This window comes from Pseudoalteromonas maris (genome assembly GCF_049257235.1).
Classification (GTDB): Bacteria; Pseudomonadota; Gammaproteobacteria; order Enterobacterales; family Alteromonadaceae; genus Pseudoalteromonas.
The window spans coordinates 173,015-230,515 of the sequence record NZ_JBMMUF010000005.1; the positions used below are offsets into that span (position 1 = coordinate 173,015).

A 57,501-nucleotide genomic window follows, 5' to 3' on the forward strand; every position below is an offset into this window, starting at 1 on the left:
GAATGTTAGCCAATCATGTAAGAAGGCATTTACTTGATACTTTTCATCTTTTTGATGCATTTTCGGGTTGGGGTAGCCATATGCTGGTTTAATACGCTTGTGGTAATCAGGATGCACCACCTCCGCCACCCGCGCATCATGGTAAATGCGTACATTCATCGGTGGTGTAAACATACCATCAATAGCACCTTGTACTTGGGTGATACAAATATCAGTGGTGTATTTGGCCAAGTGTTCTATTTTAATCTGATAGCGCTCATGGGTTATATCCAACAGTTTAATCGCCCCCACCTTTTGCTCAGCCGGCAAAATACGAATTACATTGGTGTAATTGCGTTCACACAATGTGAGATATTTAGGTAGCGACTGAATATATCCCGCTTTTCTGACCACTGATGTCACTCTTTATTCCACTGCTTCTGCATACGCTGCTCATTAAGTGCTAACCATTGTAGACTAATCACAGTGGCAGCGTTATCTATCTCACCACAATGCAAGCGCGCCAGCGCTTCCTCCACATCCATGACATGCACTTTGATATCTTCTCCCTCTTCAGGCAAACCATATATACCACCGGCATGGGTTAAGTCTGTATTTGCTAAGTATAAAAACAGGCGCTCTGTTGTGCCCCCTGGGCTAGACAAATAAGACAACATAAACTCCAGCTCACCTAACTCTAGGCCGGCTTCCTCTTTTGCCTCTTTACGCACTACCTCAGGGTAGTCTTCACTGCCATCAGCCATGCCCGCGATGCACTCAAGGAGCCAAGGGGATTCTTTGGTCGCCATTGCGCCGATACGTATTTGCTCTATGAGTAAAACTTGTCGCGTTTTTGGATCATAAGGCAATACAGCAACGGCGTGACCACGCTCTAAAATCTCGCGGCGAATGGTCTGACTTTGCCCACCAGCAAACAAGCCATGGGTAAAGTGATACATGTCAATTTTGAAAAAGCCGTTATAGACCTGCTCTTTACTCTCAATACTGACATCATGACGGGAGAAACAGCTGATTTTATCCATATAAAACAGACCAATTAGTTAGATTAAAAAAAACATAGGTAAACGAGTTCGTTTACTCTTCCTCAAAATATAAATTCTGTTACACTTATGCACACCTATTTACGCTTTTTACTTTCCAAAAGCGTCTTCTGTCACGGTAACATACAGATAATTCGCTACATATTCTAAAGGACTGTACTGATAATGAAAAAGACACTGTTGACTACCTTGCTTGCGCTAAGCTTTAGCTCTTACAGTCATGCCGAAGACCTACTTCAGGTTTACCAAATTGCCCTTGAAAATGATCCTGTTGTCCTTAAAGCCAAGGCGAATGCCCAAGCCCAACAGCATAACACAGACCGTGCATTGAGTGCGTTGCTACCACAAATTGGCTTTTCTATGGGCTACAGCATGACCGACAGTGATGGCTATGATGTTGACTCAGACACTGGCCAATTGATGTCAGTAAACACTGAGCGTGACACATTCACACGCCAAATCAGTCTAAACCAAGCGATTTTCGATTTAAATGCATGGCGCTCATTGGATATCGCCGATAAACAAGCATTGGCGCAAAAAACCGCCTATGACTTAGCACAGCAATCTCTGATTGTACGTGTGGCGCAAGGCTACTTTAATGTATTGAGTGCTATCGATACGTTAGAATTTGTGCAAGCAGAGAAGCGCGCCATTGAACGCCAGCTTGAACAAACGAAGCAACGTTTTGCAGTAGGCCTAACAGCCATCACAGACGTTCATGAAGCACAAGCGCAATTCGACAACTCGGTCGCACGTGAAATCGTGGCCAAAAATGATGTTGAGACAGCGCGCGAACAACTTCGTGAAATCACCGGCAAATATCACGCTAAGCTAGACATGCTTGATACCGAGACTTTCTCGACCGTATCACCAGCGAAAGCGAACACTGACTTTGTCGAACTGGCAAAACAGAACAACCTTGAGCTTCAAGTGCAAAAAGCGACGGTTGATATTGCCAAGCAACAGATTGATCTTGCTCAAGCAGGTCACTACCCGAAATTAGCACTTAATGCGTCATACGGTGACTCATTGACCGACACTGAAATCGGTATTGCTGGCGCCACTATCAACCGTGACTACATTCCACGTGAAGACCAAACGACCATTGGTTTGAACCTAAGCGTACCTATCTACTCAGGTGGCGCAACGGTAGCCTCAACAGACCAAGCACGAGCTTTGTATGTTGCTGCAAGTGAAGATTTAGAAGCAACGCTGCGCAGTGTCACTCGCCGTACAATCACGTCATACAACCAAGTGGTTTCTGATATCGCCACCTATAAGGCGCTTGAGCAAGCAGTTATCTCAGCAGAGAGTGCGCTGCAAGCAACTGAAGCAGGCTTTGAGGTAGGTACACGTACCATTGTTGATGTACTTATCAGCACACAAAACCTGTACAACGCCAAGCGTAACCTAGCCAATGTACGTTACCGTTATGTGGTATCAACACTGACGCTTAAACAAGCCGCAGGCACGCTTACAGCGAAGGACCTAGAGGCAATTAACCAAGGTCTTAAAAGCCTGAATTAACCGCTCGAAGCACCATCAACGCGCCATCAATACCAAGGTATAGTGAGCGAGTATAAGGTGAAACCAAAGCCAGCCAAGTGCTGGCTTTGTTATGTCAATAACGTATACTGAGCGCCATTAGTAATTGTAAATTTTGCACTCGTGGTTAACAAAACATCCTTTCAATTCGCCTTTTTAGCTCCCAAATACTGGCCTAGTTGGCTTTCTATTGCGCTTTTGTACACCCTCAGTTGGTTGCCTCAGTCTTGGCAATTGGCACTTGGTCGTGCCTTAGGTCGCTTGGTGCATCGTTTTGTAAAGAAACGCCGTAAAATCGCCGAAGTAAATATCGCTTTGTGTTATCCACACATGAGTAAAGAAGACCAAGCCAAATTGGTGCTTAAAAACATGGAAAACACCGGTATGGCTATTTTTGAAAGTGCGATGGCTTGGTGGTGGCCACAGTGGCGAATTAAGCGTATTGTCGGTTCTATCAATGGCTTAGAGCATATTGATAAAGCGAATGAGGAAGGCTGCGGGGTATTACTCATGGCGCCGCACTATTTGCACCTTGAAATGTCGTCGCGCATCATGGGCACCAAGCGCAAGGCCGTTGGTTTCTATCGTCCTCACAATAATGCACTGATGGATTACTTCACCACCAAAGGGCGTTTGCGCTCCAATAAGTATTTGGTTGGCAAACGTGATGTCAAAGGCTTACTAAAAGCGCTTAAAGATAAAAACTTTTGCTATTACCTGCCAGATCAAGACTATGGCCGTAAGCGCAGTGTGTTTGCCCCGTTCTTTGCAATTGACGATGCGGCAAGTACCACAGGCACGCTTATCTTTGCGTCCGCTAAATACTGTAAAGCACTGAGTATTCTTAGCCGCCGAGACGAAAAAGGCCAATACCATTTAAGCATTCAGCCTGCGCTTGAAAACTTCCCAAGCGGCGATGATGTTGCCGATGTAACGGCGGTTAATAAACGCATGGAAGAGTTAATTAATCAAGTTCCAGAGCAATATATGTGGCTGCACAGACGCTTTAAAACGCGTCCTGACGAAAATGCGCCATCCTATTATCGCTAAACTGACATCCGTTATTTCTGCATCTATGCTTAATTAGAATAATAAAGAAGGTCTCTATAATGTGGTTTTGGATCAAACATTTGTCACTGGCTTTTATTTTAATTTTGGCCGCTGCCTACTTTTTACTCGGGGAAGGCCCGATGTATAAAAGTACTGGAGATAATGCCGCAGCTGCTGGCTTATCACAGTTTTATGCCAATATTAAAAACTCAGTGCGTAATGCCACAGATCGTGAAAAGTACGTCATTGAATTAGGGGAGCCAACAGGCGATTTAGAAGTGATGTTGGAGCAGCGCTTAGGTGCTGTACAAGAGGTCGATTTACGCTGGAAAGGGGCCGTTAAAGCACGCCGTTTTAGAGCCGGTGCCACGTTGAAAAAAGTCATGTCTGATTACGCTAAAGAAGAAGGCATTGCGTTTTATTGGTATCTTGGCAAAGACTATGTCGTAAAACACCCGTTTAGAGTGGATGATTCATTTGTCTCAACCTTATACCAAGTGGGTAAAGCCATCGATAGTGACTTTGAATTCGAAGTGCAAACCTTCTTCTGTTATCGCGAGCGTGCAGCGATTATCACTGAACGCCCCGCCCCATACATTCGCGAAAACTGTTTGAAAGTATCGAGCAGTTAAATACTAAGGAGCAGGCGCTAGCAGCGCCTCCCAAACCTGTTTTACAGAATTAATTTCTTTATCAAGCTGCGCTTTGACCATCAGCTTATCTTGGTTGCGTAAGCTCAAAACATGATACAAACCACGGTAATGGCAATAGGCGTAAATAAGTTCCTGCGCCTGTTGCTCGCTAATGCAACCACACTGAGCAGCAGCTTCGAGTATGCGAATGTTGTCTGAATAAGTAACGAGCTGTGGATAGTGGTGTGCGTATGCGAGCACCAAATACTGAGTAATAAACTCAATATCTGTCATCCCCCCCGCTCCTTGTTTCAAATCGAACATCATTGGCGAGTCTTTACTTAAGTGCTGGCGCATTTTTTCACGCATTTGCACCACATCCTCACGTAACTTCTCGGTGTCTCTTGGCTGTGTGAGAATAAGCTGACGTATCTCATTGAAGCGCTGTGTTAACTCTTCACGACCATAGATAATTCGTGCGCGCGTGAGAGCTTGGTGCTCCCATGTCCATGCTTGGGTCTGCTGGTAATGTAAAAAGCTTTCAATGTTAATGGCTAAGAGCCCAGATGCCCCTTCTGGACGTAGGCGCGTATCCAGCTCATATAAAATCCCCGATGCGGTCCGGGTGTTAAATAAATGCATTAACCGCTGGGCCAATTTGAGATAAAACTGCCGGGATGAAATCGCCTTGTCGCCATCGGTTGCCGATTCACCATCATGGTTATGTACAAAGACTAAATCGAGGTCAGAATCGTAACCGAGTTCTAAACCACCGGCTTTACCATAAGCGATAACAGCAAACCCTTTATTTTCACTGTCAGTACCCTGTGGGCAGCCAAAACGCTCAACCATTTGCTGCCATGCGAGGTTAACTGCCTGCTCAACAATAGCCTGCGCCAAGGCAGTTAAGTGATCACTCACTTTCATTAACTCAAGCGCACCAGTTGCATCAGCAGCGGCAATACGCAGTTGCTGAGTTTGTTTAAACTGGCGCAGCGCTTCCATCTGCAGCTCTAAATCTTGCTCATCAATGCGCAAGAAATATTGCCGTATTTCACTGGCATAGGCATCAAGCGGTAATGGCTTATAAAGCTGCGCTGGGTCAATTAAGTCATCCAATAAAATGGGGTGCTGCGCGATCTGCTCTCCTATCCACCGGCTATGCGCACACAAGCGCACTAATTGCTGCAACGCCCCGAGGTTTTCATGCAGCAACTCAAGATAGGCCGTACGCGACATAATCCTGTCGAGCACATTGGCAACGAGTGCAAACACTTCACCACTGGCATGTACTTTATGCAACTGAGCTAACACCTGCGGCATTAACTTATCTAAGATGTCTCGGCCACGTTTTCCAATGGGCTTTTTACTGACTCGCTCTTTAAAATGACTCAACGGGCTTTGCCAACTTTGTCTTTGCGGTGCCTCGCTCATGACATCACTTAATAGCTCGGTATCACCGTGCTCCCATGCCATCACGTAACTCCCTTGAACCGGCTCACTGTGTTCCTGCTCAAAGCCGATAACGTGCGCAAACTCCTGATGAATTCGGGTCATGGCGTCGTTGATCACGGCACGACTGCCCTGCTGCGTTTCTTGTGAAAGTAGGTAGTTTAATCGCTCCCAGCCAAGTTCACTCTCAGGTAACTGCTGCGTTTGTTCATCATTGAACGCTTGCAAATATTGCTCAACACGACGCAACAACGCGTAGTCTTGCCAAAGCTGTTGATGTTGCTGCTCGCTAAACACACCTAACTCTTTCAAAGCAACCAAGGCTCTGTGTAGCCCTTGGGTTTGTAGCTTGGGCTCTCGCCCACCACGAATAAGCTGCAATGCTTGCACCACAAACTCAACTTCGCGGATCCCCCCTGCTCCAAGCTTGATGTTATCTACTAGCCCTTTACGGCGAACTTCTTGGGCAATCAACGACTTCATTTTGCGCAGTGATTCAATAACCGAGAAGTCAATGTAACGACGATATACAAACGGGCGCAACATGGCGTAAAAGTCATCATGGTAACGATTTGCTTGGCCAATCAAGCGTCCTTTTAGCATGGCGTAGCGCTCCCACTCACGACCTTGCTCTTGATAATAGTCTTCCAGCGCCGCAAAACTCATAACCAAAGGACCACTGTCGCCAAACGGTCGCAACCGCATATCGACGCGAAATACGCGTCCATCAACGGTGTGTTGGTCCAAAGCAGCAATCACTTTTTGTGCCACCTTGGTGTAAAAAACTTGCGACTCAATACTTCGCCTACCACCTTGCGTGGATACCATTTTGGGGTAGCTAAAAATCAAATCGATATCAGAAGAGTAATTAAGTTCAAAGCCGCCAAGTTTCCCCATACCTAATATCATCATCGGCATGGGGAAACCTTGCTCATCGATAGGCTGTCCATTGAGCATAGCAACATGGGCATACGCCCAGCGGTTAGCCGCATCAATAAGCTCATCGCTAAGGAGTGAAACATACTCCATCGACTGGGCAATATCGTTTTTGCGCACCAAATCGAGATACGCAACGTGGAGCCAAAACTTTTTCCTGTATAAACGCAATTGAGTAAACGCGCTTTTTTCGTCGATATCAGTCAAGGGTTCACTAAAGACAGGTTGCGGCACCTGTACATTTTGCTGCTGCTCTTCTAATAACCATGGGCCCCATTGGGGATGTGCGCACAGCACCTTGTAAGCAAAGTCACTCAATGCAAGTAGCAACACTAGACTTGCATCATGTTCTTTATTTGGGTAAATTTCAGCAAATCGGCTTTCACCAAGGCTTTGTAAAAACTCAGAAATATGCACAGGTGTAGGCATGGAACGCTCTCTTTTAAGTTACGGCCAACCGTACTAGAATGAAACCAAGATAACTTCGATGTCGCCAGTATGACGTATTTTACTTTGCCAAACGAGTCCTTAATTACCTTCGCTATCTGTTTTAGCGTTATCGCATTTGTGCTGTTCGTACTGCGCTTGTATACCCAGATGAAAGCGAGGCAAACACTCAGCGAAGAACTCGCTAAACGCGACAATTTTGCCTTGGGGATCAGCTATGCCAGTTATCTTCTATCCTTAGTGCTGGTCATTGGCTATCTCATCGATAACTTCTCTTTAATGGTCATGCAGCAAACACCTTGGAAGACGCCAGTCTTGCTCATATTAATGCTGCTGTTTATAAAGACGGGGCAAGCAATTCATCGCAAATGGATTCTCAATCGGTTTAATGAAGAAAAAGCCATACTTAAACAAAATGTCTGTGCCGCCATGGTCGATTCAGGCATGTTATTAGGAAATAGTATTGTTGTTATAGGTTTAGTTAACTGGTCTCAAACCAATAGCCTATACTCATTATTAGTAGTTTTTGTTAACTTCATCGTGCTTCAGGGAATGTTTGCATTGGATAGCAAAATTCGCGAAGCCAGATTCGCCAAATTTAACCAAGGTGCATCGCTGCAAAACAACTTCAACCTTGAGAATACCTCAATAGGTATTCGTTATGCTGGCAAGTCTTTGGGTATGGCACTGGCTTTATATGCAGGGCTAGCTAGTGCCGAATACTACAGTGGCAAGATGGTGGAAAATGTCTTTATACTGATAGTCCACTGTGGCTTTATGTGGTTAGCGGTGAATATGATGGCACGATTAATAAAATTTATCGTGCTATACAAAGTAAATACAGGCGCTGAAGTCGATCAACAGGATAACATCGGCATCGCCGCCGTCGAATTTTCAGTGTATTGCGCTATGGGCTATATACTGATTCAAATTTTCACCTAATAACGAGGCTGTGCATGGATTTAAGCAACTTTCTTCTCATAGATAGCGACCCGCTACTCAGCCGCGCATTTTGCGCCAATGTAGATAGCGCTGAGCTCATTGTTGCTGGAGCCAACACCCGCCACATGGTGAAACTGATGTTTGACCAACATGCCAAAGATTACTGTTATTGTGACTTTGAGAACGAAATCAGCGTTGCCGAGTTGTCTAGTTACTTATCGCGTCATCACAATGTCCAAGGCATACTAATCTTTCAAGAAGCCTATGAAAAAGCGGGCAACAATCTCAAATGGGTGTTCGATTCACTCCATGAACAACGCTACATCATCGAAAAAACCGTCACTGGATATACGTTTAAGCCGTTAGAGACACCATTTCGCAAAAACCACTTAACGTGTAATCAAGACCCTGAGACCCTTGCGCATTTAGGCGACTAAGTTAGACTGTCGGCAAAGTTCCGATAGAGCAAAAATATGAGAATTCCGCACATTTATGAACCTGCCCCGTTAACGCTGGGTGCTGAGGTAGAGCTCAGTGCAGATGCAGCGGGCCATATTGGCCGTGTGTTGCGCATGCAAACAGGCGACCAAGTCTGCTTATTCAACGGTGATGGAGGCCAATACCTCTGTGAAATTACACTCGCCAACAAAAAGCAAATTGTCGTAAAGCCTATTGAATTTGATGACTTTAGTTGCGAATCCCCATTATCTATTCATTTAGGACAAGTCATTTCGCGCGGTGACAAAATGGATTTTACGATTCAAAAATCAGTGGAATTGGGTGTCAATGAAATCACCCCGCTTTTTAGCGAACGTTGTGGTGTGAAACTGGCCGCCGATAGACTCGCGAAGAAACATCAGCAATGGCAAAAAATAGCCATTGGCGCAGCCGAACAAAGTGGCCGAAATCACATCACCACCATCCATCCTCCAATGTCATTGGAACAATGGTTAGCGCAAGACACAGATGCAACTAAGCTCACCTTGCATCCGCGCGCGCAGCATAGCATTAAAACGTTGACGCCACCGAGCAACGGCGTACGTTTCTTGGTAGGGCCTGAAGGCGGGTTTACCGATGAAGAAATCAACGCCAGTCAAAAAAGTGGATTTATTGATATTCGCCTTGGCCCACGAGTACTTAGAACTGAAACAGCAGCTTTAACGGTCTTAAGTGCATTGCAACTTGAATTTGGCGACTTAGCCAATTGATTTTTGCCAACATTGACCCCATTACTTTTTCTAGAACGAATTAAAGCGAGTAACGCAATGGCAATAAAATTGGGTATTATCAGCGACCCTATATCAGGGTTTAATATCAAAAAAGATACAGGCTTCGCGATGATGCTTGAAGCCCAAAAACGTAACTATGAGTTGTACTACATAGAAATGGATGACCTGTTTTTACGTCAAGGCCACGCGTATGCCCATGCAGCCAAAGCGCAGGTATTTGACGATGAAAACAAATGGTACGAACTCGCTGATCAGCAAGATATTGCCTTGGGTGATTTAGACATCATCTTGATGCGTAAAGACCCTCCGTTTGACACTGAATACATTTACGCCACCTACATTCTTGAACGTGCAGAAATGGCTGGCGCATTAGTTGTCAATAAGCCTCAGAGTCTACGTGATGCCAATGAGAAACTTTACACAGCTTGGTTTAGTGAATTTACCCCTGATACGCTGGTGACTCGTTCAGCGAAGCAAATTCGTAGCTTCTTAGCTGAACACGGCGACATCATTTTAAAACCGCTTGACGGCATGGGCGGTGCCTCTATTTTTCGCGTCAAGCATGACGATGCCAACATCGGTGTCATCATTGAAACACTTACAGAGCATGGCAGCCGTTATGCGATGGCACAAAATTATATTCCTGCGATTAAAGATGGCGATAAACGTGTACTTGTCGTTGACGGTGAAGTTATCCCTTATTGCTTGGCCCGTATCCCTCAAAAAGGTGAAACCCGTGGCAATCTAGCTGCAGGTGGCCGAGGTGAAGTGCGCCCGTTAACTGATGACGAACGTCGCATAGCCGAATCGCTTGGCCCAACTTTAAAAGCGAAGGGCTTACTTTTTGTGGGGCTGGATATAATTGGTGATAAACTTACTGAAGTGAACGTAACTGCACCGACCTGCGTTAAAGAAATAGAGGCCGAGTCCGATATTTCTATTACAGGCCAATTTTTTGATGCCTTGGAGCGCAAGCTCAAAGACGCTTAACCAGAGGTACGCTTATGCAGTCATTAACAAACCATTTTTTGGTCGCAATGCCCTCGTTACAAGAGCCTTTCTTTAAGCATGCGGTGGCGTATATCTGTGAGCATAACGAAGACGGTGCCATGGGGTTAGTGATAAACCAACCCATCGATGTCACGGTGGGCGAGTTACTCGATAAAATTGAAATCGACAATGACAAAAGCACTGTCGCTGCAGCGAGCCAAGTCTTCGCTGGGGGGCCTGTAAAAACAGATAGAGGCTTTGTTTTACACACACCTAAGCCTGGCTATGCGTCCTCACAAAGTCTCAGCTCAAATATCATGATCACCACCTCAAAAGACGTGTTGGCGAGCTTGACTACCAGTGATGCGCCTGAAGACTTCATCATTACACTGGGCTACGCTGGGTGGTCAGAGGGACAGCTCGAGCAAGAGTTACTTGATAACTCTTGGTTAGTCATTGAGGCCGATCCCAGCATCATTTTTAATACCCCCATCAACGAGCGTTGGCACAAGGCATTGGCTTTAGTTGGTATCGATGCGGATAAACTTAGCCTAGAAGCAGGACACGCATGAGCACAAGCACAAAGGAAGTAGGTCAGCGCAGCGTTATGGGCTTTGACTTTGGTACCAAAAGCATTGGTGTGGCCATCGGACAAGAACTTACAGGCACGGCCAACGGCCTAAAAGCGGTTAAAGCGCGCGATGGCATTCCTAATTGGGACGACATCAAACAAATGGTACAAGAATGGCAGCCAGATATACTGGTTGTAGGCTTACCATTAAATATGGATGGTACCGAGCAAGACCTCACTCATCGTGCTCGCAAGTTCGCAAATCGCTTACACAATCAAACGGGCTTGCAAGTACATACTCAGGACGAACGCCTCACTACCGCGGCAGCTAAAGAGCAACTCTTTGCCCAAGGGGGTTATCGCAATTTGAGTAAAGGCAACATCGACAACGCTTCTGCCGTACTGATATTGGAAAGCTTCTTCGCTCACACCTTGGGCTATTAACCCCATCAACAAAAAAGCGCCCGTGGGCGCTTTATTATTGATTAGACAACATTACTCGTCGCCTATCTCATCGTCCGTCAAACCATCTACCGTAACACCTTGCAAGAAGCCTGAGCCCTGCTGCTCATTGTTACGTAGCTTAATCATCAGACGCAGGTCATTTGGCGAGTCTGCATGGTGCAGCGCATCTGCATAGTTGATACGCTTCTCTTGGTAATGTTTGAACAACGCTTGGTCAAAGGTTTGCATGCCTTGTTCGGTAGACTTAGCCATCACTTCTTTAATCGAGCCAATTTCACCTTTTTTGATAAGCTCTGACACCATTGGCGAGTTCAACAATACTTCGATTGCCGCAACGCGCCCTTCACCGTCAGAGGTTGGCACCAATTGCTGTGCAATAATAGCGCGCAGGTTCAATGCTAAGTCATATTTCAACTTATCATGCTTTTCTTTTGGTACTAAGTGCATGATACGGTCAATGGCTTGGTTAGCGTTGTTAGCGTGCAAGGTTGCCACACACAAGTGACCGGTCTCTGCAAAGCTCAATGCATATTCCATGGTTTCTTGAGAACGGATCTCACCAATTAGAATAACGTCAGGAGCCTGACGTAGGGAGCTCTTCAGCGCGGCTTCGAAGCTTTCAGTGTCCAACCCTACTTCACGTTGAGTAATAATGCTTTTTTTATGTTCGTGAACGAATTCAATCGGATCTTCGATGGTCAATATGTGACCTTTTTGATGGCTATTACGATAGCCAAGCAGTGCCGCCAATGATGTTGACTTACCGGTTCCTGTACCACCCACAAAAAGCACTAACCCACGCTTTTTCATAATCACGTCAGTTAAAACTGAAGGCAAACCAAGGTCATTTACATCAGGAATTGTGGTAACGATACGGCGGATAACCATACCCGCTTGATCTCGTTGCCAAAACGCTGAAATACGAAAGCGACCTTCGTCCGTTGAAATCGCAAAGTTACACTCTTTAGAGTTGTGGAACTCGTTGATTTGCTTGTCAGTCATTGCTGACTCAACCATGGTCAATGCTTCATCATCACTCAACACATAATCGTCCAACGGTGTGAGTTCGCCATTGATTTTCGCACTCACAGGGAGGTGTGTAGATACGAATAAATCCGATGCGTCGAGAACAATCATTTGTTCCAGATAGTTAGATAATGGTTGTAACATCTTTTAACTCTATTTTACTACTGACCATGTTGGCCAAATTGCGATTTATCGTGAGCTTTAGCAAGCGCCGCTTGAGTACTAATCAAGCCACGATTCAATAAATTTTGCAAACATTGATCCATTGTTTGCATGCCATGCGCTGCACCCGTTTGAATAGATGAATACATCTGAGCAATTTTATCTTCACGGATCAGGTTACGGATCGCAGGAATACCAATCATGATTTCATGCGCCGCAATTCGACCACCGGATATTTTCTTCAACAGTGTTTGTGAGATAACCGCACGCAGTGATTCTGAAAGCATAGAACGTACCATGTCTTTTTCTTCACCAGGGAACACGTCGATAATACGGTCGATTGTTTTTGGTGCAGAAGTGGTGTGCAAGGTACCAAATACCAAGTGACCTGTTTCTGCCGCTGTCATCGCTAGGCGAATCGTTTCTAAGTCACGAAGCTCACCGACCAGAATAACATCGGGGTCTTCACGCAGTGCACTTCGCAGCGCTGCATTAAAGCTCAACGTATCGCGGTGCACTTCACGTTGGTTAATCAAACTTTGTTTGTTTTGGTGCACGAATTCGATTGGATCTTCAATAGTCAGTATGTGGTCATGGCGGGTGTTGTTGATGTAATCAATCATCGCTGCCAAGGTGGTGGACTTACCCGAACCCGTAGGCCCTGTCACCAAGACCAACCCACGAGGGTTTTCAGAGATGGTTTTGAAAATATCAGGTGCTCCCAAATCATCCAGTGTAAGTACTTCATTAGGGATGGTACGGAACACCGCAGCAGGTCCACGGTTGGTGTTAAACGCGTTAACACGGAAACGGGCGAGGTTTGGCACTTCAAACGAGAAATCCACTTCTAATTTTTCTTCGTATTCTTTGCGCTGTTTATCGTTCATAATATCGTAAACAAGCCCATTTACCGCCTTCGCTTCCAGCACAGGTATGTTTATACGGCGAACGTCACCATCGACACGGATCATTGGTGATACACCAGCAGACAGGTGTAAATCCGAGGCCTTGTGTTGCACACTAAAGGCCAACAATTCGGTAATATCCATAATAGGACTCCACAACTAACTGATAACTTTATGATTACAATAGCAGAACGACTCGATGCCGCCTATGACAGAATAGCCCAAGCAGCAAAAAAATGTGGGCGTGATCATCAAGGCATTAAATTAATTGCCGTTTCTAAGAAAAAACCCTTAGAAGATATTTTAGCTGCTTTTGAGCATGGCCACCGAGATTTTGCAGAATCCTATGTGCAAGAAGGTGTTGAAAAAGTACAACAACTCAGCGCACATACGAATATAGTATGGCATTTTATTGGCCCGATTCAGAGCAACAAAACTAAACAGATTGCCGAACACTTTTCGTGGGTGCAAAGTATCGACCGTGAAAAAATCGCTAAACGCCTTAATGAACAGCGTCCAACCAATCTAAAGCCCCTGCAAGTGCTTATTCAGGTCAATATCGACAATGAGGAAAACAAATCTGGTTGCACGGTAGAAGAGTTGCCCATGCTTGCTCAATTTATCGACCAATGTCGCCAACTTGAGCTCAGAGGTTTAATGGCAATCCCTGCTAAATCAGATAGTTTTGACGCACAAGCACAATCTTTTGCGCAATTACGCGCTTGCTTTGATAAACTAAAGGCCCAATATCCACAACTAGATACCCTTTCGATGGGTATGAGTTCAGATGTGGACGCGGCTATTGCCGCCGGCTCAACCATGGTACGCATTGGCACTGCTATATTCGGTGAGCGCCAACAATAGGTTGAGCCACACGGTCTTTTAATACAAAACATTGAGGATGCTATGTCACAAAAAACCATCGCGTTTATCGGTACTGGAAATATGAGCTACGCCATTATTGGCGGAATGGTGAAAAGCGGATTTGCTAAAGAGCAAATCATTGCCACCAATCGTAATCAGGAAAAACTCGCGAAGGTCGCTGCTGACTTTGGTGTACAAACGACTTCGGACAACATAGAGGCATTGCAAAAAGCTGACATGATTGTGTTATCAGTGAAACCACAAATGATGGCTGAACTGGCACAGAGCTTTATTGATGCAGGCATCGATTTTAGCGACAAAGTATTTATTTCAGTCGCCGCGGGGATCACCGTCAAGCGCTTGCAAGAGATGCTTGGCCACCCTGTGAAGATGGTTCGTTGTATGCCTAACACTCCGTCACTGCTTGGTCGCGGTGTGTCAGGTTTGTATGCCCACGGCACCGACGAACAAGAGAATCAATTTATAGAAGAAGTGTTTAAAAGCACAGGGATTGTTGTGTGGCTGGATGAAGAGTCAAAGATCAATGACATTATTGCAGTGACAGGGTCATCGCCCGCTTATTTCTTCTTGTTTATGGAAGCCATTGAACAAAAAGCGATTGAGTTAGGGTTTGATGCTGAACAAGCGCGCGCACTCGTACAACAAACCGCCTTAGGCGCCGCAGAGATGGCGTTATCACAGACAGATATCAGCATTGCCCAACTGCGTGCCAATGTTACATCTAAAGGCGGCACAACGCATGCGGCGGTGGAACATCTTAAAGCACAAGGTTTGCTAGCAGATGTTGCGGGTGCAATGGACGCGTGTATTGCTCGCGCCCAAGAAATGGAAAAAGAAATTTAATTTTTACTGAGGCTAACTGAATGAATGCGATGCATTTTCTTGTTGGGATGATCTTTGATCTGTTCTTGATGGTAGTGTTATTACGTTTTTGGCTACAAGCTGTGCGCGCCGATTTTTACAATCCGATGTCACAGTTTGTTGTCAAAGCCACCAGCTTTGCCGTTAACCCTTTACGCAAAGTAATTCCTGGGCTTGGAGGTTTAGATCTGGCCTCTTTGGTGCTCGCATTTATTGTGGGCTTTGCAAAAATTGCCACCATGCTGCTGCTCTTTACCGATGTGTGGAGCACCCCGGCGGTGCTGATGCAAGGCGCACTAACTGTTCTCAAAGAAGCACTACAACTGCTGTTTTGGGTGCTGATTATTCGTGCAATTCTCAGTTGGGTGAGTCAAGGATACAATCCGATTGAAGCTATTCTCCACCAGTTAACTGAGCCCTTGTTGCGCCCGATAAGAAAAATCATCCCTCCGATAGGCGGCTTAGATCTGTCAATTCTAGTATTAATTATTGCTTTACAGTTTTTGCAATTTTTACTGCTAGATATTTTCGGTAGATAGCGTGGGTAAGTCCTTGCTTACCCACTTTTAGATTAAACTTATAGAGTGTCAACAAACGAAGGAGCAGCAGCTATGAAAGCGATGCTAACGAGTCTTCTACTGATTGTTTTTATGGCCCTACCTAGCTATGCAGAGCAACCAAGTGAGCAAGGCGGACAATTCAAAAATTTGGGCAACTGGCAGGTTCATTACATTGCCTTTACATCAACGTCTATTCCCGCGCAGGTAGCTCGCAGCTACGACATAGAGCGTGCTGGAGACAGAGCATTAATCAACATCTCTGTACTTGACGACAACACAGCGCAAGCAGTTGATATTCAGGGCACTGCAACCAACCTAGTTGGTCAAAAAGAATCCCTGTCGTTCAAAGAAATCAAAGAGGGTGAGAGCATTTATTACATCGCGCAAATGCGCTTTGATAACGAAGAGGTGTACCGCTTCGAGATTACCTTATCCCAAGGTAACACCGTTGAAGTACTGCGCTTTCACCAAAAATTATACGAAGATTAAGGCGAATACATGACAACTTGGGTGCTTGCAACAGGCAACAAAGGCAAAGTTGCCGAGCTTAGCGCGCTATTGAGCGATTTAGACATCACTATCAAACCACAAAGCGATTTTAATGTGAGTGATGTGCCAGAAACAGGCACCACTTTTGTGGAAAATGCCATTATCAAAGCACGACATGCTAGTGCCCAAACTGGTTTGCCTGCAATTGCTGATGACTCAGGCCTCATCGTGGACGCACTCAATGGCGCACCGGGTGTATATAGTGCTCGCTATGCCGGTACGGATGCCAGCGACAGTGACAATATTGATAAATTATTGGCTGATATGCACAACAAAGAGCAGCGTAGCGCTCGCTTTTGTTGTGTGTTGGTGCTGATGCGTCACAAAGACGACCCTCTCCCACTGATTTGCCAAGCAACATGGGAAGGCGAAATAACCCAGTCTCGCTCGGGCCTCGAAGGGTTCGGTTACGACCCAGTGTTCAAAGTGGCGGGTATGGATAAAACCAGTGCCGAGCTGACCAAGGATCAAAAGAACGCGCTTAGCCATCGTGGTCAAGCGTTACAACTGTTACTCGCACAATTGCAGGGTTAAACCGTGACCCTGCCTCCTCTTAGTTTATATATCCATATTCCTTGGTGCGTACAAAAATGCCCTTACTGTGATTTCAATAGCCACTCGCAAAAAGGCCAAAAAATACCTGAAAAAGAATATGTTCAACACCTTTTAAGTGATTTGCGCAATGATGCGCCATTGACCTCTGGGCGCCCTATACACAGTATTTTCATAGGAGGTGGCACACCAAGCTTACTTAGCGGTGAAGCCATGCACACCTTACTTGATGGTGTACGCGCTATCACCCCACTTGCCCCGAATGCAGAAATTACATTAGAGGCCAACCCAGGCACAGTGGAAACGGGTCGCTTCAGTGAGTACGTTGCAGCGGGTGTAAATCGTATTTCGATTGGTGTGCAGTCGATGCAGCAAGATAAACTCGCTGCCCTTGGGCGTATCCATAGTAGTGATGAAGCTAAAAATGCCGCGAAACAGGCCCATGAAGTAGGGCTTCGCAGTTTCAATCTCGATTTGATGCACGGCCTGCCAGGCCAAAGTGTCAACGATGCTCTGAGCGACTTAAAGCAAGCAATTGCTCTCAATCCGCCGCATTTGTCTTGGTATCAGCTTACTATTGAGCCCAATACCCAGTTCTACTCCAAACCACCCACACTGCCTGAAGATGACACGCTTTGGGATATTCAAGAGCAAGGACAAGCCTTGTTACGAGAAGCAGGTTATATGCAGTATGAAATATCTGGTTACGCAAAACTTGGTCATCAATGCCAACATAACTTGAATTATTGGCGCTTTGGCGATTATATAGGCATTGGCTGTGGCGCTCATGGCAAAATAACACAGTCTGACGGTACTATTATGCGTACTGAGAAGGTCAAACACCCACGTGGCTACATGGATTTAACCAAGCCATATTTATACCGCGATTGGCCTGTGACCGAAGACGAGCGCCCATTCGAGTTTATGATGAACCGATTGCGATTGGTTGAACCTTGCCCTGTGCATGATTTCGTTAGTTATACCGGCTTGCCTTTGCAGCGTATAGAAGCGCAGTTAGGCACTGCTCAAGAACAGGGGTTGATCAGTAATGATAAGACCCATATTCGCGTTACTGAACGTGGTCATCGTTATCTCAACGAATTACTCGAGTTATTTGTTTAAACTAATCAGGAAAAAGAATAATGAAATTGATAGCTTTGCTTTTAGCCGTAGGACTGCTCAGCCCCCTAGCCCACAGCGAATCAGCAAAGCCCATCAGTGAGGTGCAAAACGATGCAAGCGATTCACCAGTAATACAAGGCTTTGGTAATTACTACGTGGTTGAAAATCATGCCACCATTGCTCCTGACACACAATTCAAAATAGCGTTTGATGTTGCTCCCGCCGCCAAAAAAGGTGAGCAGAACAACCATATGAATTCATTAGCACGATTTATCAACATGCACGTCGCTCATGGCGTGAAACCACACAACATTGAACTGGCTTTGGTGGTACATGGCAAAGCTTCTGTTGATGTACTTGCCAATGAACATTATCAAGCACGTTTCAATGTCGAAAATAAGAACCAAGCGCTCATTAATCAGTTACTTGCCAACAATACCCGCGTATATGTATGCGGCCAATCAGCGACCCATTACAAAGTAACCCAAGAGCAGCTGATCCCCGGTGTACAGATGGCATTATCTGCGATGACTGCCCATGCGCAGTTACAACAGCAAGGTTATACACTTAACCCGTTTTAAATCGCCAAACGTAATGCAAACATCACAGTTTTTAATTTAACGGTGCGACTTTGCACCGACCATAACAACAAGCGAAATGATAGGAAAGAAACCATGCGTAAGCTAACACTCGTAGCGGCAACCATCAGCGCCGCACTTCTGGCAGGCTGTCAGAATACACAAACAAACGCGGTATCTGAAACCGTGGCCCCTGTGCAACAGGTTGCCCAAAGTGAATCCGAAAAAGCCAATGCCTTTTTCGAAGAAGTGTTCATGCGCAATGTGATGCGCAGCCCTGTTTACCAAACTTATCTTGGTATCAAAAAAGACTATGATAAGTGGGATGACCAAAGTGAAGAACGCGCACTCGAAGATCTCGCGCTTGTTAAAGCAGATCTTGCGACATTGAAGACCATTGACCGCGCAGCTCTTGATGCCACAACACAAGTAAGCTACGACTTGATGGAGCAAAACCTAGAGCAAAGAATTGCAGATTTCAAATGGCGCCATCACTCATACCCTGTGAACCAAATGTTTGGCACTCACTCTATGGTTGCAGCCTTCCTTATTAACCAGCACACCATCAGTAACGTGGAAGAAGCAAATGCCTATATTTCACGTTTGAATGGTGTAACCACGTTATTCGCTCAGCTAGAAAAAGATTTAGAAGCGCGTGCAAGCAAAGGCATTATCGCACCTAAATTTGTATTCCCTCACGTGATTGAGTCAAGCCAGAACATCATCAAGGGCGCACCATTTTCAGGCGAAAAAGATTCCACTTTACTTGCTGATTTCAAACGTAAAGTAAACAAATTAGATATTACCGAAGAGCAAAAGCAAGCGCTGATCACCGAGGCAACCGACGCACTTAAGAACGCTGTTAAACCGGCTTATGATGGCCTGATCAGCTACCTGAAAAAGCTTGAAAAACGCGCTGACGAACGCGACGGTGCATGGAAGTTCCCTGAGGGTGAAACCTACTACAACACCATGCTAGAACGCACTACAACGACTGACTTAACAGCAGAACAAATTCATGCCATTGGTCTTGCTGAAGTCGCTCGCATCCATGACGAAATGCGTGAAATCAAAGATAAAGTAGGTTTCAAAGGCGACTTAAAAGCGTTTATGGAGTTCATGAAAACAGATAAGCAGTTCTACTACCCTGACACCGAAGAAGGTCGCGAAGCTTATCTAGCAGAGGCTGTACGTGTTATCGATGACATGAAAGCTCGTCTAGACGAGTTGTTTATCGTTAAGCCAAAAGCAGATCTAAACGTAAAACGCGTAGAAGCATTCCGCGAGAAATCAGCGGGTAAGGCGTTTTATCAGCAGCCAGCACCTGATGGCTCACGCCCAGGTATTTACTATGCAAACCTGTATGACATGGAAGCCATGCCAACCTATCAGCTAGAAGCGCTGGCATATCACGAAGGTATTCCTGGTCACCACATGCAATTAGCTATCTCGCAAGAGCTTGAAGGCATTCCGAGTTTCCGCAAATACGGCCGCTTCACTGCTTACACCGAGGGCTGGGGACTATACTCAGAACTACTACCTAAAGAAATGGGCTTATACCAAGACCCTTACTCAGACTTCGGCCGTCTTGCTATGGAACTGTGGCGCGCATGTCGTCTTGTTGTAGACACGGGTATTCATGCTAAGCGTTGGACGCGTCAACAAGGTATCGATTATTACGTAAGCAACACCCCTAACGCGACTTCTGACGCAGTTAAAATGGTTGAGCGCCACATCGTTATGCCATCGCAAGCTACCGCTTACAAAGTGGGTATGCTAAAGATTGTTGAACTACGCGAAGCTGCGAAGAAAGAACTGGGTGACAAATTCGATATCCGTGAGTTCCACGATGTGGTATTGAAAAATGGCCCTGTTCCGCTAAACCTTTTAGAAGAAATGGTTAATAAGTGGGTTGCGAAAAAGCAAGCAGCTTAATGTCATTAAATTGAACAAAAAACGCCGATACTATATCGGCGTTTTTTATGTTTAATTTTCATATAGATGAAATTTAGTCACTCATTAACACTAATTCACATCATCATCAAAAAGTCACTTTTCTTTTTGTTTCCACTTCGGTACTTTAGATTTACAGCTCCCCATAAAAACGATAAACAAAAGGACTGTTTATGCTGAGAATTATCGTCATCGCCTTATTTTCATTTTGCGCCTTTGTGCCCATTTTTATTATTCTGACTCAGCTTGAATCCTTTGATAATTCCACCGCGGGTGTTGTTGCTTTTGGCATTGCATGGCTAGTGCTTCCCTTCATCTTATTGAAGCTTTGGCGCACTCCCATCGACTTTAAAGTACTCAATGTAGATAAAGACGACCCCGTTATGCATGCGCAAATCTGCAGAGCGCGCGCTGAGCTAGATAGATTCATAGCGGGACTTAAAGAAGGTAAACGTGAAGCTTACGTAAAATTTCCTTATGCCTTTGATAATCATGTCGAACACGTCTGGGGCGTGGCCCATTGTGCCATGGAGGAAGGTGTTACTGTGTCTCTTGCGTGTGAGCCGATTGGTGAATTAAATGATGAATTATCACAGCGTATTTATGTGCGTTTCACAGACATTGAAGACTGGATGCTCCAAGACGCTAACGGCTACACCCAAGGTGGTTATACTATGCTCGCCATGGCGAGAATTTATGAGCGAGACCATGGGCGTCTTCCGAGCAAATATGCGCGCGATCTGGAGCCATTCGTCGATTTTCCATGGCCGGAAGAGCGTGCATAACCGCACGCGCTATCACAAAAAATACGTTTGCTAATCCACCAAATAGTACTCGATAGTACTCACCACTCGCACTTTTTTAAGGTGTGGCGACGTAGAGTCGCGCTCAACGATACTAAACTGCCCTTGGCGTGCTGATTTAATTTTTCCCAATGTCGATTGTGAATCTGTAGCAAATTTTTGTGCCACTTCTCTGGCGTTATGTGTTGCCTGCTCAATCATTTGCGGCTTGATTTCATTCAAGCCAGTGAACAGATACTCGATGCGATTAGCAAAGCGGTCGCCTGCGATGGCGATTCCTTGTCTGGCCAACTCACTGATTTGACTACTGGCATGGCGCACCTTGGCGGGATCCTGACTGTAAACTGACATATTGGCGGTAACTAAATATCTTAAACCCACATCCTGAGGGCCGTATTGCTGCGCTTTTCTATCAATGACGGTCACTTGTCCTAGGGATATTTCGCTGTCATCAAAACCGTGTAACTTTAAAAATGCCACTACTGCATTTTGTTTCTCTTGTAGCGCATCACTTGCTTCATCTAACTTGTCACCCGCTTCAGTGAACACGATAGGCCAAATTGCAGTATCAGCTTGAACATGTTGCTCAGCCAACCCTTTAACCACGACTGTTCTTTCCATCGCCTTAAAATCAATAATGGCGCTGCGCATGAGCAACCCTATTGATGCTAACCCCAGCGCCAGTAGAAAAGCGGGTAAAATATTGATATGCGTTATACTTTTGTGCATTGGGGATTCCTTTTTTTAGCAAGTATGAGACTATGTTTTTGTTGTCAATGTAGCAAAAGAGTGAGCTATGAGCGTAAAACGCATTAGTCAGTTCTTCAACCCAAAATCCATTGCTGTTATTGGTGCTTCCAACAATGCGTCAAGGCCCGGCTACATTGTGATGCGCAACTTGCTGCAAGGTGGTTTTAACGGCCCCATTATGCCAGTGACCCCCAAATACAAAGCCGTGCATGGTGTGCTTGCTTACGACACGATTAATTCACTGCCGTGCACTGCGGATATTGCCATTATTTGCACCAACAAAACAACGTTATTACCGGTGTTAACTGCACTGGCCGAGCAAGGATGTAAAAATGTCATTATCGTTGCAGCGGGGGTCAGTGACGCGCAAAAGGTTGAGCTGTCTCAATTTTGTAAAGACCATCAAATCAACCTACTTGGACCAAACTGCTTAGGTTTGATGCTTCCGCATTTAGGCGTCAACGCGAGCTTTTCGCACACCATCGCTCGTCCAGGGAACCTTGCCTTCATATCACAATCAGCCGCGGTGTGTTCAACCATTTTAGATTGGGCACAACACAAAGAAATCGGCTTCTCTTACTTTATTTCAGTGGGTGATTGCCTTGATATCGACTTCGATGAATTGCTGGATTTTCTCGGTCGCGATGCAAAAACCAAGGCAGTATTACTGTATATCGACAACCTCAAAGATATTCGTGGATTTATTTCCGCTGCACGTGCGGCTGCTTTTAGCAAACCCGTTATCGTAATAAAAACCGGAAGAACCAGCGAAGGAGCACGCGCCGCATTGGCCCACACTGGCGGTGCTACAAGCTCTGATGCGGTATATGATGCCATGATTCAGCGTGCTGGCATGTTGCGCGTAAATGACTTGCGCGAGTTATTTGCTGCGACGCAAACCCTAGCCCTACACCCCAAACTGCTTAAAGTAGAGCCTTTGTGTATCCTCACTAATGGTGGTGGGCCCGCGGTCATGGCCGTTGATTGTCTAATACAAAGTTCAGGAAAACTGTGTGAGCTCAGCGAGCAAACACGACGCGCGCTTGATAAGGTCATCCCCCAATCTGAATCGGCACAAAACCCGGTCGATATTTTTGGTGACTCCTCGCCGCAACGCTATCAACAGGCATTAGAAATTTTGCTTAATGCGCCTGAAGTGGAGAACCTTTTGATTATCCACACTCCCTCTGCATTAGCGCCAAGCAGCGAATATGCAAAAATTATTATTGATTCACTGGCAACAATAGATAGCCGCAAACGTCCCTTTGTTATGACTAATTTTATGGGTGAAGACGCCGCTTTTGACGCTCGCAAGGTGTGTGCTCAAGGTGGTGTTCCAACCTATCGCACCCCCGAAGGAGCGGTCGGTGCATACATGCATTTAATTAAATATCGCCGTAATCAAAAACACCTGACGCAAACTCCTGAATCGATTGTTGATGAGCTTAATACCCAGCCTCACACCACAGCCAAGCTCATTGCCGAGCACCTTGCCCAAGGTGAGTGCTACTTAAATACCCATGATGCCGCTAACGTGTTAGAGCAATATGGGATACATACAATTGACACGCGCATTGCCACAACCCCAAGCGAAGCAGCAGACGTTGCCAAGGAATGTGGCTTCCCGGTGGCACTTAAACTGGTAAGCCCCGATATCCACAGCAAGTCTGATGTTGGCGGCGTAATTTTAAACCTCACCGATCCCCAAGAAGTTGAACAAGCCGCATTTGCTATTTTACTGCGCATCAACAAAATTCATCCTACAGCACGCATCGATGGGTTTTCTATTCAACCTATGGCGGAGCGTGCTGGTGCACATGAAATGCGTATTGCCATAAAAACGGATCCACAATTTGGCCCTGTCATTCTGTTAGGTGAAACGGGCAATGCCCACGATTTTGCCCACGCAGCAGTCGCATTGCCGCCTTTGAACATGAACTTGGCAAAATACCTGATAGCAAACGCGTTGGATAAGGGCGTGATAAGCGCACGAATGCTGCCAAGCAAAGAGGATAAGTATCGATTGTGTGCGCTACTCACACGGGTATCACAGCTCATTGTTGAGCAGCCGGATATTACTGATATGGAATTAAACCCGGTGCTGGCAACTCAAGGACATTTTCTGGTACTAGACGCCTCTTTTGCTATTGCCCCATACAAGCGCTTAGCACATAGAAAGCGTTTGGCTATTCGCCCTTACCCGAAGGAGTGGGAACAACAGATCACCCTAAAAGATGGTACACAGGCTACGCTGCGCCCCATTCGTCCAGAAGACGAACAAGCGCACCGAGAATTTGATGCTTCTTTAAGTAAAGAAGACAGATACAGTCGCTTTTTTGGTGAAATGCCGCAATTTACTCATGAACAACTCGCTAAAATGACGCAAATTGATTACGACCGCGAGATGGCCTTTATTGTTACCCGTAAACAGCAAGGCGGTGATGTGACGCTCGGGGTGTCGCGAGTATTGATGGATCCAGATAATCACGTTGCTGAATTTGCCATCGTAGTGGGGTCCAATAAACAAGGGCTTGGTCTAGGTCGGGTGTTAATGACAGCCGCGATCGATTATTGCCAACAACAAGGGGTTGCAATCATTGAGGGAGTGACCCTGTTTGAGAATTCAGGCATGATAGAACTTGCTCGTAAGTTAGGGTTTACTATCACCCGAGACTTTGAGGAAGGAACCATACACATGAAAAAAGAATTGAATGAACCACGCTTATGAGTGTAATAAGAACAAAACTCGCCGATATATTTGAAGCACGCGGTGGTGCTAAGCGTTTAGGTTATCTCTTTGATAGCTTTTTGATGATCTTAATCTTCGCTAATGTCATCGCCATTGTCATTGAATCAGTGCCCCACATAGCGCAAAAACACTATCATTTCTTTATCTATTTTGAACTGGTATCAGTGGCCATTTTCACTGTTGAGTACCTCGCTCGAGTATGGACCAGCGTCGATTTAGAGTGCTTTAAGGACTCCAATTTATCGGCCACCCAACGACGCATACGCTACCTTTTTTCACCCTTGGCTCTGGTTGATCTAGTCGCAATCCTGCCTTCGTTGTTAGTGTACTTTGTGTCATTCGACTTACGCTTTTTACGCGTACTGCGATTACTACGAATTTTTAAACTCACGCGCTATTCTCGCGCCATGCAACTGATGCTCACCACCATTCGAGAAGAAGCAAGCTCATTGATGGCAGCCTTTTTCATCATGTCGGTTATTTTGATCATCGCCGCCAGCGGCATTTACCTACTCGAGCACGATATTCAACCCGACAAGTTCGGTTCTATCCCCGCAGCAATGTGGTGGGCGCTTATCACATTAACCACCGTGGGCTATGGCGACGTTGTGCCAGTGACTGTACTGGGCAAAATATTCGGTGGGATCATCACTATTTTAAGTATGGGAATGGTGGCTATTCCAACCGGTATTCTTGCCTCAAGCTTTTCTGATCAGCTCCGCAAACGACGCCGCACATACACAGAGGCTGTATATCAAGCGATGGATGATGGTGTGATTTGCCATGATGAACGCAAGCAACTTGAACAACTGCGGTTTGACTTGGGGTTGAGTACTCAAGAAGCTAGCCACATTGAAAAACAGGTGAAAAATAAACACCCTGTGATCAATCGTTTTTGTCCTCATTGCGGGCATCATATTGAGTAATACCAATCACCTTACCTATTCTCACTAAGGAGTTGCGCTACACCATCGCCATGACAAGGGGTATGAATGTCATCCCCTTGCATAAGCGTACACCCAAGGCTAATGAGTTTGCGTTGCTCAGTGGCATTAGCCACGCCAACGGCCATTATCTCCAGTCCTAATGCACTAAATACCGCCATGTATTTGCGTAGTTTGGGCGTTAATTTGGGCTGCTCACACAATTGCTTAGTCAATTGCGGTCCGAGTTTAACGCGATGGAACATGTCATCAGATAACAGGCCAACGCTTAGCTGATCTTCATCTTCAATAAACAGGCAGATGCGTACGCCCTCATCGGCTAAAGTTTGCAACGCCACTTGGCTGTTATTCTCTATTCGCTGCCAATCCCTCACTGAGATTTCCAAAGTGAGATACGGTAGCGGGAACTCGTGGCTGTGTAAAAGGTGAATAATATCCCCCATCACCCCAGCTTCGCTAAACTCACGACCACTAATAGCAACGTTTAGGCCCAGAGTTGGATGTTGTCGATGCCACACTCGACACTCGAGCATAGCGCGCTCTAATGTTTGTAGCAGCAATTTTGCCCACAGTGCACTTTGGCGCAAATGCGGAAGGAAGTGCCCAGGCGCAATTAAATGTTCACCTTGTTGCCAATGCAGCAAAACAGCAAATGCCTCTATGTGTTTATCATGAGTTGCGCAAATACTCTGGTACAAATTAACAAAGTCATAGTTCTCGCATGCAATCGCTACATCTCTTTCGGTTTCAATGCTGCGCTGTACTGCAGCGTTTATTTCTGGCTGGAAAAAATGACATTGATTAACACCGCCTCGCTTGGCGTGATAGGTGGCAATGTCGGCACATTTGATGAGCTCCTGTGCAGATACAGCATCCTGAGGAAACAGAGATACTCCTAAGCCAACCCGCACAAGCGCCTCATTCGGGGGCTGATTAAACGGTTGCACGAGCACATCTCGCACTTTACGACATACAGTAATGACTTGCTCTACATCATCAATGTCTTCAATTAACAGCGCAAATTCGTCACCTTGTAATCGCCCTAAGCTATCTTGACCGCGCACTGAGCGTTGCAGTCGGTAGGCAAGGCTCAACAGTAATTGGTCGCCACTATCAAAACCTTTGGTATCGTTAATATTGGCTAAATTGCTCACATTAATCAGTATTAACGCGCAACCTGTTTGATTGCGTTGGGCCTGTTCGAGTGCATGGTCAACACGGTCCATAAACAAAGCACGATTTGGAAAACCGGTGAGACTGTCGTAGTTTGCACGTTCACGCACACTCAACAATGCATTTTTAGGTGCGCTAATATCGGTCATCATGACAATGAAACTGGTGGCCTGATGTTCATTATCCGCCACTGCGCTAAATTTCATTAGCACAGGAACGTGCTCACCATTTTTAATCACCACCACTTCTTCACACTGATAGTGCTCGCCAACTCTTAAGCCCTTGAGGATACGCAGGTAATTGATACGCGTGTTTTTACTCAACCCCAAAGTTAAACGTCGAGATGAACGACAACTGGAACTGTAATTAAAGTGCTGGCGCAATGATTTGTTAGTAGCAGTGATCCTCAGCTTATGGTCAAAAATGATCACCCAATCGCTGGTTTGTTCAAATGCAGCACCAAAAAGACGAGCGTTTTCTTCGAATACAAGCTCTCGGGTCATGTTGGTATACGTGCCCGCCACTTTTACAGGATGACCGTCTTGCCACTGCATCACTTTGCCAAAGTCTTTGTACCATCGCCAAAGTCCAGAGCGGTGTTTGAGTCGATATACGCAGTTGAAATATCCCTTATCTGTGGATAAAAACTCCAACCACTCAATGCGGAATCTTTGCCTTTCATCGGGATGAATGAGTGCCAAATACTCATCTAACTGACAATGTTCGAAATCATATCCTAGCTCCTCAACAAGTCTTGGCTGGTAAATGCTGCCAGCATCACTTTGCCAATCCCACACTCCTGAATGGCTCCCCTCGAGCGCTAACTTCAATCGTGTTGCCGATTCCACAGACTGCAAGTGCGCCTGCATCAACATCTTTTGCGTGCGGTTGCGACGCAATAACCAAGCCCCCACCAGTATTGCGACAACAATGATATATAGGGCAAGGTACTTGGGCGAGCTCCAAAGTGGATAGGCAACGTTAATCGTTAAGCGCGCTGGGTCGCTTAGTTCACCTGTATACGGGTCTTGTGCCCACACTTTGAGTACATGCGAACCTGGATTAAATTTTGGAAACACCACACGATTATTATTTTGCGTATAACTGGTTTGCGAGCCATCGAGTTGATACTGGTAGGTAATTCGGTCTTGATCATGAAACACCATGGCACTGAACGTAACTTCGAGCCCAACATCATCATGAGCCAGTTCAATTTCTTTGAGAGGCCCATAAGCCGGTGTTGCTAATGGGCGATACATGAGCTGCGCAGAAGTGAAGTTCACTTTTGATAACGCGAAGTTAGCTTGGCTACGCAAGGGCTCAACTAATATCACACCACCTTGGGTGGCATAGGCAAAACGATGATCGGCAAAACGACTCGCAGAGCCGTGGACAAAATCGTCACTATTGAGCCCATCACGCGCAGCAAATTGCACAAAATGTTGTGTCTGTGGATTAAATCGCCATAGCCCATCATGACTACTCATCCAAACAAAGCCACCTGCATCAGCCTGTAAATCAAACATCAGAGGGCTTACGCGAGCTTGCTTGAAATCAACGCGCTCTCGCACTTCAAAAGTCTCAGTATCAAGGGCGATAAGGCCATAATTAGACAAAGATAGCCACAGCCTATTGCTATTATCAAATGCAAAACCGCTCAGGTTAATCGCTAATTGAGCATCTAATTTAGGCAAAGAATATAGCGGCGTAAGCACTTCAGAGCCTTTCGTTATGCGATATAAACTGCCACCAGCAAAAAATAGAGGCCATGGTGAACTGCCCTTGGGTGATGGCAAAAACGCGACGCTAGAAGCAGGTTCATGTGAGGCATTAATACTATGTAAAGGGTGAACTTTTTTACTGTTTAAATCGATGTAAAAGTACCCTTTGTGCTGATTTACGCCAAACAGCACACCTTCTGGACTCACGTAGATATGATGTAGTACACCTTCTAGAAACTCTTGATTCGACTTATCGTGCGCTAATAATTTTGTAAGTTGGAGTGATTGTGGGTCGAATAGAAACAATCCGCGAGATGTGCTGAGCACTAACTGCTGAGCAAACCATTGCAAAGTGAAGATACGAAAAACGGTGCTGCGCTTTTCATCCTGATAATATTGAAAATAGCTTTTGCTCTGCCCTGTGGTTAAGTCAATAACACTTAGGCCATTGTGGGTGCCTACATAGAGGGTATGTTGCTGTTGCGCGGTACTCCAGATTGTAGAGTGAGCGAACCCCTCCCCTTTTAGCGTTTGAGTTGAGATGTCTTGTAACTTCAAAGGCGGCTGCGTAATGAGCATTGCACCTTGCTCTGTAGCTGCTACCCACACATTACCTGCTGGCGTCTCAAGTACAGTTTTGGCTCCACCTGCTATGCGCGCGCGATTGTCATGGGTTAATGCAAAAGGGACTGTGAGCTGTTTAGTTTTCTGATTAAAGTGAAACACTCCATCACCCGTTGCCAGCAGCATTGTTGCGTCTGATTTAAGGTAGATGTCATTGATTTGCCCCTTAACAACCAAAGCACGGTCGTGAACACTTTGGGCTGTTGCATTATCGAATACGAGGTCGAGTCCTGTTAAATCAATTTCAAATAGACCCTGATTGGTGCCTACGTAAAGCAAGGTGTTATCAACAACGGATAAAGCATTAACCTTGCTGCTCAGGCCCTGGAGGGAGTCTGCCAAAATATCTGCAAGGTGCCGCGTTTTAGCCGTTGCCATCTCGTGCACCCAAACACCTTCGCTGGTTCCTGCAATGACATACCCTTGGTACCTTGCGAGCGCATCCACCTGAGCGCGGTGAGGCGTGGTTGAAGTGGCAAATAAAGATTGCACAGCACGCGTGTCGCGATTGAGCAGTGCAACATCATGACCTCGGCCAAGCAGTATGTGCTGCTCTGACCAAGACAAGAGGGAGAATATATCAGTGTCGAAGCTGCTTTCACCGTCTGCGTTCGGGGCGATAACCTGAGTCAGTGCTCCTGAGCTAAGTTGGTAATGAAACAGGCCGTTCAGTAAGGAAGATATCCAGATATCGGAGTTGGCATCTTCGTAGAGTGCCTCAATAACGGCGCCTTGCAGTAACTTTTTTTCATCATGTATCGACTGCACCTGATAGCCGTCATATTTGTTCAAACCACTTTCGGTTGCTAGCCACAAATACCCATGCTCATCTACCAACATGTGACTCACACGATTACTTGCAAGACCGGTATCTTTAGTTAACGCGTGTACACTGGCATTGGCAACATCGCCGCATAGACACAATATTAGCAGCAATGCAGCTCTAAACATTGTTTTGCTTGTCATACACATAAGGTATTAGATCTCGTCCTTGCTGCACATACGATGTAAACTTTTGCGCCAATGCCTGTGGTAAAGGCTCTAACACAGGCACAAATGCCAAACGTGTGTAAAAGTCCTTTAGATGCGCATAGATAAAGCTGTAAAGAGGTGCGTTCAACTCCTTGCATACCTGCGCAATCAGGGTGCTCGCTACGCCTTTGGCGCGATAATGCGCCGCAACATAGACCCCGCATAGCAATGCATTTTGCGCCACATCAACCACCCGGGCGGCGGCAATAATATCGTTGCTGCAACGCACCACCCACACCTTATCTTGCTTGGTAGCCCGGCCTCTTGCTCCATGTTGGTCGTAAAATTTGTTGACCAGAGGAATGGCTATGGCTGGTAGTTGCTGCACCGACATCGCACTCACCGCGATGCGCTCATCATCGCCAAGTAATGTTCAAACTGTTGTTTTAAATAAGATTGCTCAGATGATGGACGCATATTAATGGTTTCATACACTTTGTCTCGCGCATTTTTACCGCGAATTATTTGATATGCCCAAAAAGACGCTTCGTAATCCAATTGAATACGATACTTTTCTTCTCTGGGTAGCAAGCATAAATTTTGACTCATTCTCTACACACACTTTTTTATGATCTTTACATACTATAACAGATACAACTTTGAGTTGAATGCACAGATAGTATAGGCTAGCGCTATTAATAGTAATCAAAACACAAAACAATTAAAATAGGTACAGCATTCTATTACCCATGCCATGATTGGTTGCACCAAGCTTGATTGTTAGCAGTAAAAGTTACAGGTCGTTATGCATTATTTGCCGAGCCGAATTTGGCTTCACATCTTAGTTCTCTTTTTCAGTATTGCGTTGCCTCCTTCGCTTCATGCTGAGCAACGCCCTGTTGTCACCTTCAATAAACCGATGGATACACCACAAGCACGGTTCGTGATTGATGTAATGACACGTGTCTATGGGCAAATAGGCTATGATCTTAAACTTGCAGACTTCACTCACCCTCAAGCATTAAATGCCGCAAATGATGGTACATTCGATGGTCAGCTTGGCCGCATTGCACATATTGACTACCAATATCACAATCTAGTTCGAGTGAATTATCCCCTATTCAGGTTCCAACTCGTGATGCTGACCCGCTGTGAAGACTGTGATATTAACTCGCTATCAAGCGTTGCATTTCGAAATGGTTACCCAGTAGGCGAGCAGTATCTAGATGAGCATCGCTATTCTGGGCAACGCATACGTATTGAGAATATTCCCGCGCAATTGAATTTACTCGCGCAACAACAAGTCGATGCAGTGATAGCCTTGGACTTTCACCTCAAACAGGTTACTCACGGCATTAACCAAAACCGCTTTCACAAACATCATTTACAAGATTATTTCAGTTATCACTACGTGCACAAACGCCATGAAGATAAGATCCCGGCGCTGTTGAGGGCATTTGAAAAGCTTGAACGAGAAGGCGTGATCCAAGAACTTAAGCAACAATACGGCTTATAAATCGAGCTCTCCTTGAGCTGAGTCTGCTTGTTGTTGATCTTGCTCTTGTTGCTGACGCGCCAACCAGCGCTTGTAACGTTGATGACACAACAAATTGACGTGGCGTTTTTGCTCGTCAGTGAATTGATTCCAGCCAAAGCGTTCTTCACGAGAGCGATAACAGCCACGGCAATAGCCGCGATTGTTCACTTCGCAAATCCCTTTACAGGGACTATCAATGGAAAATATCTCTAGCTGTTGCATAACTGCTGCACGGGCACTTCTTGCATAAACCTTTTATTAACGTTAATGCCTGAAGCGCCCAATTGCCAGCACAAATTGCATTGGACAGAGCGCTGAGAGCTCTGTGTTACTCACATATAATGTACGGAATATCAGTCTAACCCTGCATTTCCTCTTTACGTAATACAGGTTTTGCGTAAATAGCCTTCACCAAGTCGCGTAAATGCTCAGGGATCAGGTTCATACGTTCGGCAAATTCTTTTACATCTGCAGATTCAGTATCAACAATCGCCTCGGCATGATCTGCGGCGATATAGTTGCCTGGGTGCAAATAAAACGACTCAAGAATTTGTCTGTCTATGGTTTTTGCTAAATCTTCAGGGGTGTCGCACCCATGCGCAATAGGTTTACCAAAGGCAAGATGGACATGACCCTTGTCGGTAGTAAAACCCTCGACAATGCTCTCGATGTCTTCACCTGCTTGCTTCACATACTCACCATGATGCTTTTTATGGTAAAGCTCTTTCGCTTTTGCTTGTGCGCATGGCTCATACTGGTAAGAAATGGATACTGGAACGATTTTTAATTCGCGGACGTAATCTGCAAAATCTTTCTTCTGTTTGCGGCCATTAAGCTGCAACATTTTCAGTAAAGCTGGATCTGTCTGGTCATGACCATCTTTAGTACGACCTTCACGCTGGGCAATCCAAATACTGTGGCCTTCATCAAGTGAATCGTAAATATACGCCGACAGTTGAGTTAAAGCGCGTAACATCTCTTTTGGCGCTTTGGCCGAGCGCTTTACTATGAAGCTCTTATTGAGGCGCATCAGTTCAGTGATATAAGGAATTTGCAGCAAGTTATCACCAATAGCGATACGCACTGTATTCATATCATGCTGATGCAAACCAAAGTTCACAAGCGCAGGGTCAAGAACGATATCTCTGTGATTTGAGATAAATAAATAGGCACTGTCTTTATCAAGTGCATCTAGCCCTGAAAAAGTGACTTTTGAAGTCGTGGTTTTAACAATGTGTTCAAGATAATGCACCACTTCTAATTGCACTTGGCGTACCGAGGCAACATTGCCCCATTTACGCTGCAATTGCCAACGCACCAGTGGGCGCGATAAAAAGCGCATGGGGGCAACCCAACTTGGTAAATTGTGCTTGGCAATAAGGTCTACAAACGCGTTGTCAGCGACCAATCTCGCAACCGCGTCGGCTACTTCGTTATCGTTATAAGGTCTTATATCTGCGTACTTATCCACGGCATTCACTTATTACTGCATGCAAAAATTCGGCGCGTATTGTATCGCGCCGACGAATTAATCGCTAAGTTTAACAACTCTTACCAGTAGAAGGTAGCCAAAGTGATTGAATTTTAAGCCATACCAATCGCAACATAAGCACAACTAACAATAGCGCCGAACCAGTCGCTAGCCATGAAGGAAGCACTGATTCATGGTATGAAGTCAAAGCGACCACTTGCACATCAAACTCACTGACTAGGTAGTCAGTCAAATAGCCGAACAGCAAGGCAACACCGATAACCCCGATTAAATACGCAAACAGCGCCCTACGACCGAGCTCTTTGCCTACCACACCTAAGGTAGCAACATTGGTTGCCGGGCCAGCCAGCATGAACACCAACACAGAACCCGGGGACACGCCTGCTAGCAACAAACCTGCGGCGATAGGAGTCGAGGCTGTGGCACAAATGTACATAGGAATAGAGATTATCACCATCACGGTCATTGCCAACAAGCCACTACCCCATTGACTAAGATAAGACGCAGGTACATAGGTGTGTACCAAGGCAGCAAAGAACAATCCGACCATCAGCCACAATGCTGTATCACTGAGTAGTTTTGTGGCACTAAATTGCAGCGCTTGGGTGAGTTTAGTCATCGCGCCATGCTCGTCTGTGTCTTTATTTTTTCCCTGAGTTGAGGTCGAGGTTGAGGTTGAGCAACAAGCATGAGTCTCGATAGGGGTTGCATGTGTATCACAACAACTCGACTCCACCTGCGGATGCGATAGTTGTTGCTCTGAGGCACAGCACGGTGAAGATGTAGATGAAAGAGAACTGCTACTGTGATGTTGATGTGCAGTGCCCCCCTCTTTTCCTACCAAGACTCCGGCGGCAATCGCGCTGCACACTGCGGCTATCGGACGAATGATAGCCATAAACGGCCCTAACAAGGCATAGGACACAGACACTGAATCCACTCCAGTCTCAGGTGTTGATACCAAAAAGGAGGTAGTGGCACTTTTTGATGCTCCCGCTCGGCGAAGCCCCACAGCAGCGGGAATAACACCACATGAACACAGCGGCATGGGAGCACCTATCAGTGCAGCTTTTACTGTGGTCCAAAAGCCCTCTTGACCGAGGTGACGTTGCAAAATGTGACTGGGTAAATACACATTCAACACCCCTGCTAAGAACAACCCCAACAGCAACCAAGGAGCTGACAACACAAATAAGTCCCAGAAGTTACTGATTAAGTCCATCTACATCCTCCAATGCACTGAGAATAGAACAATGCTGCGCCGGAGCCTCACTACCACAACACTGTTGAGCCAATTGCGATAACGACGCATAAAACCGCTCTAACTCTGCTAAACGTTTTGCTACCAAATCGCGCTTTTTTAAGGTCAAGTCTTTGACTTCCTGACAACTGTGCTGGGCCTTTTCAAAGTTTATCTTCAACAGCTCAGCGATTTCTTCAAGGCTAAAACCCACCTCTTTTGCTCGGCGGATAAACTGCAATTGCGCCAGATGCTTTTGTGTATACTGCCGATATCCACTGTGGTCCCTGCTAGGCTCACTGAGTAATCCTTGCTGTTCGTAATAACGCAGGGTATCTGTACTCATTGATACCTGCGCTGCCAACTCACCTATTCGCATGTTCGTCACACTCTTGTTAGGTACTTGCTCTACTGTGATTATAAACCTTTGAGTCAACTCCAAGGTCAATAATTTTTTTTGCCATCGCCGATTGTCCATGAAAAACTACCCGCCTCATTCAACTTCGGAGCCAGCCATGAACATTGTTATGTTAGATACACACACTCTCGGCGAAAATGCATTAACGCCATTGGAGCAACTTGGCCACTTTACAGGGTATGCATTAACATCCCCAAGCGAAGTGATCCCACGCTCAAAAAACGCCCATGTGCTGATCACCAATAAAGTAAAAATCACTAAAGAGCACATGCAAGCGCTACCTAACTTACAGCTTATTTGTGTTGCAGCCACTGGCACTAACAACATTGATTTACCCGCAGCACGTGAATGCGGTGTCACTGTATGCAATGTTGCAGGCTATTCAACAGCCAGCGTTATTCAACATACCTTCACGCTTATGTCGTTACTTCTGAACAATATGCATCGTTATATTAACGACTGTCACGAGGGAGCATGGCAACGAAGTGATATGTTCTGTCGTTTGGACTATCCGATACACGAGCTTGCAGGTAAACAACTGACAATTATTGGCTACGGTGAGTTAGGTCAGGGAGTCGAAAAAGTCGCCCAGGCCTTTGGTATGCAGGTGGTCATTGCAGAGCGCCAAGGCGCAGAGCCAAGACAAGGACGCATGCGTTTCGAAGATGCACTTGCACAGGCCGATATTGTCTCTATCCACAGCCCGTTGACAGAGGACACCGTTAACCTTATCAACGCTGACACGCTGGCACTTATGAAACCTTCTGCGGTGCTCATAAATACTGCGCGCGGACCGATTATCAATGAAGCGGATCTCGCTCAGGCGCTGACTAATGGCACGATAGCAGGTGCTGCGTTGGACGTACTGAGTGAGGAACCGGCTCGCTCAGATAATCCTTTACTTGAGTACACCGGCAGCAACTTACTGTTGACCCCTCATACAGCGTGGGCGTCACACCAAGCAAGGGACAGATTAATCGCGCAAATAGCACTTAACATCACCGCATTTACTCATGGTGAAAGTAGAAACTTGGTTAGTTAAATTAACCAACTTATTGGTGAGTTTGCTAAACCAACATTCACCTTTAAAACATAAGCGATTGATATTAAACAAATTTAAAAGTTGGCATCGAACTTGATATTCATTAGGTGAATTATAAAAACAGTATGGAAATTAACATGAAAAAAGCTTTACTCTGCGCCGTTGTTGCACTCCCTCTTCTAGGCGGTTGTGTTATTTCAGTCAATGATGGCGATGCTGATGCGCATTGGGGCTCAAGTGACTGGCAACAGCAGCAGCGCAATAACCGCAACTATATTGCCAATATTGATTTAAACAGTGCTGCTATGACAGTAAAAGACATCTTAGGCACTCCTGATTTTAGTGAGACATTCAACCATCAGGGTGAGACTTACCAAGTGCTATTCTACGCCACACAAAGCGTAAAATCAGACGGTAAAATCAGTAAAAATGAGTGCACTCCGTTAGTGTTCAAGTCCGGCCGCTTGGTCAGTGTTGGTGACAGCGCCTATCAGGCCCTGATAGGCAAGTTGTAAGGTTAACGAGCCCGCCTAAGCGCTAGTTAGCACTAGCGCTTAGCATTAGGGACAAAATGCAAAGCCATTGCGCCCTGCGTCTTTGGCTTGATGCAGTGCCTTCTGAGCTTTCTCTAATAGCTCTATTTCGTCACTGTCCTCATCGACGCCTTCATAGGTAGCAGCTCCGATTGAGATTGTTACACGGTCTGATATAGGAGAGTCTATGTTCGCAATACACAAATCACGTATCACATTACACAGTTTATTCGATAATGCTTGAGCTGTTTGCTCTTCACTGCCCGGCAGCACAGCCACGAACTTATCGGCGCCGTATCGAGCGACAAAATCACTACCACGTCGACAGTTATTAACAAGCGTTTGTGCAACCAGTTTCAAACACTCATCACCTTTTTGGTGACCATAGTGGTCATTGAAGCGTTTAAAATAATCAATATCAATCAGCAACACAGACAATGGCAACCCTGCACGTGCACTTCGGCGCCACTCTCTAGCAAAGTGTTCATCGAAGTAACGACGATTAGGAATTTCTGTTAAACCGTCGACGCTAGCAAGCATTTCCAACAGGTTATTCTTTTGTTTGATAACCAGTTGGTTTTTAACGCGCGCCCTGACAATAGCTGTACCAAAAGGCTTGGAAATATAATCCATTGCCCCAAGTTCTAAGCCCTTGGCTTCATCGCCCATAGACTCATGTGCAGAAATCATTATTACGGGGGTCGCTTGCGTACGCTCGTCATGCTTTAGAAGTTTAAGCGCCTCATAGCCACTCATTTGCCGAAGTGTTGCACCAAGTAAAATAAGCTCCGTTGTATTCTCTTTAAGCCATTCAAACATAGCTTCAGCGCTTTTGACACCGTGTACCTGATACTTATCAGACAATGCTTTTGTAATTGTTGTCTGGTTGAACTCATCATCTTCCACGATGAGGATATTCGCTGACTTCATGAGTCTTCCTATTATGTACTCTGTTAAGTACTCGCCTAAAACTGCCCTATTTTGACATGTGACACACCAGGTCGTATTGACCTTTGAGGTATGAATTTTGTTCAAATCAAAGGCTTTCAATGCTAGGAATGGGTCATGGTGCATAGTGAACTATGTCCATGGCCCATGACAACGCAGTGTACGCCTTTGGGCAGCGCCATTGGGGTATTTTGTCTGCGTTATCGCCTGACTGACATAGAATCACTATGCAACGCAGGCTCTGCCTTGCCAAAATACCCAATGACTACTGCAAAATCAAACAGCAAAGGTCAACACGCCCTAGATATTAATAGCCATTTGCTATCAGTTTAGACGGTGTTTAGTGGTTTCATTTTGTTTTCGTACATTCCCTTCTCGTCGCTGCCAGAGTATCCGCTCACAAAAACCGAACTGTTTTACCTGTACTTAGAACAAAGCTAGCCTTGATAAGCTAGCTTTTAATCGCGCATTTTTAATAGTCACACGCGGGCGCTAATGCACTTTTAGTGCAGTCACAGATTTTCCTCTGCAAACGATGCGAGACGGCTGCGCACCACACCATTGAGGTTAACCGTAGCACTGCCCTCAAAATTCTTAAAGCGCTCTACTATGTAGGTTAAACCCGAGGTAACGGGTGTGAGATAGTTACTATCTATCTGTGCTAAGTTACCAGAGCAAATTAGCTTAGTGCCCGAACCACATCGCGTGATGATTGTTTTAAGTTGAGACGCGGTCAGATTTTGGCTCTCGTCCAACAACACAACCGCATTTTGAATGCTACGCCCGCGCATAAAGTTTACTGACTTAAACTGAATATTTGCTTTTTCCATAATGTAGTTGCGACTGGAAATCGGGTTTTCATCAGATTTATGCAACACCTCTAATGAGTCTGTGATTGCCGCTAACCACGGGGCCATCTTTTCTTCTTCCGTACCAGGCAAGAAACCAATAGATTCTGCTATTTCAGGGGTGTTACGAGTGACGATGAGTTTGTCGTAAGTTTTCTTCTCAATAATCATCTCCAGCGCACACGCCAACGCTAAAATTGTTTTACCGCACCCTGCTGGACCCGTTAGCAACACCAATTCGATATCAGGGTCGAGCAAAGCATCCATCGCCATGCCTTGGTAGATATTTTTAGGTTTAATCCCCCATGCACTGCGTGACATAAGCCGCTCTGCCCCCAAATCTTTTAGGGTGATATGCGCATCATCATATTCCATGACCCGCGCCGCAAAATGCCCTGTATCATCAAGTAAATATTCATTTGCAAACACGTCTGGCACCAGCTCTCGTGATACATGATGAATCGCATCACGCCCTTGTTGCTCAGTTTCACACTCGCCAACATGCTGCCAAAAATCTCCTTTCACCTTTTTATAGCCAGAAGTCAGTAACGCAATATCGTCAATAAGTTGGTCAGTGCGATAGTCTTCAACAAAATGCAAACCTGCACCTTTGGCTTTAAGGCGCATATTAATGTCTTTGGTTACCAACACCACTTTGGCACTGCCATGCTGATTTTGTAGATGTACTGCACAATTAATAATTCTATGGTCGTTTTCGTTTCCAGGAAGACCTGAGATACTGTCGGCATATAGATGGTCATTAACAATAATGAGCTTACCTCTGGGTTGCTCAGGTGCGCGCTTATTGTCCGGTAACAATACCCCTTCTAACATTTGCTCGGGTGTTGCGTCGCTGAGCACTTCGTCTAATGAACGAATCGCCACACGCGCATCACGACTGACATCACGTTTTCTGTCTTTGATATGATCTAGTTCTTCGAGGACTGTCATGGGGATGATAACGTCGTGTTCTTGGAAGGACAGATAAGCGAGGGGGTCGTGGAGCAATACATTGGTGTCTAGAACATACATCTTACTACTTTCAACATGGCGGTCTTTGTCCATAGCGCATTCCTATTTTATCTTTATTATATCTTCACCTTTGCAACTACACTGACAAAGGTGGCAATGCCTATTGGCATAATTTAAGTCTAGTCCATAGACACAAAAGTACGGCTAATAGGGGTAAAAAAATGTAAGAAAAAATGCATTTTTTGGTTTGCAAAACTGACCTTCTTTTGCTGCTGTATATAAACTAAACAAGCAGTCCGATATTTATCAGTTTTAAGGTGATAAACACCAATTAGCGCGCTAATATAGCCGCCTTTTTTTGCTCGGGCACTAGCTCGAGTTCAGCTAAACCAAGTCGAGATTGAGCACGCAATGAATTTTTCCTTAGGCCAACGTTGGATCAGTGACACCGAATCAGATTTAGGATTAGGTACCGTAGTTGCATTGGAAGGACGCCAAGTAAATATCTTGTTCCCCGCCAGCGGCGAGAGTCGTGTATATGCGCAGGCAGAAGCGCCTGTAACGCGCGTACTGTTTAACCCGGGCGACGTCATTCGCAGTACTGATGAGTGGGAGCTCACTGTGAGTGAGGTACAACAACATGACGGTTTGTACACTTACATCGGCACACGTGTCGATACCAATGAACCTGAGGAGTTGAAAGAAACCTTTCTCGATCACTTCATTAAATTCAATAAGCCACAAGACCGACTTTTCGCTGGGCAAATCGACCGTTTTGATCGCTACACACTGCGCTACAACACGTGGCAACACAGGCATAAGCGCGATCAATCCCCTCTCAAAGGCTTAATTGGTCAACGTGCAAGTCTTATTGAGCATCAATTACATATTGCTCGTGAGGTAGGCCAGCGCTTTGCCCCCCGTGTACTTCTGAGTGACGAAGTAGGCTTAGGTAAAACCATCGAAGCAGGGATGATATTGCATCAACAGTTACTCACTGGTCGTGCTTCACGAGTGCTTATTGTGGTTCCAGAGAACCTCCAGCACCAGTGGTTGGTTGAAATGCTGCGTCGTTTTAATTTGAAGTTTGCCATTTTTGATGAAGAACGCTGCGCTGAAGCATTCGCAGACAGTGCCAACGTGTTTGAAACTGAACAGTTGGTACTGACCAGTTTGGAGTTCCTAACGAAGAAAAAACGTTGGTTTGAGCAAGCAACACTTGCTGATTGGGATTTACTAGTTGTCGATGAAGCGCATCACCTAAGCTGGTCTGTAGATAAGCCAAGTACGGAATATACGCGCATCGAAGAGCTTAGCCGAGATATTGCAGGGCTTATTTTGCTCACCGCAACTCCTGATCAGCTAGGCCATCAAAGCCACTTCGCTCGCCTAAAATTGCTCGACCCTGACAGATTTTACGACTACGACGCATTCGTTGAGCAAGAACGCCACTACAGCGATATTGCTGATGCGGCCAATAGCATTTTACAAGCGCAAACATTGAACGCAGAGCAACAGCAAGTGCTTACCAATCTACTAGGCAAGCAAGGAGAGTCGTTGCTAAATCAATATAGTCGCGGTGAGAGCGACGCAAAAGAGCAAATTCTAGAGCAACTATTAGACAGACACGGTACCGGCCGTATCTTGTTCCGCAATAGTCGCAGCGGTATCAGTGGCTATCCGGCGCGAATATTAAATGCTTATCCAATGACTATGCCTAGCCAGTACAAAACAGCGATGAACGTCATGGGTAGTCTTGGCAGTGCCGGCCCAGTTGAACTGAACGCCGTACGCGCGCTATTCCCAGAAAAAATCTTCCAAGAGTTTGAGGGGAAAGATGCGAGTTGGACTCAGTTTGACCCACGAGTACAGTGGCTAATCGATACGCTAAACAGTACTAAGCCTGAAAAAATGCTGGTGATCTGCGCCAAAGCAGAGACTGCGCTCAGTCTTGAGCAAGCACTGCGCGAGCGTGAGGGAATCAAAGCAGCAGTATTTCACGAGGGTATGAGTATTATCGAGCGTGATCGTGCTGCCGCATTCTTTGCCGACATTGAAGACAGTGCACAAGTGTTGATTTGTTCTGAAATTGGCTCTGAAGGTCGTAACTTCCAGTTCGCTCATCATCTAGCCCTATTCGACCTGCCACTCAACCCTGATCTGTTGGAGCAGCGCATTGGTCGCCTTGACCGTATTGGTCAAACCCAAGATATAAAAATCCATGTGCCTTATTTTGAAAACAGTGCACAACATACTCTACTGCGCTGGTATCACGAAGGTTTAAATGCCTTTGAGCACACCTCGACAACAGGTCACATGCTAAATCAAGAGTTTGGTGACGAATTACTACAGTTATTAGCCAGCAATCAGTATGAAGACGAGCAACTTGCAGAGCTCATCTCGCGAGTAAGCACACGATACGCCGAGCTCAAAGCACAAATGGAATCTGGACGAGATCGTTTATTAGAGCTGCACTCCAGCGGCCAAGGTAAGTCGGAACACCTCGTTACAGACATCAGCGACGTTGATGACAGCTTCGAGTTACCTACTTACATGATCAATGTCTTTGATATTTGGGGCGTTAATCAAGAAGATAAAGGTGAAAATAGCATCATCCTTAAGCCCACAGAGCATATGCTAGGCGCGAACTTCCCATTGCTCAAAGACGAAGGCATGAGTGTTACGTTTGATAGAGACACCGCGTTAGCACAAGAAGATTTGCACTTCTTGAGTTGGGATCACCCTATGGTTGAGGGCGCTATGGAGATGATCTGTGACGATGACTTTGGTACCGCCTCTGTTGCATTGCTGAAAAACCAAAAACTGCCAGCAGGCACGTATTTTGTTGAGCTTATTTACATTGCTGAAGCAATGGCTCCAAAAGCATTACAACTTGGCCGTTACTTGCCACCAACACCCATTCGCGTGTTACTGGACAAAGCAGGTAATAACCTAGCCGACAATGTGGCCTTCGATGCGTTCAATCAGCAGCTCAACGCAGTTGGAAGACAAACCGCTTCCAAGCTTGTGAATGCACTGCAAAGTGCCATCCACCCACTGATTGCATCAGGCAATGAAATGGCGCAAGAAACTATGGAAAGTTTGCGCACTGAAGCAAAGAGTGCGATGCACAAAGCCGTTGACTCAGAACTTCAACGCCTTAGCAATCTCAAGGAAATTAACCCTAACATTCGTGAAGACGAGCTGGCGCACTTCCACAGTAGTCGCACACAAATGGACGAATACATAGACAAAGCGAAAGTGAAGCTCGACGCAATCCGCTTAATCGTTGTCAGTCACTAAGCATTTCATTAAAATGGCCAGCCTTACAACCTGAGGCTGGCCATGCTGTTAAATTACAATCCACCGCGTTTTCCCTATTTGAGCATCATCTATCAAGATGACGACTTGTTGATCCTCGACAAACCAAGTGGCTTGCTCACTGTGCCAGGGAAAGATCCAAAGCATGCCGACAGTTTGATAAATCGCGCCAATCTTGTATTCCCTACTGCGAAAATTGTACATCGCCTCGATATGGCGACATCAGGGGTGATTTGTCTCGCGTTAAACAAACAAGCCCATCGTCATCTTAGTATGCAGTTTCAAGACAGAGAGACAGCAAAAGAGTACATTGCCATCGTTGAAGGGCACCCTCAAGACAAACAAGGCTCTGTGGACCTGCCTTTGATTTGCGATTGGCCAAATCGACCTAAACAAATGGTGGATTTAGAAAATGGTAAGCCGTCATTAACTCACTACGAAGTCCTAAGCAGTGGCGATAACTGCTCTCGCGTGCGCCTCACTCCAGTAACAGGACGTAGCCACCAGCTCAGAGTGCATATGCTTTCTCTGGGACATGTGATTTTGGGCGATAGACTTTATGCTCATCCACAAGCTAAAGCACGCGCTGAACGCCTACAACTGCATGCTCACTGGCTGACAATCACCCACCCAAGTACGGCAGAGGTGATGACTTTTACTGCTGCCTGCCCATTTTAACAAAACACAAAATACAACCTGGTATCCATATTGGCGCTAAACTTTCATGTTATCGCGCCGATAAAAAATGAAGTTCTTATGCCAATCATCTTAAATATCTGATCAGGTATAGCGCTGGATAAATGATGTGATAACAAGGCAAAATTTTTCTTATGTAGTTATTCTACATAGAAAAAATTTAACGCTGTGAGCACGATATTTAGCCCGCTAAAATGCGTAGCTATGTAGGGGGATGGAGATTGCACATGGATAAACAAGGACATCTTAATATGCGCTTTATGCTGCTATTGCTCGCCTTAGTACTGATTCACCCAGCCAAGGGCGACACCCACTATCACGCCCATAGTAGCCTCGATGAGCAAATCACCTTACTCGCTCAAGGTGAAGAGTTTCAAACAGTTTATCACCCCCACATGGCACCAGCACATCGCGGTACCATCATCTTTTTTGCGTCTTTGATGGACCCTGTTGGTGGTAAACATGGCTTTGCTTATCTGCGCTATGCGCTTAGTGAAAAAGGCTATGACAGCTATTTGGTGCTCAACAACATAAGCATTGCCGCTGCTAGCGAAGACATCGTGCAAACACCTGACGATACAGCAGCTAGCGACTCGGCGACACAAACACAAAGTGCACCAAGTGAACCGCAAACACCAACTGAGCAACAAAGTTATATTCCAAATTACCAAAGCGCGTACGCGTTGATTGATCTGGACACCTATAAATCACGATTACAAGCACAACTCGAATCAGTAATGCAAAGAGCGGCACAGACACCTAAGCCAGTCAGCATTTTTGCAATAGGACAAGGTGCCGGGTTGCTCAGTGAGTACCTAAGTGAATTCCCTGAAATTGAACTCCAAGCAATGATAGCTCTGAACAGCTACTTGCCAGATCCCGAGCGCAATCGCCATATTGGCGCCAACTTTTCGATTATTATTCCCGCTGTGTTAGACCTCTACACTACTAGCGCGCATTCAATGACAGACTCGCACAAAAAGCTGGGGCCACTGTGGGCACAGAAAAATCAAAAACTCGATTATCGTCAGGTTGAGTTGCTAGATGACGCCAACAATAGCGAGCAACTAGCCCGCCTAACCACGGAGATAGACGGCTTTTTACGCCGCCTTTTTTAGGTATTCATAGGCGGCTTGAATATCTTGGCTTTTCTTTTGCGCCAACTTCATCATGTGTGCGGGCAAACCTTGAGAAACCAGTTTATCTGGGTGATGCTGAGACATAAGTTTGCGATATGCTTTTTTGATTTCTCGTGCATCAGCTCCCTCATCCAAACCTAAAATATTGAGCGCTTGTGCGCGGCTCATTGAAGAATTGCTGCTCGAAGAAGTGCGTTGCTGGCGGCTATGTTGCTGGTTAAAGCGCTGTTGCTGTTGGCGAAAAGCAAACTCAGCCTGATAACGCTTCAAAATGAACTTAAAGTGGGTTTGACTTAAACCAAGTCCTTTCGCAACCTGCTCTAATAAGGTTTTTTCAACACTTGCTAAATGCCCGTCGCTGAAAGCCATTTGAATTTGAATCTCAAGAAATAATTGAATGAGGTCAAAGCGCCCAGCAAAGTGCTCTCTAAATTCACGTAATGTTGATGTCATACAAAAGTCGGCTTCTTTGCCGGCGCGAAACGCATGTTGCGCCTCTTTTTTGTCATCGCCTGTTAACCCCATCTCATCCATAAAGGCTGTCGCAGCGCGAATATGCATCTCATTTACGCGACCATTGCTTTTGGCGATGTGCCCCATCACGGCAAAACAGCTAGAGAAAAATAATGCTTGGCGCTGTGATATATTGTCGTTGTTGAAAAAGCCTTTAAAGCCACCTGCATTGTCAAAATTCTGCTTGAGGCTTTTATCGAACATGTGGCCAACAAACAAACCTAACAGGGCACCAAATACCTTACCGAACATAAAACCGAAGCAGGCCCCGAGAATCTTCCCCCACATTACTGCATTTCCTTTGAATTAACTGTGCACTGTCATAGTGACTAAAATTACACAAACTAACAAGAGCCTATGCCATGCATGTCATACGCTATTTGCTTTAAAATTGCAGATAATTGCAACACTTCGCTAATGTAATTCGTGCGAAATTGCTTTATTATGTCATCCTTAATTCTCAGAGCGATACCGTCAAAAAAGAGCGGTTCGCCAATATTGCATACTCGCTAAAAACACATACAAACAACAACAGCGAGAGCGTGAATCATGCTCTGTGTGGATCATAGCCGCATGTAAACAACCACCCTGAGTTAGCAAGCTAAGGTGAACGAATAGATGAATAAGTTATGGGGCATGATTGCGCTAGCCCTGTATGGAACCCATGCCCACGCGACAGAGGCATCAACAACACAGCCCGTGATCAACAGCGCCGCTGCGGTTGCTGATACCCAAACTGTGAGTCCAACAGCGATATCACACTGCCTAGACGATGCGCGTCCAGCTCCTTGGTATGCCCCAAATTTACCTTTTGGCGTTATTGAAATTGTTGCTGATGATGTTGAGCTAATAGGCCAAGACAGTGCACAATTTACCGGTGATGTTGATATCAGCAGCAAAAATATGAGCCTCAGTGCGCAGTCAGCATTGATAGATAAGCAACAAGGCTTACTCAATGCCAAAGGCCCCCTCACCTACCAAAATGGCACCGCTATCATTACCAGTCGTGGCCTTAATGCCAGTTTAAATGATTCGAATATCACGCTACTTGGTGCTGACTACAAGCTCACTCAGCAACAAGGTCGCGGTGGTGCAGAGCAATTACGTGTTTCTGAAGAAGGCTTATTTTTGAATAATGCTAGCTTCACAACCTGCCCCGTAGACAATGAAACTTGGTCTATTAGCGCTGATGAGATTATTCTTTCACAGCAAGAGGGATGGGGTGAAACATGGGGCACAACGCTGAAGATTTATGATACTCCTGTGATGTATCTTCCCTATTTTACGTTTCCAATTAACGACCAACGCAAAACAGGGTTTTTGGCTCCCAAATTTTCCAGCTCAAATCGCTTTGGTCTAGAAACTGTAACCCCCTACTATATTAATTTAGCGCCTAATTATGACCTGACATTAACACCGCGTTATATGTCGGAAAAAGGCTTACAGCTAAAATCAGAATTTCGATACCTGACGTCAACCACTCAAGGGATGCTGGGCGTGGAGTATCTTGGTTCAGACGATTCAGATCCACAGCTGGGATCACGTCATTTATACCACTGGCAACAACAGAGCTATTTCAATGATTCGTGGCGTGCCGGTGTGGATATTACCAATGTCAGCGATGATAACTACCTTACTGACCTGAACTCTGACTACGCCACCAAGACCGACACGCACTTGGCACGCTCGGCTATATTGACTCACCTAGGTGAGCGCTGGCGCACCGATATACAAGTACAAGATTACGAGGTTTTAGGGGATCATCTAGAGTCATACACGGCTTTACCAAGAATTCATTTCACTCAAACCACCCCATACAAATTAGGCTGGTTTGATGCTGTAATTAACGGTGAGGTCAGTCACTTTAGAAACAGCACGCGCATTATTGATGAAGCAACACGTGTTCACCTAGAACCCAAAGTAAGCTTTAGCGAAGAGCGCTATGCATGGTCTTTCTTATCTGAATTAAGTGTATTGCACACTTACTACAATCAAGAAGGTGACCTTCAAGGTACTGAGTTTGAGGATACCGTTAGCCGTACCGTACCCAAAGTACGTTTGTACAGCCAACTTAACTTCGAGCGTGATACTAGCCTCTTTGTCGATGACGGTATTCAAACTCTTGAACCGCAAGTGCAGTATTTATATACCCCGAACAAAGACCAAAATAACATCGGTTTATTCGACACCACCAAACTGCAAGATGACTTTTTTGGCCTGTTTCGTGACCGCCGCTTTTCGGGTGTAGATAGAATCGCAGCCGCGAACCAAATAACACTCGGTGCAACCACTCGCGTATTCGATAAGAGTAACCAAGAAGTGTTCCACCTCAGTGCGGGACAAATCTTTTACTTATCAGATTCCGCGAAGCCAACCAGTCAGGATTTCGCCACACAAAACACCTACAATTCGTTATTTGCAAGTGAAGCAATGTGGCATTGGCATCGCCGTTGGTATCTCTCAGGAGGTATACAATACGACATTGATGGCAGCCAAATGATCCAATCTCACCTAACGTTAGATTACAAAGGTGACGATAATCAGCTGGTACAATTGAACCATCGCTATGCAAACGATGTCTCAGGGAATACAATTGAGCAAGTCGGTATGTTTACCAGTGTGCCATTGAATGATAATTGGCAGTTTGTAGCCAGCTACCACCGCGATATCGAATCAGGTCGTAGTATTGAGTTCTACAGTGGCGTACAGTACGAGTCATGTTGTTGGGCCGTGCAAATCACAGGTCGCAGACAAATTGAAACAGACTTGAATCAAAGTATTAACCAAGAGCAAGCGGTCTTCGACTCGGGGATCGGCATCAAATTTGTCCTTAAAGGGCTTGGAGGCAGTCGCAGTTATGATGCACAAGAGATACTCAAAGAAGGCATTTTTGGCTATCGCCGCCCCTATTTCCTTACCAATTAAAGCAATAAGAAATATGAATTTAAAACAGTTTTTAGCTACCAGTTTTTTAGCACTAGGGCTTAGCCACAGTGCCATTGCAAAACCTCAAATGATTGACCAAGTCGTGGGCATTGTTAACGAAGGGGTTATTTTAGAAAGTGAAGTAAAGAGCATTGTTAACCGCGTTAAAGCGCAAGCTCAAGCAAGTGGTCAGGAACTACCGAGTGACAGTGCATTGCGCGTACAAGCCATCGAACGCCTAGTCGACCAGACCTTGCTGCTGCAAATGGCTGAGCGTATGGGTATGAACATTTCAGACGGCCAGCTTGACCAAACATTGGCAAGCATGGCGCAAGAACAAGGTGGCACCATTGCCGATATGCGTCGCTCTGTTGAAGCTTCTGGTGAAGATTTCCAGCAGTTCCGCGAGGATATGCGCAAGGAAATCACCACGCAGCAAGCCATGCGTGCCAATGTCGACCGTCGTATCTACATCAGCCTTCAAGAAATTGAAAACTTGCTGAAAATCATGGAACAACAAGGCGGAAACAGTGAAGAGTATGACATTGGTCATATCTTGATTGATATCCCAAGTGGCGCAACACCTGAAGAAATTACGAGCGCTCAAGACCGCGCAGCCAAAGTTATCGAGTTACTTAATGAAGGCAGCGAGTTTAAACGCATTGCTATTGCATCATCGAGTGGCTCAAAAGCACTTGATGGTGGTCAACTTGGCTGGATGAGCACAAACGAAATGCCTTCACTGTTTGCTGAAGCAGTAAAAGGTAAAAAGAAAGATGACATCGTTGGCCCTTTGCGCAGTGGTGCAGGCTTTCACATTATCAAAGTACAAGACGTTCGTGGCCGCCAAGTAGTTGAGACAGTTGAAGTTCGCTCTCGTCACATTCTTCTTAAACCTTCTATTATTTTGAGTGAAGAAAAAGCGCGTTCGATGCTTGCTGGCTTTGTAAAAGACCTACGTGCTGGTGAAGCTGATTTCGCAGAGCTTGCAAAAGAGCACTCAGAAGACCCAGGTTCAGCACTCAAAGGCGGTGAGTATGATTGGACTGATCCAACAACTTATGTGCCAGCGTTTCGCGATACCCTGATGTCATTAGAAAAAGACCAAATCAGTGAACCGTTTCGCTCACAATTTGGTTGGCATATTGTACAACTGCTTGATAAGCGCGTTGCCGATAAAACTGACTTAGCCAAAAAGAATCGTGCTCAGCAATTGATCTACAGCCGTAAGTTCAAAGAAGAAAGCTTTGCATTCCAGCAAGAATTGCGTGAACAAGCACACATAGAAATTTTTGCTGAGGAATAACAACTATGACATTGCGTATCGCTATCACTCCAGGTGAACCTGCTGGCGTAGGGCCAGATTTATTAATCGAGCTGGCTCAAAGTGGTTGGGATGCGCAATTAGTTGCCATCGCTGATGCAAAGTTACTGCAGCAGCGCGCAGCTAAGTTAGGTTTACCACTAAACTTAGTTACGTTTGACGACAGCCAGCCCGTGCAAGCAACCCCTGCCGGCACCTTGTTTTTACACCAAGTTGATTTAGCGGCAGAGGTCATCCCGGGTGAGCTGGACGAGCAAAATGGCGAGTACGTTCTCGATACCCTTAGAATCGCCTGCGAAAAAAATATGGATGGTACCTTTGATGCAGTGGTTACAGGCCCAGTGCACAAAGGCATCATCAACAAAGCAGGGATTTCATTTAGTGGCCATACTGAGTATTTCGCCCAGCAATCAAATACCCCTGATGTGGTCATGCTTCTGGCAACACAAGGGTTGCGCGTGGCACTGGTCACTACACATATTCCCCTTGCCTACGTTGCTAAGGCGATTACGCCAGAACGACTAGAAAAAGTGATTGGTATTTTGGATCACGACTTACGCACCAAGTTTGCCATTGAACAGCCGAGAATTTTAGTATGTGGTCTTAACCCTCATGCAGGAGAAGGTGGTCACCTTGGGCGCGAAGAAATCGATGTGATTGAACCAACTTTAGCGGCACTCAATGCTAAAGGCATGAATTTAGTGGGTCCGTTGCCTGCCGACACACTTTTCCAAGATAAATACCTCAATGAAGCCGATGCCGTGCTTGCAATGTATCACGATCAAGGTCTACCTGTGTTAAAATATAAGGGTTTTGGAAATTCAGTTAACATCACCCTTGGCCTGCCATTCATTCGAACTTCAGTGGATCATGGTACCGCACTCGATCTTGCGGCGAGCGGCCAAGCAGACGCTGGTAGTTTTAGAGTCGCCTTAAGCGAGGCTATAAAACTGGCAAGCAAAAAAGCGCAGAGACAATGACAGATAAAGTACATTTAGGGCACCGTGCGCGTAAGCGTTTTGGGCAAAACTTCCTCAATGATGAAACCATCATTGATAAAATCGTAACCGCTATCGCCCCGCGCGAGGGCGATAATCTCGTTGAGATTGGTCCAGGTCTCGGTGCTATCACCGAGCCAGTCACTGAGCTTACCGACCACCTCACCGTGGTTGAGCTCGATAAAGACCTTGCCGAGCGCCTGATCCATCATCCGTTTATGGCACCAAAGTTAACGGTGCACCAAGGCGATGCGATGAAATTCGACTTCTCAAGCCTACTCAAAGGCGACAAGAAGTTAAAAATCTTTGGTAACCTGCCATACAATGTTTCAACTCCTTTGCTATTTCATTTGTTTGAATTTGTAGACGACGTGGAACACATGCACTTCATGCTGCAAAAGGAAGTGGTAAATCGTATGGTTGCATCTCCTGGGAGCAAAGCATTTGGCCGCTTGACGGTGATGACGCAATATTATTGCCATGCTATTCCGGTTATTGAAGTTCCTCCTACATGCTTCAAGCCCGCACCAAAAGTTGACTCAGCAGTTGTCCGCTTGGTGCCTAAGAGCCCTGAACAACGTACGGCGAAAAGTACCAAGCTTCTTAATACCGTGTGTTTAGAAGCCTTTAATCAACGCCGCAAAACATTACGCAATAGCTTGGCTAACTTGTTAGATGCTCAACAACTTGAAGCTCTGGGCATCGACCCAAGTATCCGAGCAGAAAGTTTAACGCTAAAACAGTTTATAGATATCGCGAATTGGTTATATGACAACAAGCAGTAGTACAGATTCGGCTATCAAGGTAGCCGTTGAAACCTTTTATGTTGAAGGCCAATCAGAGCCTGAAAAAGATAAGTATGTGTTCGCCTACAACATTACTATCAAAAACCATAGCTTGAGCAGCGCAAAGTTGTTAAGCCGTTATTGGCTCATCACCGATGCAAATGGCAAGGAAGTAGAAGTTGAAGGTGAAGGTGTCGTCGGTGAACAACCAACAATAGGGCCCGGTGAAAGCTACAGTTACACCAGCGGTGCAGTTCTCGATACGCCAGTGGGCACGATGCAAGGCTACTATGTTATGCGCAGCGAATTTGGTAATGAGTTTCAAGCACCTATCAATGTCTTTAGGCTCAGCTGCCCAAATATTCTGCATTAACCCATGGCTCAGTATGCTATCGGCGACCTACAAGGTTGCTATCAAGAATTTGATGCGCTGCTAAGGCGCATCGACTTCAACCCTAGCCGCGATCACTTGTATTGTGTTGGTGACATTGTTGCCAGAGGGCCTGACTCGCTATCTTGCCTGCGTCGCCTCTATGACATGCGCCATGCAGTCACGATTACTTTAGGCAATCATGATCTGCATTTGCTGGCCACTGCGCATCTGGGCAAAAAAGCAAATCCTAAAGATAAACTCGACACTCTTTTTAACGCCCCCGATCTTGCTCAGCTACTTTCTTTTTTGCAACAACAACCGCTCGCTGTTTGGCTAGAGCAAGACAATATGTTGCTCTGTCATGCTGGCCTATCGCCACAATGGAGTCTCCCTCAAGGTCTGAAATTCGCCCAGTTTGCACAACAATGCTATCAGGGCAGTGACGCCAAAGAGTATTTTGCCAATATGTACAACAATAGCCCTACACACTGGCAAGATTCATACAATGACCTAGAAAAGTTTATCTATACTATCAATAGCTTTACACGAATGCGCTTTGTTGATGCGCTTGGCCACTTGGATTTATCTCACAAGGGATCGCCGCAGCAAGGTTCGCCATTAATGCCGTGGTTTGAGCATCCAAATCGCACCAAGGACACGTTTGATATTGCGTTTGGCCACTGGGCTGCGCTTCAAGGAACGACAAACAAAAAAAATGTCCATGCGCTAGACACAGGATGTGTATGGGGCGGAGCTATGACTTGTATGGATATTAAAAATAGGAACAAAGTTGTAGAGAAAAGCCATCAGTAGTAATAAAGAGCTGCTAAAGTTGATAAAAATTGTTACATTTTATCAATAGGTCACTAAACTTCTTCGCGCCTTGGTCGATAAGTTATTGTAATTATAAGTAGTTAGGAACTTCTATGAAGCTTACTGTACGTCAACGTATTTGGGGTGGATTCATTTGTATCACCCTCCTCTTGCTCATCATTGGTGGCAATTCACTCCTGCGAATCGCAAATATTGATAACTCGACACAAAGCGTTACCCAGCTTTCATTGCCAGCATTAGATAAAAGTTCAGAGCTTCAAGTAGAATTTACCTTAATGAGTAAATCTGCCTTAGGCGCATTCTACAGTGACAATAAAGCGGAGCTCGAAGCTCTGAAGAGCGCATATGTAGAGCAGCAAAACAAGTTCAGTAAATCGATGTCTGCACTAAAGGATGTCGTCAGCAATGAACCAGAACTTGCGAAGCAGGCCGATGTAGTGCAAAGCGAATATGAAGAGTTTGAACCACAAGTCGGCCAATTATTCGAAAATAAACAGCGCGCTTTGAGTTTACGCTCAACCCTCAGCGAGCAATTCGACACGATAGATTTGAACGTAGAAGATGCAATTTCAGTAACGCTCGATATCTCAGACCTAGATGGTTTAGAAGATGATGACTCGCGCGCTTATCAGGCCGTATTGCAGCTTGAAAATACCCTTACTTCAATTGCAACCACCAGCAGTGACCTGTTAAACGTAAATTCCTCTCAAACACTTGAGATCATCAAGAACGACCAGCTTTTCTATTTAGGCGAGTTGGAGCGTTCCATGGAACTCATTTCCCCTGCGGTGCAAAGCAAAGATGATGAATTACTGTCTAATTTAAACGATTACGTTGCGAGTATTTCCAAGAATGTGAAAGGCTCACAATCTCTTGCAAATAACCAAGCAAGCTTGCTCAACACCCTAGCGCAAACTAAAGAGAATTTAGCGAAAGCTGAACAAATTAATGCGCAAGCAATCGAGTCATTAACCAAATTAGTTTCACAAGTAAACGAACTTGCTTTCACGCAACAGCAGGCGGTGCGTAATGACGTTGATAAAGCGAACTTATGGACTTGGCTTGGCATGATAGTGGCGACTATTATCGCCGTGATTGTGGCCTTGTTTACCGTAAACCGAATCACCAAGCCATTGAGTGAAGTCAATCAGATATTAAACATTGTTGCATCTGGCGATATGACCCAGCGTCTAGACGACAGCGCTCACGATGAATTTGGTGAGCTTGCGAAAAGTTGTAATACTGTAATCGATAGCCTTCGCTCTCTTATTCAGGGCATTATCTCTCGCTCTACACAGCTAGCCGCTGCTTCGGAGCAAACATCGACGATTACCACTGAGTCTAGCCAAGCTATCCAGTCGCAGCGTGCACAAGTAGAGCAAGCAGCAACAGCAACGACAGAAATGAGCAGCACATCGCAAGCAGTGAATGACAGTGCGCAACTGGCATTGAGTGAGATTAAAAATGCTGACAGCGAAGCGAACCGTGTTAAAGGCATTTCAAACCAGAACAAGGCAACCATTGAACAGCTTGCAGTAGAAGTAGACAATGCCTCTCAAGTAATTAACCAGCTACACCAAGACAGTGCGTCAATTGGTGGCATCCTTGATGTGATCCGAGGCATTGCAGAGCAAACTAACTTACTTGCGCTTAATGCGGCGATTGAGGCAGCACGTGCGGGCGAGCAAGGCCGTGGCTTCGCGGTCGTAGCCGATGAAGTCCGTTCACTTGCAAGTAAGACTCAAGAGTCGACTCAAGAAATCCAAAACATGATTGCATCGCTACAAAATGGTGCTCAGGCAGCGGTAGAAGCGATGTCAAAAGGTCGTCAGCAGGCGGAGTCATGTGTTGAGCAAACAGAGCACGCCAGCGCGGCCCTTGACTCAATTACTGGAGCCGTTGCGGCAGCCCACGACGTGAGTGAGCAAATATCCTCAGCAGCGATGGAGCAGCATCAAGTGTCACAAGAAATCAGTGAGCGCTTAGAGCAAATCGTAGCGATCGCCGAGCAGACGGCGGAAGGTGCGAATCAAACCTCTGAATCAAGTTCTGAGGTGGCGAAGCTAGCCGAAGAATTGCGTTTATCTGTTGATAGATTTAGAGTTTAAAAGTACAACAAAGGCCGCGTTAAGCGGCCTTTTTTATGGCTGTTTCATTATAAAAGGTGACTATGGCCACTTTGGACGATTTTGACTTTCTGCCTAATGTCACTGCGCAACAGAAAAGCACACTGACCCCGTGAACTTAATTGGGTAATGTCATACTCCCCTTGCTCATTCATAGGTATATCAATCACTGCATAATTACACCGTAACTGCGCTTTGCTAAGGGGTGCTTGAGTGGAGATCACCGTACGCTCTCGACTCATAGCCACAAGGCGAGCTTCAGATGGCGCCATTGTATACTGATAGGTAATGTGCGAATGTTGCTCCAAGGTGCTAACCACTTGTGCCATCGCCTCTTTTACTACCGCAGCATCCATATTTACGTCCACTAAAGAGCGATAGGCATCGATGGCCCCCAGCGCATTGGCATACTCGTGGGTATACATAAACCAACTCACGGTATTTTGCAGTAAATCAATTCGAAACTCTGTCGGTAACTTCTTTTGTAACGCAAACGCGCTGAGTAAATGATGCTGGTATTGCTGCCAATCTTGTTTGAAAAAATAGTACTGGCTGTTATACCAATGGCTTAAGGCTTGCTCGGTATTGTTCTTGGTGTATTCACGCAGCTCTGCAAGTTTCTGCTGTGCGCTATCCATGTCTTTGCGTGTTATTGCGTCACTGAACTCGTGTGCTAAGCGCATAAAGCCACGCTTTATGGTGTCATTATCAAAACCATTGAACAGCTTTTCCATAAACACGATGTCATTCTTAGCGCTGGGCACGGGCTTATTGTCGATGTAGGCTGGTTCATACTCTCGGGCTTGCAATAAACGCGCAAGATAATCGCTATCAAACACCACATCTGAGTGCGACAGCACTTCTATCTGTTCGATCTTGCCCTGCGTATTTACAACATAAGACACATTAGCCCAACTTTCTTGTCGTGAACCATCGGTTGTATCGCTTGGCTTTATTGGCCAGCTGCGCGCCAGCTTGGTATCGACTACCTCTAACGCAAAGCTTGGTGTTGTATATATGACCAGCGCAGCTAACACCCTAATGATGCAGTTTTTTATCATGTAACTTAACCTCTATCCTTGTTCCCTGTCCCAACTTATTTGTCCATTAGCCTTTATATTTGCTACTCTCATTGAAGCTTGATCAAAAGGATAACAATATGAAAAACAAGCTTTTGGCTTTTATTATGGCGGCCGCCATCACGCCTTTATCAACGTTGGCCAATACCACAGTGGTGCATAATATAAAGGGGTACACACCAACGCACAATGGTAATGTCAGTAAATTTTCGGCTCTGGCATTTAAAGATGGTCGCGTTGTTAACCTCGGCGCCAATGACATTGTTGCAAGCTATCCAGATGCCACTGTGATTGATGGCCAAGGCAAAGTCATGCTGCCAGGACTAATTGATGCTCATGGCCACATCATTGGCCTTGGTCAAAATCTCATGCGTTTAGATTTACGTGACACCTCATCAGTTGAAGAAATCGGTGAAAAGCTCAAAGCGTTTGCTGCGCAGTCAGAGCAACAATGGATTATTGGTCGGGGCTGGAACCAAGAAAATTGGCCTGTAAAAGAATTTGCTACCGCAAAAGACCTTGATAAATACGTCAGCGATAGACCTGTTGTGCTCTCGCGCATCGATGGTCACGCCATTTGGGTGAATACTAAGGCTATGGAATTAGCTGGGTTTAAAGCACAAGTAATGAGCCCTGAAGGCGGTGAAATCATTTATGACGAACAAGGCCAACCAAGCGGCGTCTTTATTGATAAAGCAGAGCAGCTCATCACTAACTCTATCCCTAAATCTTCACAAAAGGAGCTGTCACTCGCTTTAGACAAAGCAGGTGAGCACTTACTCAGTTTGGGGATCACAGGTGCCCACGATGCAGGCATTGACTTCGATACATGGCACGTTTACAAACAGCGCGCCGAGCAAGGTAGCTTACCTGTGCGCATTTACGCGATGCTGAGTGCCGCAGACCCACAGCTCGAAACTATGCTCAAAGCAGGAAAGGTACTCGACAAGCAAGATATGCTGTCTATTCGCAGCGTGAAAGTATATGCCGACGGTGCATTAGGTTCTCGTGGCGCAGCCCTGCTCGAAGATTACGCAGACAGAAAAGGTCACCGCGGCTTAATGCTAGAGACTCAGGAGCAACTGCAGGAAATATTTAAATTGTGCTTTAAGCATGGCTTTTCTGCACATACTCACGCCATTGGTGATAGAGCTAATCGTGAAGTGCTTGATGCATATGAGAGTGTATTCAAAAGCACAGGCGGTAAACTGCTACGCAACCGCATAGAGCATGCGCAAATCGTAGAACCGTCGGATATTACACGCTTTAAAGAGCTGAAAATCATACCTTCAATGCAACCTGTGCACGCCACATCAGACATGCACATGGCAACGCAACGCCTTGACGAAAAACAACTTGAAGGAGCTTATGCATGGCAAACGTTCTTACAGCAGAGGTCAAAAGTAGCTGCAGGTTCAGATTTCCCTGTTGAACTGGCTAATCCGTTTCATGGTCTGTACAGCGCTATCACTCGACAAGATCATCGAGGACAACCAGAGGCCGGCTGGCGCCCACAAGAGCTACTCACGCGTGAGCAAGCACTGCATGCGTTTACTCTTGATGCAGCCTACAGCGCACACCAAGAATTCAAATTGGGCAGCTTAGAAAAAGGTAAGTGGGCAGACTTCATTCTTATCGATACGGATGTCATGAGTGCACCTGTACAAAAAGTATGGCAAACCCAAGTGCTTCAAACCTGGCTAGCGGGCGAAAAACGTTATGAGCGCGAAGAATCCTCGCGCGAATGACGCAGTTTATGTAGGTGATACATGTTAACCAATGCTAATAACGCATTGGTTAACGCTACAGGCCAAGCCTCTATCGCTGCGCCATACATGGTAAAGGCGATGCAGCCCAGCAAGTTAAACCAGCGCAACTTATACACATCACTCATCGTTAAAGAGACAACCAGTAGAGCTGAGGCTAGGTAGCCTAAATATTCCCATCCCATTTGTTCTCTCCTACTCTTTCAGTTAGCATTGATGTGCTGTACGCCTTAACGGGTTATACTCTGTTGTTAGGGCGCTGTAGCCAAATAATAAAAAAGCCAATTCGCACCACAAGGCAATAAACCGAGACAATAAACACGGGAAAGTTCAATCTTATCCAAAGCCTAGTAGGATTGTGCGAATTGGCATAAAAACACGCTAGAATTTTATGCTAGCGCTTA

At 45.7% G+C, this 57,501-nt stretch carries 53 protein-coding genes (1 of these 53 running past the window's edge); 35 read left to right on the forward strand and 18 right to left on the reverse strand.

The features are described from left to right. Together AAEU32_RS09195 and nudF are read right to left on the reverse strand one after the other, a co-directional pair. Window positions 1–402, reverse strand: partial view of a DUF1249 domain-containing protein gene (locus AAEU32_RS09195; RefSeq protein WP_421970232.1) — the 5' portion only. It extends 57 nt beyond the left edge of the window; only the first 402 of its 459 coding nucleotides appear in the window; its start codon is at window positions 400–402; the stop codon falls past the left edge of the window. After that, window positions 399–1,022, reverse strand: a complete 624-nt coding sequence (nudF, locus tag AAEU32_RS09200; RefSeq protein ID WP_421970233.1) for an ADP-ribose diphosphatase — start codon at window positions 1,020–1,022, stop codon at window positions 399–401. The genes AAEU32_RS09195 and nudF overlap by 4 nt, the downstream gene beginning before the upstream one ends. 183 nt (window positions 1,023–1,205) lie before the next feature. Here nudF and tolC point away from each other — a divergent pair, with 183 nt between their 5' ends. The 3 genes from tolC to AAEU32_RS09215 all read left to right on the forward strand — a co-directional run bounded on the left by tolC (window position 1,206) and on the right by AAEU32_RS09215 (window position 4,267). After that, the gene (gene tolC, locus AAEU32_RS09205) at window positions 1,206–2,567 is read left to right on the forward strand and encodes an outer membrane channel protein TolC (protein ID WP_421970234.1); all 1,362 of its coding nucleotides are present in this window, start codon (window positions 1,206–1,208) and stop codon (window positions 2,565–2,567) included. Window positions 2,568–2,708: 141 nt separating this feature from the next. Continuing rightward, the gene (lpxL, locus tag AAEU32_RS09210; protein ID WP_421970235.1) at window positions 2,709–3,635 is read left to right on the forward strand and encodes an LpxL/LpxP family Kdo(2)-lipid IV(A) lauroyl/palmitoleoyl acyltransferase; all 927 of its coding nucleotides are present in this window, start codon (window positions 2,709–2,711) and stop codon (window positions 3,633–3,635) included. Between the two features lie 59 nt (window positions 3,636–3,694). Beyond that, window positions 3,695–4,267 (forward strand): TcpQ domain-containing protein, encoded by a 573-nt coding sequence (locus AAEU32_RS09215; RefSeq protein WP_421970236.1) that lies wholly within the window; start codon window positions 3,695–3,697, stop codon window positions 4,265–4,267. A gap of 3 nt (window positions 4,268–4,270) precedes the next feature. Here the strand turns inward: AAEU32_RS09215 and glnE are convergent, their stop codons facing one another. After that, complete coding sequence (glnE, locus tag AAEU32_RS09220; RefSeq protein ID WP_421970237.1) at window positions 4,271–7,084, reverse strand: bifunctional [glutamate--ammonia ligase]-adenylyl-L-tyrosine phosphorylase/[glutamate--ammonia-ligase] adenylyltransferase; 2,814 nt, start codon at window positions 7,082–7,084, stop codon at window positions 4,271–4,273. Between the two features lie 69 nt (window positions 7,085–7,153). Here glnE and AAEU32_RS09225 point away from each other — a divergent pair, with 69 nt between their 5' ends. The 6 genes from AAEU32_RS09225 to ruvX are packed head-to-tail and all read left to right on the forward strand — an operon-like array spanning window position 7,154 to window position 11,278. After that, entirely contained in the window at window positions 7,154–8,044 is an 891-nt protein-coding gene (locus AAEU32_RS09225) for a DUF350 domain-containing protein (RefSeq protein ID WP_421970238.1), read from the forward strand. A gap of 14 nt (window positions 8,045–8,058) precedes the next feature. After that, on the forward strand, window positions 8,059–8,481 hold the full coding sequence (locus AAEU32_RS09230; protein WP_421970239.1) for a hypothetical protein: 423 nt from the start codon (window positions 8,059–8,061) through the stop codon (window positions 8,479–8,481). Between the two features lie 36 nt (window positions 8,482–8,517). Next, on the forward strand, window positions 8,518–9,252 hold the full coding sequence (rsmE, locus tag AAEU32_RS09235; RefSeq protein WP_421970240.1) for a 16S rRNA (uracil(1498)-N(3))-methyltransferase: 735 nt from the start codon (window positions 8,518–8,520) through the stop codon (window positions 9,250–9,252). 57 nt (window positions 9,253–9,309) lie between these two features. Next, complete coding sequence (gene gshB / locus AAEU32_RS09240; protein WP_421970241.1) at window positions 9,310–10,263, forward strand: glutathione synthase; 954 nt, start codon at window positions 9,310–9,312, stop codon at window positions 10,261–10,263. 14 nt (window positions 10,264–10,277) lie between these two features. Continuing rightward, window positions 10,278–10,835 (forward strand): YqgE/AlgH family protein, encoded by a 558-nt coding sequence (locus AAEU32_RS09245; protein WP_421970242.1) that lies wholly within the window; start codon window positions 10,278–10,280, stop codon window positions 10,833–10,835. Then, on the forward strand, window positions 10,832–11,278 hold the full coding sequence (gene ruvX / locus AAEU32_RS09250) for a Holliday junction resolvase RuvX (protein WP_421970243.1): 447 nt from the start codon (window positions 10,832–10,834) through the stop codon (window positions 11,276–11,278). Before AAEU32_RS09245 ends, ruvX begins: the two co-directional genes overlap by 4 nt. Window positions 11,279–11,329: 51 nt before the next feature. Here the strand turns inward: ruvX and AAEU32_RS09255 are convergent, their stop codons facing one another. After that, window positions 11,330–12,469 carry a PilT/PilU family type 4a pilus ATPase gene (locus AAEU32_RS09255; protein WP_421970244.1) on the reverse strand — a complete coding sequence of 380 codons (1,140 nt, stop codon included), beginning with the start codon at window positions 12,467–12,469 and terminating at the stop codon, window positions 11,330–11,332. A 17-nt stretch (window positions 12,470–12,486) separates the two neighbouring features. After that, complete coding sequence (locus AAEU32_RS09260; RefSeq protein ID WP_421970245.1) at window positions 12,487–13,536, reverse strand: type IV pilus twitching motility protein PilT; 1,050 nt, start codon at window positions 13,534–13,536, stop codon at window positions 12,487–12,489. 30 nt (window positions 13,537–13,566) lie between these two features. Here AAEU32_RS09260 and AAEU32_RS09265 point away from each other — a divergent pair, with 30 nt between their 5' ends. From AAEU32_RS09265 to AAEU32_RS09305, 9 genes are all read left to right on the forward strand, one after another. After that, window positions 13,567–14,256 carry a YggS family pyridoxal phosphate-dependent enzyme gene (locus AAEU32_RS09265; protein WP_421970246.1) on the forward strand — a complete coding sequence of 230 codons (690 nt, stop codon included), beginning with the start codon at window positions 13,567–13,569 and terminating at the stop codon, window positions 14,254–14,256. 30 nt (window positions 14,257–14,286) lie between these two features. Continuing rightward, window positions 14,287–15,120: a pyrroline-5-carboxylate reductase gene (proC, locus tag AAEU32_RS09270; RefSeq protein WP_421970354.1), complete on the forward strand. Its 834-nt coding sequence runs from the start codon at window positions 14,287–14,289 to the stop codon at window positions 15,118–15,120. Window positions 15,121–15,140: 20 nt separating this feature from the next. Next, the gene (locus AAEU32_RS09275) at window positions 15,141–15,677 is read left to right on the forward strand and encodes a YggT family protein (RefSeq protein ID WP_421970247.1); all 537 of its coding nucleotides are present in this window, start codon (window positions 15,141–15,143) and stop codon (window positions 15,675–15,677) included. A 72-nt stretch (window positions 15,678–15,749) separates the two neighbouring features. After that, window positions 15,750–16,187, forward strand: coding sequence for a DUF4426 domain-containing protein (locus tag AAEU32_RS09280; protein WP_421970248.1), 438 nt, complete (start codon window positions 15,750–15,752; stop codon window positions 16,185–16,187). A 9-nt stretch (window positions 16,188–16,196) separates the two neighbouring features. Beyond that, a complete protein-coding gene (locus AAEU32_RS09285; protein ID WP_421970249.1) occupies window positions 16,197–16,781 on the forward strand; it encodes an XTP/dITP diphosphatase in 585 nt (194 codons plus the stop codon). Between the two features lie 3 nt (window positions 16,782–16,784). After that, window positions 16,785–17,921: a radical SAM family heme chaperone HemW gene (gene hemW, locus AAEU32_RS09290; RefSeq protein ID WP_421970250.1), complete on the forward strand. Its 1,137-nt coding sequence runs from the start codon at window positions 16,785–16,787 to the stop codon at window positions 17,919–17,921. Between the two features lie 20 nt (window positions 17,922–17,941). Further along, entirely contained in the window at window positions 17,942–18,502 is a 561-nt protein-coding gene (locus tag AAEU32_RS09295; RefSeq protein ID WP_421970251.1) for a DsrE family protein, read from the forward strand. Between the two features lie 93 nt (window positions 18,503–18,595). Beyond that, complete coding sequence (locus AAEU32_RS09300; RefSeq protein WP_421970252.1) at window positions 18,596–20,434, forward strand: DUF885 domain-containing protein; 1,839 nt, start codon at window positions 18,596–18,598, stop codon at window positions 20,432–20,434. Between the two features lie 191 nt (window positions 20,435–20,625). Next, complete coding sequence (locus AAEU32_RS09305) at window positions 20,626–21,237, forward strand: DUF2314 domain-containing protein (protein WP_421970253.1); 612 nt, start codon at window positions 20,626–20,628, stop codon at window positions 21,235–21,237. A gap of 30 nt (window positions 21,238–21,267) precedes the next feature. On the opposite strand, the gene AAEU32_RS09310 is transcribed toward AAEU32_RS09305, so the two are convergent. Then, window positions 21,268–21,984 carry an SIMPL domain-containing protein gene (locus tag AAEU32_RS09310; protein WP_421970254.1) on the reverse strand — a complete coding sequence of 239 codons (717 nt, stop codon included), beginning with the start codon at window positions 21,982–21,984 and terminating at the stop codon, window positions 21,268–21,270. Window positions 21,985–22,051: 67 nt separating this feature from the next. Between AAEU32_RS09310 and AAEU32_RS09315 the strand changes: the two genes are divergently transcribed. Together AAEU32_RS09315 and AAEU32_RS09320 are read left to right on the forward strand one after the other, a co-directional pair. Then, window positions 22,052–24,733 carry a bifunctional acetate--CoA ligase family protein/GNAT family N-acetyltransferase gene (locus AAEU32_RS09315; RefSeq protein ID WP_421970255.1) on the forward strand — a complete coding sequence of 894 codons (2,682 nt, stop codon included), beginning with the start codon at window positions 22,052–22,054 and terminating at the stop codon, window positions 24,731–24,733. Continuing rightward, on the forward strand, window positions 24,730–25,680 hold the full coding sequence (locus AAEU32_RS09320; protein ID WP_421970256.1) for an ion transporter: 951 nt from the start codon (window positions 24,730–24,732) through the stop codon (window positions 25,678–25,680). The genes AAEU32_RS09315 and AAEU32_RS09320 overlap by 4 nt, the downstream gene beginning before the upstream one ends. A gap of 11 nt (window positions 25,681–25,691) precedes the next feature. On the opposite strand, the gene AAEU32_RS09325 is transcribed toward AAEU32_RS09320, so the two are convergent. The 3 genes from AAEU32_RS09325 to AAEU32_RS09335 are packed head-to-tail and all read right to left on the reverse strand — an operon-like array spanning window position 25,692 to window position 30,797. After that, a complete protein-coding gene (locus AAEU32_RS09325; RefSeq protein ID WP_421970257.1) occupies window positions 25,692–30,167 on the reverse strand; it encodes a diguanylate cyclase domain-containing protein in 4,476 nt (1,491 codons plus the stop codon). Further along, complete coding sequence (locus AAEU32_RS09330) at window positions 30,160–30,582, reverse strand: GNAT family N-acetyltransferase (RefSeq protein ID WP_421970258.1); 423 nt, start codon at window positions 30,580–30,582, stop codon at window positions 30,160–30,162. Before AAEU32_RS09330 ends, AAEU32_RS09325 begins: the two co-directional genes overlap by 8 nt. Before the next feature lie 5 nt (window positions 30,583–30,587). Continuing rightward, on the reverse strand, window positions 30,588–30,797 hold the full coding sequence (locus tag AAEU32_RS09335; RefSeq protein ID WP_421970259.1) for a DUF3283 family protein: 210 nt from the start codon (window positions 30,795–30,797) through the stop codon (window positions 30,588–30,590). 196 nt (window positions 30,798–30,993) lie between these two features. On the opposite strand from AAEU32_RS09335, the gene AAEU32_RS09340 reads away from it, so the two are divergent. Then, complete coding sequence (locus AAEU32_RS09340) at window positions 30,994–31,704, forward strand: substrate-binding periplasmic protein (RefSeq protein WP_421970260.1); 711 nt, start codon at window positions 30,994–30,996, stop codon at window positions 31,702–31,704. Here AAEU32_RS09340 and AAEU32_RS09345 read toward each other — a convergent pair. The 4 genes from AAEU32_RS09345 to zntR all read right to left on the reverse strand — a co-directional run bounded on the left by AAEU32_RS09345 (window position 31,699) and on the right by zntR (window position 34,836). Then, on the reverse strand, window positions 31,699–31,947 hold the full coding sequence (locus tag AAEU32_RS09345) for a DUF1289 domain-containing protein (RefSeq protein WP_421970261.1): 249 nt from the start codon (window positions 31,945–31,947) through the stop codon (window positions 31,699–31,701). The genes AAEU32_RS09340 and AAEU32_RS09345 overlap by 6 nt on opposite strands. A gap of 136 nt (window positions 31,948–32,083) precedes the next feature. Further along, on the reverse strand, window positions 32,084–33,196 hold the full coding sequence (locus AAEU32_RS09350) for a lysophospholipid acyltransferase family protein (RefSeq protein ID WP_421970262.1): 1,113 nt from the start codon (window positions 33,194–33,196) through the stop codon (window positions 32,084–32,086). Window positions 33,197–33,266: 70 nt separating this feature from the next. Then, on the reverse strand, window positions 33,267–34,439 hold the full coding sequence (locus AAEU32_RS09355; protein ID WP_421970263.1) for an SO_0444 family Cu/Zn efflux transporter: 1,173 nt from the start codon (window positions 34,437–34,439) through the stop codon (window positions 33,267–33,269). Next, window positions 34,423–34,836, reverse strand: coding sequence for a Zn(2+)-responsive transcriptional regulator (gene zntR / locus AAEU32_RS09360; RefSeq protein WP_421970264.1), 414 nt, complete (start codon window positions 34,834–34,836; stop codon window positions 34,423–34,425). Before zntR ends, AAEU32_RS09355 begins: the two co-directional genes overlap by 17 nt. Before the next feature lie 136 nt (window positions 34,837–34,972). On the opposite strand from zntR, the gene AAEU32_RS09365 reads away from it, so the two are divergent. Beyond that, window positions 34,973–35,917, forward strand: coding sequence for a D-2-hydroxyacid dehydrogenase (locus AAEU32_RS09365; RefSeq protein ID WP_421970265.1), 945 nt, complete (start codon window positions 34,973–34,975; stop codon window positions 35,915–35,917). Window positions 35,918–36,054: 137 nt separating this feature from the next. Then, window positions 36,055–36,432: a DUF3192 domain-containing protein gene (locus AAEU32_RS09370; RefSeq protein WP_421970266.1), complete on the forward strand. Its 378-nt coding sequence runs from the start codon at window positions 36,055–36,057 to the stop codon at window positions 36,430–36,432. A 45-nt stretch (window positions 36,433–36,477) separates the two neighbouring features. Here the strand turns inward: AAEU32_RS09370 and AAEU32_RS09375 are convergent, their stop codons facing one another. Next, complete coding sequence (locus AAEU32_RS09375) at window positions 36,478–37,380, reverse strand: GGDEF domain-containing response regulator (RefSeq protein ID WP_421970267.1); 903 nt, start codon at window positions 37,378–37,380, stop codon at window positions 36,478–36,480. Between the two features lie 135 nt (window positions 37,381–37,515). Between AAEU32_RS09375 and AAEU32_RS09380 the strand changes: the two genes are divergently transcribed. Next, the gene (locus AAEU32_RS09380) at window positions 37,516–37,731 is read left to right on the forward strand and encodes a hypothetical protein (RefSeq protein WP_421970268.1); all 216 of its coding nucleotides are present in this window, start codon (window positions 37,516–37,518) and stop codon (window positions 37,729–37,731) included. Between the two features lie 179 nt (window positions 37,732–37,910). On the opposite strand, the gene AAEU32_RS09385 is transcribed toward AAEU32_RS09380, so the two are convergent. After that, the gene (locus tag AAEU32_RS09385) at window positions 37,911–39,311 is read right to left on the reverse strand and encodes a PhoH family protein (RefSeq protein ID WP_421970269.1); all 1,401 of its coding nucleotides are present in this window, start codon (window positions 39,309–39,311) and stop codon (window positions 37,911–37,913) included. Window positions 39,312–39,629: 318 nt separating this feature from the next. Between AAEU32_RS09385 and rapA the strand changes: the two genes are divergently transcribed. The 3 genes from rapA to AAEU32_RS09400 all read left to right on the forward strand — a co-directional run bounded on the left by rapA (window position 39,630) and on the right by AAEU32_RS09400 (window position 44,353). Next, a complete protein-coding gene (rapA, locus tag AAEU32_RS09390; RefSeq protein ID WP_421970270.1) occupies window positions 39,630–42,521 on the forward strand; it encodes an RNA polymerase-associated protein RapA in 2,892 nt (963 codons plus the stop codon). Between the two features lie 42 nt (window positions 42,522–42,563). Continuing rightward, window positions 42,564–43,217 (forward strand): bifunctional tRNA pseudouridine(32) synthase/23S rRNA pseudouridine(746) synthase RluA, encoded by a 654-nt coding sequence (gene rluA, locus AAEU32_RS09395; protein WP_421970271.1) that lies wholly within the window; start codon window positions 42,564–42,566, stop codon window positions 43,215–43,217. 245 nt (window positions 43,218–43,462) lie between these two features. Further along, complete coding sequence (locus AAEU32_RS09400) at window positions 43,463–44,353, forward strand: DUF3530 family protein (RefSeq protein WP_421970272.1); 891 nt, start codon at window positions 43,463–43,465, stop codon at window positions 44,351–44,353. On the opposite strand, the gene djlA is transcribed toward AAEU32_RS09400, so the two are convergent. After that, window positions 44,336–45,175: a co-chaperone DjlA gene (gene djlA, locus AAEU32_RS09405; protein WP_421970273.1), complete on the reverse strand. Its 840-nt coding sequence runs from the start codon at window positions 45,173–45,175 to the stop codon at window positions 44,336–44,338. The two genes, AAEU32_RS09400 and djlA, sit on opposite strands and share 18 nt — an antisense overlap. 330 nt (window positions 45,176–45,505) lie before the next feature. Between djlA and lptD the strand changes: the two genes are divergently transcribed. The 7 genes from lptD (at window position 45,506) to AAEU32_RS09440 (ending at window position 54,234) form a co-directional block, all read left to right on the forward strand. Continuing rightward, window positions 45,506–47,812 carry an LPS assembly protein LptD gene (gene lptD, locus AAEU32_RS09410; protein ID WP_421970274.1) on the forward strand — a complete coding sequence of 769 codons (2,307 nt, stop codon included), beginning with the start codon at window positions 45,506–45,508 and terminating at the stop codon, window positions 47,810–47,812. A 13-nt stretch (window positions 47,813–47,825) separates the two neighbouring features. Then, entirely contained in the window at window positions 47,826–49,118 is a 1,293-nt protein-coding gene (gene surA / locus AAEU32_RS09415) for a peptidylprolyl isomerase SurA (protein WP_421970275.1), read from the forward strand. Window positions 49,119–49,123: 5 nt separating this feature from the next. Beyond that, the gene (gene pdxA, locus AAEU32_RS09420) at window positions 49,124–50,116 is read left to right on the forward strand and encodes a 4-hydroxythreonine-4-phosphate dehydrogenase PdxA (protein WP_421970276.1); all 993 of its coding nucleotides are present in this window, start codon (window positions 49,124–49,126) and stop codon (window positions 50,114–50,116) included. Beyond that, window positions 50,113–50,919 carry a 16S rRNA (adenine(1518)-N(6)/adenine(1519)-N(6))-dimethyltransferase RsmA gene (gene rsmA / locus AAEU32_RS09425; protein ID WP_421970277.1) on the forward strand — a complete coding sequence of 269 codons (807 nt, stop codon included), beginning with the start codon at window positions 50,113–50,115 and terminating at the stop codon, window positions 50,917–50,919. The genes pdxA and rsmA overlap by 4 nt, the downstream gene beginning before the upstream one ends. Beyond that, window positions 50,903–51,292 (forward strand): Co2+/Mg2+ efflux facilitator ApaG/CorD, encoded by a 390-nt coding sequence (gene apaG / locus AAEU32_RS09430; RefSeq protein WP_421970278.1) that lies wholly within the window; start codon window positions 50,903–50,905, stop codon window positions 51,290–51,292. Before rsmA ends, apaG begins: the two co-directional genes overlap by 17 nt. A gap of 3 nt (window positions 51,293–51,295) precedes the next feature. Then, window positions 51,296–52,105: a symmetrical bis(5'-nucleosyl)-tetraphosphatase gene (locus AAEU32_RS09435; RefSeq protein WP_421970279.1), complete on the forward strand. Its 810-nt coding sequence runs from the start codon at window positions 51,296–51,298 to the stop codon at window positions 52,103–52,105. 113 nt (window positions 52,106–52,218) lie between these two features. Next, window positions 52,219–54,234 carry a methyl-accepting chemotaxis protein gene (locus AAEU32_RS09440; protein ID WP_421970280.1) on the forward strand — a complete coding sequence of 672 codons (2,016 nt, stop codon included), beginning with the start codon at window positions 52,219–52,221 and terminating at the stop codon, window positions 54,232–54,234. A gap of 47 nt (window positions 54,235–54,281) precedes the next feature. Here AAEU32_RS09440 and AAEU32_RS09445 read toward each other — a convergent pair whose 3' ends face one another. Continuing rightward, on the reverse strand, window positions 54,282–55,313 hold the full coding sequence (locus AAEU32_RS09445; RefSeq protein ID WP_421970281.1) for an energy transducer TonB: 1,032 nt from the start codon (window positions 55,311–55,313) through the stop codon (window positions 54,282–54,284). 98 nt (window positions 55,314–55,411) lie between these two features. On the opposite strand from AAEU32_RS09445, the gene AAEU32_RS09450 reads away from it, so the two are divergent. Next, window positions 55,412–57,079, forward strand: a complete 1,668-nt coding sequence (locus AAEU32_RS09450) for an amidohydrolase (RefSeq protein ID WP_421970282.1) — start codon at window positions 55,412–55,414, stop codon at window positions 57,077–57,079. Here the strand turns inward: AAEU32_RS09450 and AAEU32_RS09455 are convergent. Then, window positions 57,049–57,282 (reverse strand): uroporphyrinogen decarboxylase, encoded by a 234-nt coding sequence (locus AAEU32_RS09455; RefSeq protein ID WP_421970283.1) that lies wholly within the window; start codon window positions 57,280–57,282, stop codon window positions 57,049–57,051. The two genes, AAEU32_RS09450 and AAEU32_RS09455, sit on opposite strands and share 31 nt — an antisense overlap. Window positions 57,283–57,501 lie beyond the last annotated feature (219 nt).

What these genes read in the sequence shown, in the direction of transcription:
- nudF (WP_421970233.1), bottom strand. Translation starts at nt 1,022, where the DNA reads ATGGATAAAATCAGCTGTTTCTCCCGTCATGATGTCAGTATTGAGAGT.
- tolC (WP_421970234.1), top strand. Translation starts at nt 1,206, where the DNA reads ATGAAAAAGACACTGTTGACTACCTTGCTTGCGCTAAGCTTTAGCTCT.
- AAEU32_RS09215 (WP_421970236.1), top strand. Translation starts at nt 3,695, where the DNA reads ATGTGGTTTTGGATCAAACATTTGTCACTGGCTTTTATTTTAATTTTG.
- glnE (WP_421970237.1), bottom strand. Translation starts at nt 7,084, where the DNA reads ATGCCTACACCTGTGCATATTTCTGAGTTTTTACAAAGCCTTGGTGAA.
- AAEU32_RS09225 (WP_421970238.1), top strand. Translation starts at nt 7,154, where the DNA reads ATGACGTATTTTACTTTGCCAAACGAGTCCTTAATTACCTTCGCTATC.
- AAEU32_RS09230 (WP_421970239.1), top strand. Translation starts at nt 8,059, where the DNA reads ATGGATTTAAGCAACTTTCTTCTCATAGATAGCGACCCGCTACTCAGC.
- rsmE (WP_421970240.1), top strand. Translation starts at nt 8,518, where the DNA reads ATGAGAATTCCGCACATTTATGAACCTGCCCCGTTAACGCTGGGTGCT.
- gshB (WP_421970241.1), top strand. Translation starts at nt 9,310, where the DNA reads ATGGCAATAAAATTGGGTATTATCAGCGACCCTATATCAGGGTTTAAT.
- AAEU32_RS09245 (WP_421970242.1), top strand. Translation starts at nt 10,278, where the DNA reads ATGCAGTCATTAACAAACCATTTTTTGGTCGCAATGCCCTCGTTACAA.
- ruvX (WP_421970243.1), top strand. Translation starts at nt 10,832, where the DNA reads ATGAGCACAAGCACAAAGGAAGTAGGTCAGCGCAGCGTTATGGGCTTT.
- AAEU32_RS09255 (WP_421970244.1), bottom strand. Translation starts at nt 12,469, where the DNA reads ATGTTACAACCATTATCTAACTATCTGGAACAAATGATTGTTCTCGAC.
- AAEU32_RS09260 (WP_421970245.1), bottom strand. Translation starts at nt 13,536, where the DNA reads ATGGATATTACCGAATTGTTGGCCTTTAGTGTGCAACACAAGGCCTCG.
- AAEU32_RS09265 (WP_421970246.1), top strand. Translation starts at nt 13,567, where the DNA reads ATGATTACAATAGCAGAACGACTCGATGCCGCCTATGACAGAATAGCC.
- AAEU32_RS09275 (WP_421970247.1), top strand. Translation starts at nt 15,141, where the DNA reads ATGAATGCGATGCATTTTCTTGTTGGGATGATCTTTGATCTGTTCTTG.
- AAEU32_RS09280 (WP_421970248.1), top strand. Translation starts at nt 15,750, where the DNA reads ATGAAAGCGATGCTAACGAGTCTTCTACTGATTGTTTTTATGGCCCTA.
- AAEU32_RS09285 (WP_421970249.1), top strand. Translation starts at nt 16,197, where the DNA reads ATGACAACTTGGGTGCTTGCAACAGGCAACAAAGGCAAAGTTGCCGAG.
- AAEU32_RS09295 (WP_421970251.1), top strand. Translation starts at nt 17,942, where the DNA reads ATGAAATTGATAGCTTTGCTTTTAGCCGTAGGACTGCTCAGCCCCCTA.
- AAEU32_RS09300 (WP_421970252.1), top strand. Translation starts at nt 18,596, where the DNA reads ATGCGTAAGCTAACACTCGTAGCGGCAACCATCAGCGCCGCACTTCTG.
- AAEU32_RS09305 (WP_421970253.1), top strand. Translation starts at nt 20,626, where the DNA reads ATGCTGAGAATTATCGTCATCGCCTTATTTTCATTTTGCGCCTTTGTG.
- AAEU32_RS09310 (WP_421970254.1), bottom strand. Translation starts at nt 21,984, where the DNA reads ATGCACAAAAGTATAACGCATATCAATATTTTACCCGCTTTTCTACTG.
- AAEU32_RS09315 (WP_421970255.1), top strand. Translation starts at nt 22,052, where the DNA reads ATGAGCGTAAAACGCATTAGTCAGTTCTTCAACCCAAAATCCATTGCT.
- AAEU32_RS09320 (WP_421970256.1), top strand. Translation starts at nt 24,730, where the DNA reads ATGAGTGTAATAAGAACAAAACTCGCCGATATATTTGAAGCACGCGGT.
- AAEU32_RS09325 (WP_421970257.1), bottom strand. Translation starts at nt 30,167, where the DNA reads ATGTTTAGAGCTGCATTGCTGCTAATATTGTGTCTATGCGGCGATGTT.
- AAEU32_RS09330 (WP_421970258.1), bottom strand. Translation starts at nt 30,582, where the DNA reads ATGTCGGTGCAGCAACTACCAGCCATAGCCATTCCTCTGGTCAACAAA.
- AAEU32_RS09335 (WP_421970259.1), bottom strand. Translation starts at nt 30,797, where the DNA reads ATGAGTCAAAATTTATGCTTGCTACCCAGAGAAGAAAAGTATCGTATT.
- AAEU32_RS09340 (WP_421970260.1), top strand. Translation starts at nt 30,994, where the DNA reads ATGCATTATTTGCCGAGCCGAATTTGGCTTCACATCTTAGTTCTCTTT.
- AAEU32_RS09345 (WP_421970261.1), bottom strand. Translation starts at nt 31,947, where the DNA reads ATGCAACAGCTAGAGATATTTTCCATTGATAGTCCCTGTAAAGGGATT.
- AAEU32_RS09355 (WP_421970263.1), bottom strand. Translation starts at nt 34,439, where the DNA reads ATGGACTTAATCAGTAACTTCTGGGACTTATTTGTGTTGTCAGCTCCT.
- zntR (WP_421970264.1), bottom strand. Translation starts at nt 34,836, where the DNA reads ATGCGAATAGGTGAGTTGGCAGCGCAGGTATCAATGAGTACAGATACC.
- AAEU32_RS09365 (WP_421970265.1), top strand. Translation starts at nt 34,973, where the DNA reads ATGAACATTGTTATGTTAGATACACACACTCTCGGCGAAAATGCATTA.
- AAEU32_RS09370 (WP_421970266.1), top strand. Translation starts at nt 36,055, where the DNA reads ATGAAAAAAGCTTTACTCTGCGCCGTTGTTGCACTCCCTCTTCTAGGC.
- AAEU32_RS09375 (WP_421970267.1), bottom strand. Translation starts at nt 37,380, where the DNA reads ATGAAGTCAGCGAATATCCTCATCGTGGAAGATGATGAGTTCAACCAG.
- AAEU32_RS09380 (WP_421970268.1), top strand. Translation starts at nt 37,516, where the DNA reads ATGGTGCATAGTGAACTATGTCCATGGCCCATGACAACGCAGTGTACG.
- AAEU32_RS09385 (WP_421970269.1), bottom strand. Translation starts at nt 39,311, where the DNA reads ATGGACAAAGACCGCCATGTTGAAAGTAGTAAGATGTATGTTCTAGAC.
- rapA (WP_421970270.1), top strand. Translation starts at nt 39,630, where the DNA reads ATGAATTTTTCCTTAGGCCAACGTTGGATCAGTGACACCGAATCAGAT.
- rluA (WP_421970271.1), top strand. Translation starts at nt 42,564, where the DNA reads ATGCTGTTAAATTACAATCCACCGCGTTTTCCCTATTTGAGCATCATC.
- AAEU32_RS09400 (WP_421970272.1), top strand. Translation starts at nt 43,463, where the DNA reads ATGGATAAACAAGGACATCTTAATATGCGCTTTATGCTGCTATTGCTC.
- djlA (WP_421970273.1), bottom strand. Translation starts at nt 45,175, where the DNA reads ATGTGGGGGAAGATTCTCGGGGCCTGCTTCGGTTTTATGTTCGGTAAG.
- lptD (WP_421970274.1), top strand. Translation starts at nt 45,506, where the DNA reads ATGAATAAGTTATGGGGCATGATTGCGCTAGCCCTGTATGGAACCCAT.
- surA (WP_421970275.1), top strand. Translation starts at nt 47,826, where the DNA reads ATGAATTTAAAACAGTTTTTAGCTACCAGTTTTTTAGCACTAGGGCTT.
- pdxA (WP_421970276.1), top strand. Translation starts at nt 49,124, where the DNA reads ATGACATTGCGTATCGCTATCACTCCAGGTGAACCTGCTGGCGTAGGG.
- rsmA (WP_421970277.1), top strand. Translation starts at nt 50,113, where the DNA reads ATGACAGATAAAGTACATTTAGGGCACCGTGCGCGTAAGCGTTTTGGG.
- apaG (WP_421970278.1), top strand. Translation starts at nt 50,903, where the DNA reads ATGACAACAAGCAGTAGTACAGATTCGGCTATCAAGGTAGCCGTTGAA.
- AAEU32_RS09435 (WP_421970279.1), top strand. Translation starts at nt 51,296, where the DNA reads ATGGCTCAGTATGCTATCGGCGACCTACAAGGTTGCTATCAAGAATTT.
- AAEU32_RS09440 (WP_421970280.1), top strand. Translation starts at nt 52,219, where the DNA reads ATGAAGCTTACTGTACGTCAACGTATTTGGGGTGGATTCATTTGTATC.
- AAEU32_RS09445 (WP_421970281.1), bottom strand. Translation starts at nt 55,313, where the DNA reads ATGATAAAAAACTGCATCATTAGGGTGTTAGCTGCGCTGGTCATATAT.
- AAEU32_RS09450 (WP_421970282.1), top strand. Translation starts at nt 55,412, where the DNA reads ATGAAAAACAAGCTTTTGGCTTTTATTATGGCGGCCGCCATCACGCCT.
- AAEU32_RS09455 (WP_421970283.1), bottom strand. Translation starts at nt 57,282, where the DNA reads ATGGGATGGGAATATTTAGGCTACCTAGCCTCAGCTCTACTGGTTGTC.